We start from the raw sequence: 55,198 nt of genomic DNA, 5'->3' as shown, positions 1-55,198 counted from the left end.
ATATTTGGCTCCGGCGATCAGCGCGCCCATGTCGAGCGACAAGAGGCGGCGGTCCTTCAGGCTGTCGGGCACGTCGCCGTTGACGATGCGCAGCGCGAGGCCTTCGGCGATCGCGGTCTTGCCGACGCCGGCCTCGCCGATGAGGACGGGGTTGTTCTTGGTACGGCGCGCGAGGATCTGGATCGTGCGGCGGATTTCCTCGTCGCGGCCGATCACCGGATCGAGTTTGCCCTCGCGCGCGACTTCGGTGAGGTCGCGGGCGAATTTCTTCAGCGCTTCGTAGCGGTCCTCGGCCGAGGCCGTATCGGCGGTACGGCCGCCGCGCAGGTCGTTGATCGCCTTGTTCAGCGCGTCGGCGGTCACGCCGGCATCGGCGAAGGCCCTGGCGACGGGGGTGCCGGCTGCCAGCACCATCGCGAGCAGCAGCCGCTCGACGGTGACGAAGCCGTCGCCCGCCTTGGCGGCGACCTGCTCGGCCTGGTCGAGCAGGCGCACGGCGTCGTTGTCGAGCCCCGGCGTCGCTTGCGCGCCCGAACCCGACACCGCGGGCACCTTGGCGAGCAGCGCGTCCACGCCCTGCACCGCGCGCGCGGCATCGCCGCCGCATTTGGCGATCAGGCCCGCGGCCATGCCCTGATTATCTTCGAGCAGCGCTTTCGCGATATGCTCGGGCGAAATCCGCTGGTGGTTCATGCGGATCGCGATCGTCTGCGCCGCCTGCAAAAAGCCCTTGGCGCGGTCGGTGAATTTTTCGAGGTTCATTCAGAAAGCCCCTTTCTCGTCGCCAGAGATAGTGTTGCTATTTGGCAACACAAGGGGCGATCACCCGGTTCCCGCCGCCCTGAAAAGGGTTCACGCGAAGGCGCAGAGGCGCAGGGGACGCAGAGGAGAGAGAAATAAGGGCGCCGCCGCCGCCATTCTCATTTTCTCTACGCGTCTCCGCGTCTCCGCGTGAACCATATTCTCTGCGCTCTCTGCGGCTCTGCGCGAGTCCTTACTGCCCGCCGCGCGCCAGCTGGTCGAGCAGGCGCACGCCGAAGCCCGACATGCCCTTGGGCACCAAAGGCGAGGCGCTGTCGGCCTGGTTGACCCCCGCGATGTCGAGATGCGCCCAGGGCGTCGTCTCGGCGACGAAATAGCCGATGAAATGCGCGCCGATGCTCGCCCCCGGGCCCGCGCTGGGCGCGATGTTGCGCACGTCGGCGATGTCCGATTCGATCTTCTTGGCGTAATTTTTGTGGAGCGGCATGCGCCACAGTTCCTCGCCGCTCGCGCTGCCCGCCGCGAGCAGTTGCGCCGCCAGCGTCTCGTCGCGCGCGAAGAGCCCGGCATATTGGTCGTCGAGCGCGCCGACGATCGACCCGGTCAGCGTCGCGATGTTGACGATCGCGCGCGGCTTGTACTTGTCGGCGACATATTCATTGGCGTCGGCGAGCACGAGCCGGCCCTCGGCGTCGCTGTTGAGCATCTCGATCGTCTTGCCCGACATGGTGCGCACGACGTCGCCGGGGCGCTGGGCGTTGCCGTCGGGCATATTCTCGGCGAGCGCCGCGACCGCGACGACATGCACCGGCGCCCGTGACTTGGCGAGCGAGAGCACGGCCCCGACGGTCGAGGCGGCGCCCGACATGTCGCCCTTCATATCCCACATGCCCGCGCCGGGCTTGAGCGAAATGCCGCCCGAATCGAAGGTGATGCCCTTGCCGACGAAGGCGAGCGGGGCGGCGTCGCTACCGGCGCCGCGATAGCGCACCGCGAGCAGGCGCGAGCCGCGCGGGCTGCCCTGGCCGACCCCGACGAGCGTGCCCATGCCGAGCTTGCGCATCGCGGCCTCGTCGAGCACCTCGATCGTCACCCCGGGGACACCCGAGAAAGCCTGGCGCACTTCGGCGACGAAGCTTTCGGGATAGACGACGTTGGCGGGTTCGTTGGCGAGGTCGCGCGACAGGCGCACGCCGTCGGCAAGCGGGCGCCAGCGCGCGGCGAAGGCGGACTGCGCGGCCGCGCTGTCGCCGCCGACGATGGTCACCGCGTCGGCCGCCGGCGGCTTGCGGTCGACGGTCTTGTAGCGGTCGAAGCGGTACTGGCCGAGCGCGAAGCCATAACCCGCCTCGGCGCCCTCGGCGCCGGTGAAGGCGCCGGTCAGCGTCACCGGCGCCGCGTCGGACTTGACCTCCTGCGCCGCCTTGCCGGCCGCCTCGGCGCGCGCGAGCATCGTCGGCGCGCTGCCGGTGCCGACGAGCAGGATGCGGCTGCGCGCCCCGATCCCGCGCAGCGACAGCGTGGCGTTGGCCTTGCCCTCGAATTTCGCGCCCGCGATCGCCGCCTCGATCGCCGCGCGCTCGCCCGCGCCGACGCCCACGGCCGCGAGATCGGGCAGCGCCGCGTCGCTCATCAGCACGACCAGCACGCCCTGCGCCGGCGCGCTCGTCGCGAAGCCGATCGGGCGCTCGGCGCTGTTGATGACGGTACCGGGGACGACCCCCGACCCGGTCACGCTTTGGGCCATCGCGGCAGGCGCGGTCGACAGGGCGAACGAGAGGCAGGCGGCAAGCAGCAGGCTTTTGGTACGCATCGAAAATCAACTCCCTGTTATTCGGTCTCTCTTGGTCCGGTCATCGACCTAGCACGCACGCTCCGCCCTGCAATCGCCACTCGACGAACAACAGCCGCCGATCCCTGGCCGCAAAAGGAAAGGGCGGCGGATCGCCCGATCCGCCGCCCCTCGATCCGATGTCCGGGCGTTCAGCAGGCCGGGCCGGACCCCGGCGGGTTCGGATAGTGGCAGCGCTGATTATAGTTATAATCGCCGAGCACCGGGTCCTCGAGCACGATAGAGTTGAGGCTCGCCGGCCAGGTGGCGAAGATCGTCGCCTTCATATTGCTCATCCAGGCCGTGTCGACGACCTGCGGCGGCTCGACGAGGGCGATGCCATATTCGGCGACCTTGTCCATCAGCGACGACAGCGTCGAAGGCGCAACCCCCATGCCCGACGGCACCCCCGACGCGGGGGTGAAGTCGTGCGCGGCCGGATTGGTGAACACCGCCGACAGTTTGAGGAAGCTCGACGGCAACCCGCTATCGCCCGCAATGCCGGAAAGGGTGACGTTCGAATTGGCGCCGAAGCTGTTGCCGCTATTGTCGCGGAGCGTGGCGCGCGTCGCGCGCGGATGGAAGAGATTGCCGGTGGCGCTGGCGAGGACCGACTTGTTGAGGATCCATTCCGCGCCATCGACCACCCGGTCGTCGTAATAGGACGAATTGTTGGTGATCGTGACGGGCGAATAGGGCGAAGAAAAGGTCGGGTCCGCGACGGTGTTGAGGTTGATCCCAGCCTTTCCGTTGTAGAGCATCAGATTGTCGTCGATCAAAATGCCCTTCTTGAACAGATTGTCCTCATTCTGGATGTGGATCGCGCTGCCCTCGTCGATCTTCATGTCGACGAAGCCCTTGTTGAAGACGTGCGAGATGACGAGCGACTGGTTGCCGAAGGCCAGGTTGCCGGTGACCTTGATCGTATTGTTGGTGCCGTAGGAGGTCGTCTGCATCGACGAGACGGTGATCCCGTGCGTGCCGCCGGTCGACCACCAGGCATTGTTGTAGACGATGCTGTCCCTGAGGTCGAAAAACTGCGCGTCGTTGCTGACGATCCCGCCGGCGGGAAAGTCGTGGATGATGCAATCCTCGATGTTGATATGGTCGCCGCGGCTGGTGATCCCGCGGCCCGAGATCATGCCGTCGGTTTCGATCCACCAGTTGGCGAGCGCCGTGCCGATGTCGAGCGCCTGATTGGGTCCCTCGATCTCGAGACCCTCGACGTTGATGTACGACACGCCCGGGCCGATGTTGAGGCCGTTGCGGTCGCTGACGAGCTTGACATATTCATTGCCGAAATTGCGGATCGTGATCGGATTGCCCGAGGTGCCGCTGGTGGTGAATTTGGCGACATCCTTGTCCGAGGCGTTCTTTTTGCCATAGGTGCCGCCGCGGATGTAGATCGTCTGTCCCGCGGTCGCGGTCTTGACCGCCTTGTCGATCGTCTTGAACGGCGAGCCGGCCGAGCCGCTGTTGCCGTCGCTTCCGGTCGTCGACACATAGACGCCCGACGGATTGGCCGCGCCGCTGGTGGCGCTGAGTGCGAAGCTCTGCGAATCGGTGCCCCCGCCGGTTGCGGTGGCGGTGGCGGTGGCGTGGATCGTATAGCTCGCGACCTGTCCCGTCTGCGGCGTCCAATGCACCCAGCCGCTCTTCGGCTGGATGACCATGCCGTCGGGCGCGCCGGCGAGCGTCCAGGTGACCGGGCCCGACAGGCTGGTCGTGAGCTGGCACGAAAAGGGCGAATTGGCGGCAACGGTCGTCGCGCACGACGGGCTGAACAGCATCGTCATCGCCGCCGCCGTTGCGGAGGCGGCCCCGCCGCCGCCTTTGGCCGGCGTCGCGGCCGCCGTGGGCAGCATCACCAGCGGTCGCGCGCTTTCGGTGCCAGACTCGTGCGCATAGGCGGCCCCCAAGCCGAGCACGGTCGCCGCAGCGGCGGCGATCAGGGACAATCGTAATGACATAGGCCTCTCCCTCCTCTGACATATGGTTTTGTCGCCGCGGTTGGCGGCATCTTTGCCTATGCAATTCTGACAATATTGTCCAGAAAATTGAGACAATGTTGTCATCGAGGGCGAGTCGACTTTGCTGAAGCTGTGTTTCCATGCGTTTCGAAAGTGTGGTGCGACAGGCGCTTGCCATCGACCGGCGTAGCCGCCAGACAGGCGCCTTCGTGCGCCAAGGGACCGATATGATACGCAAGCTGGGAATCGGATTGCTGCTGTTGCTGCTCTTGGCCGGCGTGTCGCTCGCGGTCTGGGAGCCGCTGACCGCCGAACCGCCCGCTGCGCCGAGCTTCAAGCCGACCGATGTCAGGATCGCGCGCGACAAGTTCGGCGTGCCGCATATCTTCGGCAAGACCGACGCCGACGTCGCTTATGGCGTTGCCTACGCGCATGCCGAGGATGATTTTTCGACGCTGCAGGAGGTGCTCGCGATGACGCGCGGGCGCGCCGGGGCGATGCTCGGGCAGGATGGCGCGGCGATCGACTATGCCGCCGCGCTGCTCGACGTGCGAGCGACGACCGCGCGCGACTGGCCGAAGCTGCCCGCCGACGTGCGGGCGCTGTTCACCGCCTATGCCGCCGGGCTCAACCGCTACGCCGACAAGCATCCCGACGAAATCCGCCTGTCGGGGCTGTTCCCGGTGACCGGCGAGGATGTCGTCGCGGGCTTCGTGCTGCGCTCGCCCTTCTTTTTCGGGCTCGATTCGACCTTGGGGTCGCTGGTCGAGGACAAGGTGATGGGACGCGAGGGCGGCCCCGAACTCGACGCCACCGGCAAGCTCGTCCCGCGCAAGGACACGCCCTTCGGCAGCGATCCCGCCGATCGTTTGACGCCAGTCGGCCGCGACCCGGCCGACAATGGCTCGAACGCGATGGCGGTCGCGCCGTCGCGGTCGACCGACGGCGCGACGCGGCTGGTCTCCAACTCGCACCAGCCGTGGACCGGCGGGGTCGCCTGGTACGAGCTGGTCGTGCACAGCGAGGAAGGCTGGGATTTCGCGGGCGCGAACTTTCCCGGCTCGCCTTACCCCTTCCTCGGCCACAACAAATATCTCGGCTGGACCAACACGGTGAACCGGCCCGATCTGATCGACATCTATCAGCTCAAACTCGACGACAGCGGTGAGAAATATCGCTTCGACGGGCAGTGGCGCCCGCTCGAAAAGAAGCGCGTGTGGCTGAAGGTCAAGTTCGGGCCCTTCGTGCTCCCGATCCCGCGCGCCGTCTATCGCTCGGTGCACGGTCCGGTGATCGTGAACGACAAGGGCGCCTTCGCGATCCGCTATGCGGGCATCGACCAGGCGAATATGGTCACCCAATATTACCGGCTCAACAAGGCGAAGAATTTCGCCGAGTGGCGCGCCGCGATGGCGGGGCAGGGCGTTCCCGCGACCAACTTCATCTACGCCGACCGCGAAGGCAATATCGGCCTTTTCTACAACGCGATGTTCCCCGACCGGCCCGCGGGCTATAACTGGCGCGGCATCCTGCCCGGCGATACCTCGGCCGATCTCTGGACCAAGACCTTGCCTTTCGACCGCGTCCCCGCGCTGGTCAATCCGGGCTCGGGCTATGTGATGAACGCCAACAACACGCCGTGGGTCGCGGCGGGGCCGGGCGACGAGCTCGACGCCGCTGCCTTCTCGCCCCTGCTCGGGATCGAGGACGATATGAGCAACCGCGCGGCGCGGCTGATCGACCTGTTCGAGGCGTCGGGGCAGATCGACGAGGCGCGGCTGAAGGCGATCAAATATGACACCGCCTATGCGAAGACCGGTTACGCCAAGGCGTGGATCGACCGCATCCTCGCGCTCAAGCTTTCGGGCGATCCCGAGCTTGCCAAGGCGCAGGCGCTGATCCGCGCGTGGGACTGGAACCTCGACGGCAAGGGGCAGGGCGATGCGCTGGCGCTGATGGTGCTGCGCCCCGCGAACCGCGCCCATTACCAGCGGCTCGCCGAACAGCCCGACCCGCGCACGGTGCTCAAGGAAGCCGCCGACCATCTGCAAAAGCATTTCGGCGGGCTCGATCCGAAGCTCGGCACCGTGCTGCGGTTGCGTCACGGCGAGGGCGAACACCGCATCGACCTGCCGCTCGACGGCGGCAACGACACGATCCGCGCCTCGACTTTGTGGGATGCCGAGCCCGACGGGCGGCTGAAGGTGCGCCACGGCGACAGCTTCATCATGTTCGTGACCTGGGCGCGCGACGGCACGCTGACGTCCGAATCGATCCAGCCCTTCGGCTCGGCGACGACGCGGCCCGAGAGCCCGCATTACAACGACCAGGCGCCGCTGTTCGTGAAGCACCAGCTCAAGCCCGTGCTGTTCGATCCGGCGGCGCTCTGGGCGACGAAACCACGCGTCTATCGGCCTTGAACGCGGCGCCCCGCCGTCCTAAACCGCTGACACAGTGCCGTCCGGCACCCGGTCGCACGGGCCGGGGTTCGACCCCTCATGCCCGTTCCCGATAAAGAGGATATCCATGCCCCGTTTCCATCACTTTGCCGTCGCCCTTGCCCTGTCGACCTCGCTCGTTGCCGCGGGCCCCGCGCTCGCCAAGGCCAAGGCCGCCGACCCCGCGCCGATCGCCGACCTCGTGAAAGCGGTCGACATTCCGTACCAGAGCTTCACCCTCGACAATGGCCTGCGCGTCATCGTGCACGAGGATCGCAAGGCACCCGTCGTCGCGGTGTCGGTGTGGTACCGCGTCGGGTCGAAGCACGAGCCCAAGGGCAAGACGGGTTTCGCGCACCTTTTCGAGCATCTGATGTTCAACGGTTCGGAAAATGCGCCGGGCGATTTCTTCGAACCGCTGCAGCAGGTCGGCGCGACCGACGAGAATGGGACGACCAACGTCGATCGCACCAATTATTTCGAGACCGTGCCGACCGGCGCGCTCGACATGGCGCTGTTCCTCGAAAGCGACCGCATGGGGCATCTGCTCGGCGCGGTGACGCAGGAAAAGCTCGATAACCAGCGCGGCGTCGTCCAGAACGAAAAGCGCCAGGGCGACAACAACCCCTATGGCCTGCTGCGTTACGAGATTTTCGAAAATCTCTTTCCCAAGGGGCATCCCTATCACCACAGCACCATCGGTTCGATGGCCGACCTCAATTCGGCGAGCCTCGACGACGTGAAGAAGTGGTTCACCGACAATTACGGCCCGAACAATGCGGTGCTGGTGCTCGCGGGCGACGTCGACGTCGCGACCGCGAAAGCCAAGGTGCAGGAGTGGTTCGGCGACATCCCCAAGGGTCCCGCCGTGACGGCGCCCGCGACCAGCGTGCCGACGCTGCCCGCGCCGCTCGCGAAGGAGGTCAAGGACCTCGTGCCGACGACGCGCCTCTATCGCATGTGGGCGATCCCCGGCCTCAACGATGCCGAGGCGGTGCCGCTGCAGATGGCGATGGGCGTGCTCGGCGGGCTGTCCTCGTCGCGGCTCGACAATGCGCTGGTGCGCAAGGACCCCGTCGCGGTCAGCGTCTCGGCCTTTGCCCAGTCGTTCGAGGATGCCGGCATCCTGCTGATCCAGGCCGATGTGAAGCCCGGTGTCGATCCCGCACTCGTCGGCCAGCGGCTCGACGAGGAAGTCGCCAAGTTCGTCGCGAGCGGCCCGACCGCCGACGAGTTGCAGCGCGCGGCGGCGAGCTATCTCGGCGGCGCGATTTCGGGGCTCGAATCGGTCGGCGGCTTCGGCGGCAAGGCCGTCGCGCTCGCCGAGGGCGCGCTCTATTCGAACGATCCCGGCTATTACAAGGTCGAGCTCGACCGGCTGGCCAAGGCGACCCCCGAAGGGGTCAAGGCGGTGACCCAGAAATGGCTGTCGCGCCCGGCCTTCTCTTTGACCTACACCCCCGGCGAACGCACCGAGGGTGGCGAGAATCGCGGCGGCGCGGTGACCGAGGGCAAGGCCGTGGCAGCGGTCGAACCCGACCGCTACTGGAACCCCGCGCTCGGCGACATCGGCCCCGACACCGGCTTCGGCACCGCGATCGCCGACCGCTCGCAGCTGCCCGCGGTCAGCGGGCTCAAGGCGCTCGAATTCCCCGCGATCGAGCGCGCCAAGCTCAAGAACGGGATCGAGGTCGTCTTCGCGCGCCGCGCCACCGTGCCGACGATCAATGTCGCGGTCAGCTTCGACGCCGGCTATGCCGCCGACCCGCACAGCGCGCTCGGCACCCAGTCGCTGATGCTCAGCCTGATGGACGAGGGCACGACCAACCTCGATTCGATCGCCTTCGCCGAGGCGAAGGAGCGGCTCGGCGCGCAGATCGACGCGTCGGCCAACGCCGACGAGACGGTGTTCAGCCTGTTTGCGCTGAAGCCCAATCTGGCGCCGTCGCTGGCGCTGCTCGCCGACTATATCCGCAACCCCGCCTTCGACGCCAAGGAGCTCGACCGCGTGCGCGCGCAGCAGCTCAACCGCCTGAAGGCCGAGCTCAACAATCCCAATGCGATCGCGTCGCGCGTGCTGCTGCCCGTGCTCTATGGCGCCGACCATCCCTATGGCATTCCGCCCTCGGGGCTGGGCGATGCGAAGGCCGTGACCGCCGCGACCCGCGACCAGCTCGCGAACTTCCATTCGACCTGGATCCGCCCGGACATGGCGCGCATCTTCGTCGTCGGCGACACGACGCTGAAGGAAGTCACGAAGCAGCTCGACGCGACGCTCGGCAATTGGAAGGCGCCGGCGACGGCGAAGCCCGCCAAGCATTTCGAGGTCGCGATCCCCGCGCCGCAGCCGCGCATCCTGCTCTTCGACCGGCCGAAATCGCCGCAGTCGGTGATCCTCGCGGGTAAGGTGCTTGCGGCCAAGGGCACCGACAGCCTCGAGGTGCTGCGTTCGGCGAACGACATCTTCGGCGGCAATTTCCTGTCGCGCTTCAACACCAATCTGCGCGAGACCAAGGGCTGGTCCTATGGCGTGCGCAGCCGCATCTCGGGCGACAAGGACCGCATCGCGTGGATCGCCGCGGCCCCGGTGCAGGCCGACCGCACCGGCGATTCGATCAAGGAGCTGCAGAGCGACCTCAAGGCGTTCCTCGGCGACAAGGGCGTCACCGCGGAAGAATTGCAGCGCACGATCAACGGCAGCGTGCGCGAACTGCCGGGCAGCTTCGAAACCTCGGGCGACGTGCTCGGCGGGCTGCGGACGATCGTCAAGTTCGGCCGCCCCGACGATTATTACGAAAAACTGCCCGCGACCTATGAGGCGATGACTGCCGCCGAGGTCGATGGCGCTGCGCGCAAGGCGCTCAGCACCGACGGGCTCGTCTATGTCGTCGTCGGCGATGCGTCGGTGGTGAAACCGCAGCTTGACGGATTGGGTTTGCCGGTAGAAACGGTGACTCTCGATAACTAACATCAGTTTCAGTAAGGAGAGCCGCAATGTCTCAAGTCGATGGCAGCTATGATTGCGTCACCAAGTCGCCGATGGGCGACCAGAAGTCGGTTTTCACGGTCACCAGCGACGGCGCGACCTTCACCGGCCAGAATGCCGGTGCGATGGGGTCGCTCGACGTCGAGAACGGCAAGGTCGATGGCAACAAGCTGACGTGGACCATGAACATGAAGGTGCCGATGCCGATGACGCTCGAATGCGAAGCGACGATCGACGGCGACGCGCTGACCGGCACGATCAAGGCGGGCCCGTTCGGCTCGATGGCGATGACCGGCACGCGCCAGGGCTGATCGCCTGCGCTACGAATAAGGGGAGGGTCGTCCTGCGGGGCGGCCCTTTTCTTTTGCGCTGCATAGCTTTGCGGGGGTGGCCAAAGCGGGGCGAGGGGCGCATAGCGCCGCTGCAATGCACAATTTACCCGCCTCCCCACCACCTGCCGAAACGACGCGCCGCCTGCCCGGTCCGCGCGAGATGGTCGCGATGATGGCGATGCTGATGGCGCTCAACGCGCTCGCGATCGACGCGATGCTCCCGGCGCTGCCCGCGATCGGCAAGGGGCTGGGCGTCGCCGTCGCGAACGACCGGCAATATGTGATCTCGATCTACATCCTCGGCACCGCAATCGGTGCGCTGGTCTATGGCCCGCTGGCCGACCGCTTCGGGCGCAAGGGCGTGTTCGTGCCCGCGCTGCTCGCCTACACCATCTTCGCGATCGGCTGCGGGCTCGCGACCAGCTTCCCGATGCTGCTTGCGCTGCGTTTCGGCCATGGCCTCGTCAGCGCCGCGCTCGGTGTCGTCGTTGTCGCGGTAATCCGCGACCTGTTTTCGGGCGACGCGATGGCGAAACGGCTGTCGCTGATCTTCCTCGTCTTCATGATCGTCCCGATCATCGCGCCGTCGATCGGCGCCGGGGTCGCGGCGCTCGCAGGATGGCGCGCGATCTTCCTCGTGCTCGCCGCAATGGGCGTGGTGATGCTGATCTGGCTGCGCCGCCTGCCCGAAACGCTCGATCCCGCCGACGTTCGCGGGCTCGACCTCCGGACGATGGTCGCCGGGTGGAGCGCGGTGATGCGCCACCGCCGCGCTGCGGGTTACATGTTCGCCGCGGGGGTGATGCAGGCCGCGCTGTTCGGCTATCTCAACAGCAGCGAGCAGATCATCGCCGAGGTGTTCGGCGCGCAGGCCTTGTTCCCGCTCGTTTTCGCCTGCGTCGCGGTGGGGATCGCGATCGCCAATTTCTCCAACGCCGCGATCGTCGAGCGCTTCGGCGCGCGGCGCGTGTCGCAGACCGCGGTCTTCGCCTTCATGGCGACCTCGATCGCGCAGATCGTCGCGGCGCTGAGCGGCGCCGAGACGCTGGCGATGTTCACCGTGCTGATGATGATCAACGTCGGGCTGATCGGCTTCATCGGCAGCAATTTCGGGTCGATCGCGATGGAGGATTTCGGGCATATGGCGGGCATCGCCTCCTCCTATCAGAGCTTCGCCAAGACGCTGCTCGCGGCGTGCGTCGGCGCTTTCATCGGCCAGCAATATGACGGATCGACGCTGCCGCTCGCTTATGCCTTCCTCGGCTGCGCGACCATGGGGCTGGTGCTGGTGCTTTGGGCCGAGCGCGGCCGGCTCTTCACCCGTCCGGGCACCGCGCCGAAAAGCCCCTTCTGACGCGCAAAAAGAAAGGGGGCCGAAGCCCCCTTTCCCTTAGTCCTTGCCGAATGACGGCGCCGGCGGGACCGGCTGCGGCGGCGCGTCCGAATCCTCCTCGTGCACCTCGACATGGCCGAGCCCGACATGGCTGCGCGAGCGGCTGTAGACGAAATAGACGACCAGGCCGATCGCCGCCCAAATCAGGAAGAGATTGATGCTCTTCTGGTCGAGGTTGAGGAAGAGATAGAGACAGCCCGCGATCGCGATCGGCGCCGTGACATAGATCAGCGGCGTCTTGAACGGACGATGACGGCCGGGATCGGTGCGGCGGATCACCATCACCGCGATCGACACGGCGGCGAAGGCGAAGAGCGTGCCCGAGTTCGAGATGTTCGCCAGCTGCCCCACGGGGAAGAAGGCGGCGAACAGCGCGACCGCGATGCCCGTGATGATCGTGATCACGTGCGGCGTGTTGAACTTCGGGTGGATCTTCGAGAAAGCCTGCGGCAGCAGGCCGTCGCGGCTCATGACGAAGAAGATGCGGGTCTGGCCGAACATCATCATCAGGATGACCGAGGGCAGTGCGAGACCGGCGGCGAGGCCGATCAGATTGCCGATCTGCGGCCAGCCGATTTCGCGCATCGTCCAGGCCAGCGCTTCCTTCGAGCAGACCACCGCCTGGTCGCCGATCGCACCGCATGCGGCGGCGAGTTCGCGGCTGCCGGGCTCGAGCGCATGACCCGTGGCGGCGTCGATGCCGACCGGCTGCGCGCCGACCGAACCGATGACGCCTGCCGCGACGAGCAGGTAGAAGATGGTGCAGATCGCGAGGCTTCCGATCAGGCCGATCGGCATGTTGCGCTGTGGATTCTTGGTTTCCTCAGCCGCGGTGGATACGGCGTCGAAGCCCACATAGGCGAAAAAGATCGACGCCGCAGCCGCGCCCACGCCGCCGAAGCCGAGCGGGGTGAAGGGCTCGAAATTCTCCATGTTCATCACGGGGATCGCGAGGACGATGAACAGCGTCAGCGCGGCGACCTTGATCACCACCAGGAAGGCGTTGACGGTGGCGGATTCGCGGGTGCCGATGACGAGCAGCGCGGTGACGAGGCCGGCGATGAACATCGCGGGCAGGTTGATCATCCCGCCGTCGAACGGCCCGAGAACCAAGCTTGCCGGTATGTCGATGCCTAGTAGATTTTCGGCCAAGCCGACCACATAGCCCGACCAGCCGACCGAGACGGCGCCGGCCGCGACCGCATATTCGAGGATCAGCGCCCAGCCGACCATCCAGGCGATGAGCTCGCCCATGACCGCATAGCTGTAGGTATAGGCCGAGCCCGACACGGGAACCATCGACGCCATTTCGGCGTAGCAGAGCGCGGCGAAGGCGCAGACGAAGCCCGCGATGATGAAGCTGACCATCATGCCCGGGCCCGCCTTTTGCGCAGCCTCGGCGGTCAGCACGAAAATGCCGGTGCCGATGACGGCGCCGATGCCGAGCATGGTGAGCTGGAAAGCACCGAGCGTTCGGTGCAGCGACTTTTTCTCGGCGGTGGCCAAGATGGCGTCGAGCGGTTTGACGCGACCAAATATCATAGATGTCCCCTTTGGGGCCCGGTGCGGGCCTCTCCTGGCGGGGCAGACTAGCCGCTCCTCCCGTCAGCGCAACTTAATTTCAGGCGTGTGACAGGCAGTTTATCGCACGGTGAAGCGCGCGCGGTCGACCAGGCGCCCGCCGGGGTCGACGAGCGCGAGCATGTGGCTGCCGGGGCGCGGCAATATCTGCTGCCCCGCGTCGGCGTCGCCGAGCGGGCGCTTGTCGAGGATCAGGCGGTAGCCGGTGACCTCGCCGCTGACCGCGACCGCGAGGCGCTGGCGATCGAGCGGGATGTCGGGGTCGAGCGCATAGACGCTGCCGCTGACCGGGCTGGTGATGCGCGGGCGGCGCGACGCGGCGGGGGCGGCGGCCATTTCGGCCTGGCCCGTGCCGCGGATGAAATATTCGCGGCGCGGCGGCTCGCGCGTGCCGGGGAGCGCGATCTGGCGCGCCTCGACATCGGCGGGCATCGCCGGCGCCTTGCCGGGGCTGCCCGCATGGAGCGCGAGCATCACGTCGCGCCAGACGGGCGCCGCGCCCGAAGTGCCGGATACGGCGCGCATCGAATCGCCCTCGAGATTGCCGACCCAGACCGCGACGGTGAAGCGGTCGGACCAGCCGATGCACCAATTGTCGCGCATGCCCTTCGACGTGCCGGTCTTGGCGGCGGCCCAGAAGGGGAGGCGGAGCGCGCTGTCGGCGCCGAAGGCGTCGGTGCGCGCGGCGGCGTCGGCGAGGATGTCGCCAACGATGAAGGCCGCGGCGGGGGCGACGATCGGCCGCGCCGCTTCACCCTTGTCTGACGGGCTGAAGCGCACCGGCGTCCAGCGCCCGGCGTTGGCGAAGGTGCGAAAGGCATTGGCTTGTTCGACCAGCGAAACCTCGGCCGAACCGAGGGCGAGGCTGAAGCCATAATATTCGCCGTCCTCGACGAGGCCGTGATAGCCCAAGGCCCACAGACGGTCGCGGAACTGCTGGACGTCGTCGATGACGAGCGCGCGCACTGCGGGGACGTTGAGCGAGCTGGCGAGCGCATGGCGGACGCTGACGGGACCCTTGAAGCTGTGGTCGTAATTCTTGGGCACATAGAGCCCCGAGGCGGTGTCGAGCTGGACCGGGCTGTCGTCGAGGATCGAGGCGGCGGTGAGCCAGCGATGCTCGATCACCTGCGCATAGAGATGCGGCTTGAGGGTCGAGCCCGCCTGGCGCCGCGCATTGGCGCCGTCGACCTGCGCCGCGGTCGATTTCAAGCCGACGCCGCCGACATAAGCGAGGACGTCGCCGGTTTCATTGTCGAGCACGACGACCGCGCCGTCGCGCACGCGGTCGGCGCCGAGCCCTGAAAGCTGGCGCCGGAGCGCTACGATCGCGGCCTCCTGGATGCGGCGGTCGATCGTGGTGGTGACGCGCTTGCCGGGCTTGTCGAGCAGGCGCACCGCGAGGTGCGGCGCGAGCGCGGGGTCGAGCGCGGCGATGCGCTCGCCCGAGACGAGCGTCGCGGCGGCGGCGCGGAGCGGGCCGCAATCCTTCGCTTGCGCGGCGCGGCAGGCGCGGGTGCCGAGCGTTTCGGCGCCCGCGGCGGGGTTGGGGAGCAGCCCGGCGAAGAGCGCGGCGTCGGTGCGGTCCATGTCGGCGGGCTTCTTGCCGAACAGCGCGCGCGCGCCGGCGCCGATGCCCTGCGTCTCGCCGCGCAAGGGCACGAGGTTGAAATAGGCCTCGAGCATCTGCTCGCGGCTCCAGTTCGAGGCGAGCGCCTGAGCGGCGCGCATCTGGCGGATCTTGGCGAGCCAGCCGCGCTGGCCGGGAAGCGCGAGCTCGGGCGACAGGAAAGCCGCGAGCTGCATCGGGAGCGTCGAGGCGCCGCGCGAGCGGCCGCCGGTCCAGCGGGTCTTTGCCGCGCTGGCGATCGCGAGCCAGTCGACCCCGCCGTGCGACCAATAGCGTTTGTCCTCGCTGGCGACGACGGTGTCGCGCACCGGCTTGGCGATGTCGGCGAGCGGGACCCACGCCATGCGGCGGCGCGCGAAGTCGACGCGCTCGCTGTCGAGCAGGCGGCCGTCGCGGTCGTAGAGCCAGGCCTCGCTGGGCTGCCAGGCTTTGCGGACCTCGTCGTAGCTGGGCATCGCGGGGGGCCTGGTGAGCAGGTGCGCGATGGTGGTGAGGACGAGGAGGGCGAGCGCAAGCCAGGCGAGGGCGTCGAACAAGCGACGGCGTTTGGCGGGGATGTGAGTCCGTCGGTCGGCGGGCATAAGCCCCTCCCCTTCAGGGGAGGGGTTGGGGGTGGGGGCCAGCGGCCTTGCGCAAGGCTCCGGGCCCCCACCCGCTGCGACTAGGCAGCAAGCTGCCAAGTCTCGCTGCCCTCCCCTGAGGGGGAGGGTGTTGAAAGGGTAGGTCCGCCACCATCACTTCGCGTTGCTCGCCACCGTCAGCGCCCCATTGGGCCACTGGCCGCGGATCGCGGGCGAGTACATCGCCTCGACGCGCGTCGGGGGCAGGGTGAATTTGCCCGAGCCGTTCAAGCGCACGACATATTCGACTGCGTGGGTGCCCGCGGGCATCCAGCCGAAATAGCCGCGCCAGCTGTCGCGGCCGCGCTCGATATAGCTGGGCCACGCGCCCTCGCCGCCCGCCTGGTCGCCGAGCATCTGCGACTGGCCGCCGAGGTTGCCGACGATCGTCGCGCCGGGCGGTACGGGGTCGTTGACGACGACCCAGGTGCGGCCCGCCGCGGCGATCACCTCGATCCGCACCTTGATCACGTCGCCGCGCGTCAGCGTGCCCGGCGTCGCCGCCTTGATCACGCTGACCGAGCGCTTGATCCGGTAGCCGGCGTTGAGCGGCTCCTTGAGCGGCACCGGCGCCTTGACGCTGACCACCGCCCAAGGCGAGCCCGTGCCCTCGTGGCGGAGGCTCATCTTGCCCGCCATCAGCGGCACGCGGAGCGGCGTCACCGGTTCGGCGAGCGGCCAGCTCTGGCTCGCAGTCGCGCCCATCAGCTCGATGCGGCTGATCCCGGTGATCGCGGCGGCGGGGTAGAGGGTGGCGAAGCGGCGCACGGTCACCGCGCCCCACGCGTTGGCCGGGGTGGTGTCCCAATGGCCCTTGCGCTGGCGCTGCGCGACGCCGACCATCAGCTTGCCCGCGTCATTCTCCCAGCCCTTGCGGCCGAGCACGGCTTCCAGCGTCTTGATCGCCATCTCGTCGCCGCTGACCATCATCCACCACGGCGCCTTCGCATCGTCGACGAGATCGACGCGCGTGCCTTCGTAGACGAGGCGTTTGCGCAGTTCTGCCTCGGCGGCGGTGCGCAGCGCCGGGGCGTTGCGGACATTCGGGGTGCGCTCGATCGCGACGAGCCAGTCGGCGAGCGTGCCCGTCGCCATGTCGGCGGGGACCATGTCGATCGCCGCCACCAGTTTCGCACTCGACGCATTGTTCCGCGCGAGCGCCGCAAGCGCGGCGACGCGCACCGGACGGATGTCATAGGGGCCGTAGCCGCGGCGGGTCAGCCGCCCCTCGACCACGGCCTGCAGCGCCTTGACCATCTTCGCTTTCGAATCGTCGGGGATGGCGAAGCCGTTTGCCGCGGTGATCGCGAGGACATAGGCGGTGAGCTCGGCCGAGCCCTCGAGCCGTTCGTTCGGCCAGTAGCGGAGCAGTCCGTCCTTATCGAGATAGGTCGGCATCGCCCCCGCCAGCGCCTGCCAGCGGCCGACGTCGTTCAGCGCCACCGCGCGCGAGGTCGACTGTTCGAAGCAGTTGTACGGGTAAACGCCCATATAGTCGCGGACGCCCGACAGCGGCGGCGCGAGCGTGCCCGCGAGCGCGATGTCGACATAGCCGCCGCCCAGCGCACCCTCGGGCACGCCGATCGGCAGGCTGGTGTCGGGGCCGACGCGGAACAAGGATGCCGCCCAGGTCTCGATCGGCACCGCGGGTTCGACGACTTGCTGGAAGACCAGCCGGTCGCGCGCCTTGCCGTCCTTCGACGCGGCGTCGACGGTCCATTCGATCGGCCCGGCATTGTCGGGGGCGACGACCGACCAGCTGACCGGCACTGCGCCGCCCGCGGGGATGGTGACGGTGAGCGGCGGCGCGGTCGCGACCGCGGGCGACAAGGTCGCGTTCGCGGTGACCGTCATCGGCCTGTCGGTGCCGTTGCGCAAAGTGAAGCGCGCGTCGAAGGTGTCGCCGGTGCGCACCAGGTCGGGCAGCCCGGCGAAGACGCCGAGGTCCTGCACGGTGCGGACGCTCGTCTCGCCGGTGCCGAAATATTGCGAGCCGTCGGTGGCGATCGCGACGAGGCGGAAGGCCGAGAGATTGTCGCTGAGCGGCACGTCGACCGTGGCGCGACCCTTGGCGTCGAGCGGCACGCGGCCCTTCCACAGCAGCACGGGGCGGAAATCCTCCCGAGTAAGCCCCGACAGGTCGCCGCCGCCACCGCCGCCGGGTTCGAGCGCCTTGCGGCCATAATGTCTTTTACCGACCACCTGCATTTGCGCGGTCGAGGTGAGCACATCGAGCGTGCGTTCGCCCATCATCGCGTCGATCAGCTTCCAGCTTTCGTTGGGCGCGAGCTGGAGCAAAGCCTCGTCGACCGCGACGAAGGCGACGTCGGCATTGGCCGGCGGCTTCCCGTTCGGTCCCTTGACCTCGATGCTCGCCTTGGCGGTTTCGCGGACGGCATATTTGGCCTTGTCGGAGGTCACTTTCACCCCGAGCTGATGGCCTTCCCAGCCGACCTTGATGCGCGCGATGCCCATGCGATAGCTCGGCTTGGCGAGGTCGACGAGCGCGGTCGCGGGGGCGCCCTCGCTATTCTCGATCTTGAAGCCCGCGGCGCGCTTCAGCTTGCGGAACCAGCTCTCGTTGCCGGTGACGCGCCCGCGCACCGCCATCACCGAGACATAGACGTCGGGCGCATAGGTCGCGGGCAGCTTGACCTTGACCACCGGGTTGGTGCCCTTGAGCGGGACGACGAAGCTCGACAGCACGCCCTCGCGCTCGACGGTGACGAGCGCAGTGGCTTCGCGGAAGGGCATGCGGACCTGGAAATTCGCGGTGTCGCCCGCGGCGTAGCGCGGCTTTTCGGCGATCACGTCCATGCGGTCGCCATTGTCGCCGCCGAACCACCAGTCGTCGTCGCCCGCGAGCCAGACCGAGCGGACCGCGCGCGCCTCGTTGCCGTCGGCGTCGACCGTGGTCGCGACGACGGTGACTTCGCCCGAGACGCCCGGCGCCATCGCGCAGCGCGCGCGGCCGAGCTTGTCGGTCGCGGCGCTGCACGTCGCGGCGAGGCGCGTGGTGCGCATCTGGTTGTCATAAGCGTAGAAGCCGCCGATCAGGCGCCGCCGCGCGGTGATGATCTCGCGGCTGTAGAGCGCGACCTGGACGCGCTGCCCCGCGATCGGGCGCCCGTCGAGATCGAGCGCGACGAAATTGAGGCGCAGATCGTTGTCGCGCATCAGCCAGCCGTCGGTCTTGAGTCCCAAACGCACGGCCGAGGGGAAGAGGGTGATGCGGCGGCTCGACGTCAGCGTCTCGCCATTGGCGTCCTCATAATCCATCTCGACCGCCATCTGGGTCGGCTCGGTGATCGGCTGGTCGACGCTGACGGTCGTCGTCGCGCTGCCATTGGCGTCGAGGCGAAGCGGCACCGAGCGTGCGAGCGGCAGTTCGGCGGCGGGCTCCTCGCCGCTGTCGTCGAGCTGGACGACGCCTTCCTTGACCGCAGCGCCGTCGAAATCCCAGTCGCGATAATCCTCGGGGGGCGACCAGCTCGGCGAGAAGCTGGTGCGCATCTCGACCGGGATATTGGGCGCGGGGCCGCCCGACAGGTAACCGACGAAGAGCGACAGCGGCACCTGCGTCGGGCGCACCGGCGGCGTCTTGGGCCCGGTGACGGTCGCTTTCATCGTCGGCAGGCGATATTCGTCGACCTTGACCGACTGCGACGACCAGATCGTCTTGTCCTCGCCGTCCTTGTCTTTCGTCACGAAGACGAGGTCGTAGTCGCCCATCGGCGCCGACGCCGGGACGTTCCACACGCTTTCGCCGCTGCCCGAGACCTCGATACTGAAGGGCATCGAGAATTCGGTGTCCGAGCCGCGATGGACGAGGCGGAGCTTGCCCGCCATCGGTTTGGGCGTCGCAAAGCCCGTGCCGACGGGGCGGCGCAGGATATGCTTCATGTTGACCGTCTCGCCGGCCTTCACCAGCGCGCGGTCGAAGACGGTGTGGAGGATGTCCTCGCGTTCGGACCAGCCGTAAGGCAGGTCGAAGTCATAGGGGCGGATGCCATTGCCCCAGTCGGTGAGGGTGAAGCTGAAATCGTCGCCGCTGCGCGCGCTGACCATCAGCGCATGGCCCTCGCTGACCGCGGGGTTGGGTTCTTCCTCGCAGCTGGCATAGGTTTCGGGCGACGGCAGGCCCGACGGGAAGGCGAGGCGGCCCTGCTTGTCGGCGGTGCCGCGCGCGAGCTGGCGCCCGGTGCAGGCGTCGGTGACGCGGATCTCGGCGCCGGGGACGGGCAGGCCGGTGTCGAGCGACGTCACCCAGGCGAGCGAGCTCTCGCGGCCCCATTTGAAATGCACCGCCATATTGGTGACGAGCGCGGCGGTGGTGACGTAGCGCGTCGCCTTGCGGCCGAGCAGGGCGGCGCCCAGCTCGGGGCTCGCGATCTCGACGACGTGGAAGCCCTTTTCGGCCAAGGGGATGCCGACGACCTCGAACTCCTTGCCGCCCGCGGCGGGGCTGAGCTGCATCTCGCGGCGCTCGCCGCCCGACGGCGCGCCGTCGAATACCGACTTGGTGCCGGTGTAGTTGACCGTGACTTCCTTGCCGGTGGCGTCGCGTTCCTCACGATAATCGGTGTCGTCGGCGTCGTCGACGCGCTTCAGCCAGCGCGCGATCGCGGCATCGTCGTCGCCGACGCGCAGCGCCGTCGCGGGCATCTTGAGGTTCGACTGCGCGAGCGAGGCTTCGACCCCGCGCACGGTGACGGGCAAGATGCCGCCCTCGCTCGCCTCGAGGATGCCGAAGCTCGCGGCGAATTTGACCAGCGGCGGGGCGCGGTCGATGTGGAATTTGAGCGGGAAGTTCGACTGGTTCTGCAGCTTGCGGCCGCTCTGGTCGGCGACGTCGGCGGGCAGCACGAGCGTCGCGTCGACATTTTGCGGCAGCGGGCCGGTGAAGCGGACGTAAGTGACATGCGCGTCGTTCCTGTCGTCCTCGTCGATCTTCGCGGCGATCTTCCTGCCGTCGGCGGTGTTCAGCGTCGCGGCGAGCGCGACGTCGCGCGCGACGGGCGAGGCGAAGCCCAAGGTGATGTCCTTCAGCGGGTTGCAGCCCGCTTGCGGATTGACCCGGCTGCACGACATTTTCGCGGTGAAGGCGGGGCGCACGTCATAATCGAAGCGCTGGTCGCGGCCCGCGGTGCGCGTCGGCGCGCCCGCCTGCTGGATACGCGCGTCCCAGACGAGCGCCATCTCGCGCCCGGGGGGCAGCGGGCGGCGGCATTTGACCGGGACGATTCGCTCAAGCACTTGATTGCGGTCGGCGCCCGCGGCGGGGAGGCGCAGCGGAAGGTTGCCGTTATAGGCGAATTCCTGGCGGTCCCAATTGCCCTGGCCGAGGCCATCGAGGATCTCGCTCGCGGTATCGGGCTTGAGCACGTCGACGGGGATTTTCTCGCCGATGCCGTCGACCGCGCAATAGGCGTAGCGGCCGACCGAGGCGCGGTCGGCGGCGACGTTGGTCGCGACGAGGAAGATCTGGTCCTCCTCGATCCCATCATAAGTGCCGCCGACGAGCACCGCGCGCGCCGAGGGGCCGCCCGAATCGATCTCGAAGCGGCTGTTGCCGCCGACCCAGGTCCCCGCGGCGGTGCGCAGGTTCGGGACCAGCTCGACGTTGCAGGTCACCCCGCCGGGCAGCGCCTTGTCGAATTCGAGCACCCAGGTGCGCGTATCGACCCAGCGGCCGGTGCCGGGAACGGGGCAGTCGTGCTTGGCGGGCGCCTTGGCGCGCGGATCGCCCAAGGGCACGATGTCGTCGGAGAAGCGCAGCGTGAAGCGCGCGATCGTGCCGTCGCCATTGCCGGCGCTGCCCGGGGTGGCGAGGATGACCTGCGGGATGGTGTCGGCGCTGGTGGCGGCGAGAAGTCCGGCGAGCGGGATGATCAGCGCCAGCCTTGCCCTGGCGGCGAATCGCTGTCCGAGCCTTTGCCAAAAACGCGCCATCGCTGCCTCCCAAAGACCCACCGCCTTATGTGCCGAATCGGGCGCGATGTGTCAACGGTTCGTCGATGGAATGGAACGGTTCGTCGCAGATATTTTTGCGGTGAGTTGTGGCAGCGAATCAGCGCGCGAGCATCGGCCCCAATTTTTGTCCTGCGAAAAGATGGACATGGAGGTGCGGAATCTCCTGGTGGCTGTCGAGGCCGACGTTGGCGAGCAGGCGGTAGCCCGGCGCGACGAGGCCGAGGTCGCGCGCGACCTGCCCGACCGCGCGGACGAAGCCCGCGATCTCGGCGTCGCTGCCGCGCTCGGAAAAATCGTCCCAGCTGACATAGGGGCCCTTGGGGATCACCAATATGTGCAGCGGCGCCTGCGGATTGATGTCGTGGAAGGCGAGGCTGAACGCGTCTTCGTGGACCTTCTTGCACGGCAGTTCGCCGCGCAGGATGCGCGCGAAGATGTTGCTGTCATCATAGGGGAGGGTGGCGTCGATCGGCATCATTCGCTTCCTTTGGCAAGATCCTGCGCCAGCGCGCGGACGCGCGGGCGGAAGACGTTCACGAAATCGTTGGTCCGCCGCCGGAGCCAGGCGAAAGCGGCCTCGCGATTGTCGGGCCGGTCGAGCGGCCCGGTGCGCAGGCTGTCGATGATCCGCGGCCGGCCCTTGTTGTCGACGATGCGTGCGGTCGGCCCAAGCTCGGCGAGGATCGCATCGCTATCTTCCATCAGCGCCTGTGCCACCTCGAGCCCGGTACCCGTGGAGTGGTGCGATAGAAAGAGCCCGACCTCCTGCAGCGTCATGTCGCGGAAGATGGTCAGCCACACCGCGCCACCCGGCGCCGGCATCATCAGCGTCGTATAGCCCATTTTGGGCGGCCTGCCGACGATCTGGTCGGGATCGTCGAGTTGTAGGCCGGCTTGGAAGTCGGCCCAGAATTGCCGGCGCTCCTCCGACCATGCCGCGATTTCGGGGTCGACCTGTTCCTCGCCGGCCGTGCCGTCGGCGGCGCTTTCCTCGACCGCCATGCCCTCGGGTACGGCGACCACATGGCGTATGATGGTCTCGGTCCGGGCGACGACGCGCGGCACGACCAGCCGGTCGCCGTTCGTTGCCGCGAAGATCGGCATCTCGACGAGCCCCAGCGTGAAATGCAGCCCTGCGTGGCGCTGGAGATGCTCGGTGATCGCCTCGACGCCCTCGCGAATGCCGTCCCCGACAATCAGCAACAGAAAACGGCCGCGGCGCAGATTGTGCGTCAGCGCGTCGTTGAAGGCGATCTCGTCCACGGCATAGCCCGCGGCGCGCACCAGGTCGATCAATGGGTTGCCGTCAAGCTTCAGCCGGCGGCTGACCTCGCGCTGGAGGTCTGAGCAGCTCCAGCGGCCTAGTTCCTTGGCATAGTCGAGAATCTGGCCGACGACCTCGCGCCGGCCCTGCGGATTTCGCCACAATTTGCATTCGACCAGTACTGGCAGGCCGGTCGCGGTGACCATGAAATTGTCGATCGCGCCGGCGGGTGTGTTCAATTCCGTGCAGATCGGAACGGGATCGACGAACAACGAATCGATTTCGGCAATGGGCAGACAGCCGGGATAGGCCTGAACCAGCTCCTGAATGGCCGCTTCGCTGAACCCGTGGCCATCGACGCCGAGCGGCATTGCCGTGAGCTGTTCTGACGCCCCGCCACCGGCCGCGATCAGGACGGGGGTCGCGTGCTGACGCTTCACGATGGGCGCGCCGCCTTTTCGGCGTGGCCCGAGGTGCCGTGGCGGCGGGTCAGTTCGGCAGCGATGTCGGTCCATGCAAGGCCACGTTCGGCGAGCAGGATCGACAGGTGGAAGATCAGGTCGCTCGCCTCGCCGACCAGCGCCTTGTCGTCTTCGGTCAGCGCGGCGATGACGGTTTCGACCGCTTCCTCACCGAGCTTCTGCGCGATCTTGCCGCGGCCTTTCGCGGCGAGGCTTGCGACATAGCTGGCTTCGGCGTCGCCCGCGGCGAGGCGCGCCTTCACCACCGCTTCGAGCTGGTCCAGTGCTTCGCCGATTGTCCCGCTCATTGCGCTGTCCTTTTGAGACCGTTCGCCCTGAGCTTGTCGAAGGGCCGTTCTTTACTTTCGAGCGTCGAAGAAAGGACGGTGCTTCGACAAGCTCAGCACGAACGGAAAGAGGAATCCGCCTAGCCTTCCACAAGGCGCTGGACAAGGCAGGATGGCTCCGGTCAAAGGCTCGGCATGGCCGAGGTCAAGCTTCATCCCGACTGGCTCGCGTGCATCGGCGGCGAGTTCGAAAAGCCCTATATGGCCGAGCTGAAGGCCTTCCTCGCCGGTGAGCGCGCGAAGGGGAAGACCATCTATCCCAAACCGCGCGACTGGTTCGCGGCGCTCGATGCGACGCCGCCGCAGGATGTCCGTGTGGTGATCCTGGGGCAGGACCCCTATCATGGGCCTGATCAGGCGCATGGGCTGTGCTTCTCGGTCCAGCCCGGGGTGCGCACGCCGCCGAGCCTGGTCAATATCTACAAGGAAATGCGCGACGATCTGGGCATCCCGCCGGCGCGGCACGGCTATCTCAAAAGCTGGGCCGAGCAGGGCGTGCTGCTGCTCAACAATGTGCTGACGGTCGAGGCGGGCATGGCCGCGTCGCACCAGAAGCGCGGGTGGGAGCGCTTCACCGATGCCGCGGTCGCGGCGGTCGCGGCCGATCCGGCGCCCAAGGTGTTCATCCTGTGGGGCAGTCATGCGCAGCGCAAGGCGGCCGATGTGCCGGGGCTCGGGCAGGGGAGCCCGCACCTGATCCTGCGCGCGCCGCACCCCTCGCCCTTGTCGGCGCACAACGGCTTTTTCGGGTCGAAGCCGTTCAGCCAGGCCAATGCCTTCCTGTCGGCGAACGGGCGCGGGACGATCGACTGGCAATTGCCCGAAAACTCCGAGGCCGCTCAAGCATGAGCATATTGGCCGATCCGGCGACGCTGGCGATATTGATCGTGGCGGTGGTGCTGCTCGGCATGGCGAAGGGCGGGCTCGCGGGGGTCGGCGCGCTCGCGACGCCGCTCGCCGCCCTCGTGCTGCCGCCCGCGACCGCGGCGGCGCTGCTGCTGCCGATCCTGATCGTGCAGGACGTCGTCAGCGTCTGGTCGTTCCGCCAGACTTGGGACGGGTGGATCATCGGCTGGATGCTGCCCGGCGCCGCGGTCGGCATCTTCGGCGGCTATTATTTCGCCGAACAAGTGAATGAGGCGCAGCTGATGGCGGCCTTGGGCGGGATCACGATGCTCTTCGGCCTCTATCGCCTCTGGGTCGAGCGCGGCGGGCGCGTCGTCGCGGCGTCGACCTCGCCGGGCTGGGTCGGCAGCCTGTTCGGGGTCGCGACCGGCCTCACCAGCCAGATCGCGCACGCCGGCGGGCCGCCCTTCCAGATGTGGGTGACCCCGCGCCGCCTGCCGCACCTCGTCTTCATCGGGACGAGCTCGATCCTCTTTGCGCTGATCAACTGGATGAAGGTGCCCGCCTATCTCGCGCTCGGCGCCTTTCCGCACGAGGTCGTCGTCGCGGCGCTGCTGCTGATGCCGCTCGCGATCGTCAGCACGCTGGTGACGGTGCGCTGGCTGAAACGCATGGACCCCGCGCGCTTCTATGTGATCATCTATGTGCTGATGGTGCTGCTCGGCGCGAAGCTCTTGTGGGACGGGGTGTCGGCATGAGCGCGATCACGATCCTCGTCGATGCCGACGCCTGCCCGGTGAAGGACGAAATCTACAAGGTCGCCTGGCGGCACGAAGTCGCGGTCAAGGTGGTGAGCAACAGCCGGCTGCGCGTGCCCGAACACCCGCTGATCGAGCGCGTCGTGGTGTCGGACGGCTTCGACGCCGCCGACGACTGGATCGCCGAGGCGGCGCATGCGCGCAGCATCGTTGTGACCGCCGACATATTGCTCGCTGACCGCGCGCTCAAGGCGGGGGCGACGGTGCTCGCGCCGACGGGCAAGCCCTTCACCGCGGCGTCGATCGGCCCCGCGATCGCGACGCGTGCGATCATGGCCGACCTGCGCGCAGGCATGGGCGACGGCATGGGCGGTCCGCCGCCCTTCTCGAAAGCCGACCGCTCGGCCTTCCTGCAGGCGCTCGATACGGCGCTGGTGCGTTTGAAGCGCGGCTGATTCGCGGCACGCGATTCGGCGCGGCTCGCCAAAGCAAATTTTCTTTCCTTTTGTTTTCATGAGTTTGTGAACATTTTTCGGCGCCAGTGATTTGGCTCACGGCCGACCGGCGCGCGCGCCGCCATAAGCAGGTCATCGGGAACGCCCCGAACCAGTTTCGAACCGAACACAGACTTTGAACCGAACAGAAGGAAAACCCAAGATGACCAAGAAGATGATCCTCGCTCCCGTCCTCGCGCTCACCGTGGCGCTCTCGGCGACCCCCGCGATGGCGCAGTCGGCGCAGCCCGCCGCGGGCGGCATGACGATCTCGAGCGGCCCGACGCAGATCCTGATCGGCCTGCTGCTCCCGGCGGTCCAGAAGGTCCGCGAAGCCGCCGCCCGGATGAAGTGACACCCGAATACCCCAGGCCGCGGGCCGGCAATAGGGCCGGCCCGCCGCTCGACAGGAAGATGACGACGATGACCAAGAAGATGATTCTCGCGCCCGTGCTCGCGCTCACCGTGGCGCTCTCGGCCACCCCCGCCATGGCGCAGTCGGCGCAGCCCTCGAGCGGCATGACGATCAGCGCCGGGCCGGTACAGGTCCTGATCGGCCTGCTGCTACCCGCGGTGCAGAAGGTGCGCGAGGCGGCGAGCCGCTGCCGCTGCTGAGCCCGATTTTCGTCCCCGCTCCGGTCCCTCCGACCGGTCCGGGTCCAAGGAAGCCCTTCCGCCGATGCGACCCCGGCGGAAGGGCTTTTTCGTGGGTTGGAAGGCGATTGGCGAAAAGCCGCCCTTATGAATCCCGTTCGACACAAACGGAAATAGAGGAAGGTCTTAGCCCCCCGGCGGACGCCCGCTCAATTCGCGGGCTTGGTCTCGTCGATCTTTTCGACCCATTCGGGATAGAAGCTCGGCTCGCGCGCCGACCAGCCGGGGGCGGTCGCGGCGGCTTCGCTGATCGACTGGAGCAGCAGTTTGCGCTTGTCGGGATGGAGGTGCGGCAGCGACGCCGCCGCGCAGAAGGCGCCGGGCAGCCACGGCCGCGCGTGCGCGCCGAGTAGCCGCTCATAGAGGAAGCGGTAGGAGGCGAAGCCCGGCAGGCGGTCCTGCCCGAGGTCGAAGGCCGACACCGCGACGAGCGGCGCCATGAAATGTTCGAGTGCGTCGAGCCCGCTGTCGTCGGGGATATGCGCGCGGATCTCGTTGATCCGCTGATAGACGCGCGCCTGGACGCGGATCGCGGTCTCCTCGACCATGTCGCGCGACCAGCGTGCGATCGCATCGTCGCGCTCGAGCCCGATGTCGAGCGAGCGGCGGATGTAGCGCTGCGTCGCCGCAGGAAAGCCCGCGAATTCCTTGATTTCCGATATCGACAGATCGCCCGCTGCCGGTCCCGAACGCGTCGCCATGGTCATGCTCCCGCACGGCGCCCGGGGAGCCATCCCCCCGGAGGCCTGCATCTGACAGTCTGCCACCAAAATGGTTAGTGGCGGGTTAACCATGGCGCCGGAGAATGTTCAGCAATCGCTGGGGCGTTGCACCGCGCCGCGCGGGGGCCTAATCTACGTGCATCAGAACAAAACACGCAGGGACACCCATGTCGCACGCACCGCAGCCGGTCATCTCGTCCACCGGCCTTTTCACCCCCGCCGAAGCCATCTCCAACGAAGAACTTGTCGCCAGTTTTAACGCTTATGTTGCACTGCACAATAGGGAAAATGCAGCGGCCATCGCACAGGGCGACGTGGCCGAACTGACCGAGTCGAGCGTCGAATTCATCGAGAAGGCGAGCGGCATCGGCTCGCGCTTCGTCGTCGACAAGGCGGGCATCCTCGACCCCGAACATATGGCGCCGCGGATCGCGGCGCGGCCCAATGAGGAGATTTCGCTACTCGCCGAGATCGGCGTCGCGGCGGCGAACATGCAGCGGCCTTACCCGGCGATGGCGGTCGAAATCCAGGATGCGCTCGGCATCGACGGTTTCGGGTTCGATATGAACGTCGCCTGCTCGTCGGCGACCTTCGGCATCCAGACCGCCGCCGACTATATCCGCGCGGGGCATGCGAAGAGCGTGCTCGTGGTGAACCCCGAAATCTGTTCGGGGCATTTGAACTGGCGCGACCGCGACAGCCATTTCATCTTCGGCGACGTCGCGACCGCGATCCTGGTCGAGGAGAAAAGCATCGCGCCTGCGGGGCATTGGGACATTCTTGGGACCAAGCTCAAGACCGTCTTCTCGAACAACATCCGCAACAATTTCGGCTTCCTCAACCGCGGCCATGGCGGGATCGACCAGTCGGGGCCGAAGAGCGACAAATTGTTCGTCCAGGAAGGCCGCAAGGTGTTCAAGGAAGTCGTGCCGATGGTCGCGAACATGATCGTCGAGCAGATGGAAGTGCTGGGGCTCGAGGGCGCCGACATGCGGCGGCTGTGGCTGCACCAGGCGAACACCAATATGAACCGGCTGATCGCGCAGCGCGTGCTCGGCCACGAGGCGAGCGAGGACGAGAGCCCGACGGTGCTCGACACCTATGGCAATACGTCGAGCGCGGGGTCGATCATCGCCTTCCACCTCAATCATGAGGATATGGCGGCGGGCGACACCGGGCTGATCTGTTCGTTCGGGGCGGGCTATAGCGCGGGGACGGTGTTCGTTCGGAAGACCTGAGCGTCATAAGGGCGTCGTGTTATGAGGCGAGGGCGCGCTATTTTGTTTCACGCAAAGGCGCAAAGGCACAAAGAAGGTTGAAAGGATGAAGTTGATTGGCGCGAAGCGCCCTTCATCCTTGGATTTCTCTGATTGCGCCTCCGGCGCGAGATCGCGCGGCGGGCGCTATCGACACCCTTCTTCTTTGTGCCTTTGCGTCTTTGCGTGAAATATTTCCGGCACAGCTTGGGATCCTCAACCACCGCTCACGGCACGAAGGTCGTGAAAAGGTAGATGGCGAAGAGCATCAGGTGGATCACGCCCTGGAGCACCGTGGTGCGGCCGTTCGCCAGCGTCTGCACCGACACGATCAGCGACAGGAAAAGCAGCACGGTCGACTTGGCGTCGAGGCCGAGGCTGATCGGCAGGTCGGTGACGATCGACAGGATCGCGACCGCCGGAATCGTGAGGCCGATGGTGGCGAGCGCCGAGCCCAGGGCGAGGTTGAGGCTGGTCTGGAGGCGGTCGGCCTTGGCCGCGCGCACCGCCGCGAGCCCCTCCGGGGCGAGGATCAGCGCCGCGATCAGCACGCCGAGCACCGCGGGCGGCGCGCCCCAGTCGGCGAGCAACGCGCCCATGACGGGCGACAAATTCTTGGCGAGCAGCACGACCGCGAACAGGCTGGCGAGCAGGAGCGCGCCCGAGATCGCGGTGCGCTGCATGGTCGGCGGCGCGGCGTGGGTGTCGGGCTCGCCGTCACCATCGACGTCGGCGTCGGCTTCGGGCAGGAAATAATCGCGGTGACGGACGGTCTGCACCAGCGTGAAGGTGCCGTAGAGGATCAGCGATACCGCTGCGACGAAACCGAGCTGGGTTTCGGAATAGAAGGGCCCAGGCACGCTCGATGTGAAATTGGGGAGCACCAAAGTGACGACGGTGAGCACCGTCAGCGTTGCGAGCGCAGCGCCGATGCCGGTACGCTGGAAACGCTGCTCGTGATGGCGGATCGCGCCGCTCAGCAGGCAAAGGCCCATCAGCAGGTTGAGGATCACCATCACCGCGGCGAACACCGTGTCGCGCGCCAATGTCTGCGCCTTTTCGGGCTCGGCCTGCATCAGCGTCAGGATCAGCCCGACCTCGATCACCGTCACCGCGAGCGCGAGGATCAGCGTCCCGAAGGGCTCGCCGACGCGGTGCGCGATGACCTCGGCATGGTGCACCGCCGCGACGACGGCGCCCATCAGGATGACCGCGACCATCCACGAATTGAGCGGCATCGCGAAGCTCGCCAGCGCGGCGACGAAGCCGAGGATCGGGAAGATGTCGTTGGTGCGGTCGGCGAGGCGGAGTTTTGCGGTCATCGGCCTTCTATTGCAGGGCGATTCCCGCCGCGCCACCCCCCGCGGGTCGATTAATGCGCGCGCACCGGCAATCCGGCGGCGGCGAGGCGCGCATGGGCGTCGGCGATCGTCGCTTCGCCGAAGTGGAAGATGCTCGCCGCGAGCACCGCGCTCGCGCCGCCTTCGACCACGCCGGCGACGAGATGGTCGAGATTGCCGACGCCGCCCGAGGCGATGACGGGGACGGCGACCGCATCGGCGATCGCGCGGGTGAGGGCGAGGTCGTAGCCGTCCTTGGTGCCGTCGCGGTCCATCGAGGTGACGAGCAATTCGCCCGCGCCGAGGTCGGCGAGGCGGACGGCGTGCTCGAGCGCGTCGATGCCGGTCGGCTTGCGCCCGCCGTGGGTGAAGATTTCCCAGCGGCCTTCCGCAACCCGCCGGGCATCGATGCTGCCCACCGCGCACTGGCTGCCGAAGCGGTCGGCGATGTCGGCCACGAGTTCGGGGCGCGCAACCGCGGCGCTGTTCACCGCGACCTTGTCGGCACCCGCGAGCAGCAGCGCGCGCGCATCCTCGGCGCTGCGCACCCCGCCGCCGACGGTGAGCGGCATGAAGCAGACTTCAGCGGTGCGCCCGACCATGTCGAGCAAAGTGCCGCGGTCCTGGTGCGTCGCGCTGATGTCGAGGAAGCAGAGCTCGTCGGCGCCCGCGGCATCATAGGCGCGCGCGGCCTCGACCGGGTCGCCCGCATCGCGCAGGTCGACGAAATTGACGCCCTTGACGACGCGCCCGTCGGCGACGTCGAGGCAGGGGATGACGCGAACGCGGACGGTCATCCGCGCCCCACAGCGATCGCTTGCGCCAGGTCGAGGCGGCCGTCGTAGAGCGCGCGGCCGGTGATCACGCCCTCGATGCCGTCGGCGACATGCGGGCGCAGCGCGTGGATGTCGCCGATGTCGGCGACCCCGCCGCTCGCGATCACGGGGATGTTCACGGCCTTGGCCAGCGCCACCGTCGCCTCGACATTGCAGCCCTTAAGCAGCCCGTCGCGGCCGACGTCGGTGAAGAGCAGGGCGGCGACGCCGGCATCCTCGAAACGGCGCGCGAGATCTTCGACGCGCACGTCGGAGACGTCGGCCCAGCCCTCGGTCGCGACCATGCCGTCGCGGGCGTCGACCCCCACGACGATGCGGCCGGGCAGGTCGCGCGCCGCCGATTTGACGAATTCGGGGTCCTTGAGCGCCGCGGTGCCGATGATCACGCGCTCGACGCCGAGCGACAGCCAGCGATCGATGCCCGCGCGGTCGCGGATGCCGCCGCCGACCTGCACCTTGCCGGGGAAGGCGGCGACGATGCTCTCGACCGCCGCGCCGTTGACGCTCTCGCCCGCGAAGGCGCCGTCGAGGTCGACGACATGCAGATGGCTTGCGCCCGCATCAGCGAAGAGCCGCGCCTGCGCCGCGGGGTCGTCGCCATAGACGGTCGCGCGCGCCATATCGCCCTCGGCGAGCCGCACCACCTGCCCGCCCTTGAGGTCGATCGCGGGGAAGATGGTCAGGGCCGCCAATTGAGGAACCTTTCAAGCGTCGCGAGGCCATAGGCCTGGCTCTTTTCGGGATGATATTGCACGCCGACGATATTGTCCCTTGCGACCGCCGCCACGAAGGGACCGCCATGGTCGCTCGTCGCCGCGACGTCGGCCGTTTCGGCGAAATGATAGCCGTGCAGGAAATAGGCCTCGCCCGAAGCGATCACCGCATGGTCGCCTGTGGGGGTCACGTCGTTCCAGCCCATGTGCGGGATGCGGAGGCCGGGCGCCGGGTCGAAGGCGCGCACCGTGCCGCCGATCCAGCCGAGCCCTTGGTGCGTGCCATGCTCCTCGCCCGCATCGGCGAGCAATTGCATGCCGACGCAGATGCCGAGGAAGGGCGCGCCCTCGCCGCGCACGCGCCGTTCCATGGCGTCCACCAGCCCGTCGATCGCCGACAGCCCGTTCATGCACGCGGCAAAGGCGCCGACGCCGGGCAGTACGATGCGGTCGGCTTTTGCGACGACGTCGGGATCGGCAGTGACGGCGACGTCCTGCGCGCCCGCCGCGACGAGCGCATTGTGCACCGAGCGAAGATTGCCCGCGCCATAGTCGATCAGGGCAATGACGCTCATGGTCGGCTCCTAGAGCACACCCTTGGTGCTGGGGATCGTGTCGCCCTTGCGCGGGTCGATCGCGACCGCCTGGCGCAGCGCCCTTGCCAATGCCTTATACATGCTCTCGGCGATGTGATGGTTGTTCTCGCCGTAGAGCATCTCAATGTGCAGCGTGATGCCCGCGGTCTGCGCAAAGCTGTGGAACCAGTGCGGGAACATCTCGGTGTCCATCTCGCCAAGCCGCGGCTGCGAGAAGCTGGATCTATAGACGCAGTGCGGGCGCCCCGAAATGTCGAGCACGCAGCGCGTCAGCGTCTCGTCCATCGGCGCATGCGCCTCGCCGTAGCGCGCGATGCCGCGCTTGTCGCCGAGCGCCTTCAGCACCGCTTCGCCGAGCGCGAGCGCCGAATCCTCGACCGTGTGATGTTGGTCGATGTGGAGGTCGCCCTTCACCTGCATCGAGATGTCGATCAGCGAGTGGCGCGACAATTGCTCGACCATATGGTCGAGGAAACCGATGCCGGTGGACACCGAATAATCGCCGGTCCCGTCGAGATTGACGGCAATCGCGATATCCGTTTCCTTGGTCGTGCGCTGGACGGTGGCGGTTCGCATGGCGCACGCCATAGAGGCTATTTTTCGCGTTGCAAGGCGACTCTCCCCCCTTGACCGGTGCGCGCCGTCCGTTCATCCCCCTCGCCCATGAGTGACGATGTCCGCGACAGCCTGATTCCCTATGACGAAATCGTGCAGGACGCGCTGCGCGCCGTGGTCGGCCGCGTGCTGCGCCAGGTCGAGGGGTCGGACAGCCTGCCCGGCGAGCATCATTTCTACATCACCTTCAAGACGCAGGCCGCGGGGGTCGATATCCCCGCGCATCTGATCGCCAAATTCCCCGACGAAATGACGATCGTGCTCCAGAACCGCTTCTGGGACCTGACGGTCGAAAAGGATCATTTTTCGGTCGGCCTGTCGTTCAACCAGACGCCGTCGGTGCTGGTGATCCCCTATGCGGCGATCACCGCCTTCGTCGATCCTTCGGTCGATTTCGGGCTGCAGTTCCAGGTCAGCGACGACGGCGCCGATCCCGAGCCGCACGACGAGGCCGACAACGACCGCCCCGCGGTCGGCAGCGACGACGGCTCGAACGTCGTGACCGTGGATTTCGGCAAGAAGAGATAGCGCCGTGGCTCCGCCATGGCCCCCTTCGCGTTTCTGGCAATATTGGGCGCTCGCCGGGATGGTGGTGCTGACCGCCGCCTTCTGGTGGGGGGTCGAGGGCTATGCCTTGTTCGAGAGCGGCGGCGTGCGCAACCAGATCGCCGACGGGCTGCTGCGCTTCTCGCTGCTGGTGCTGACCCCGGCGCTGCTGCTCGTCTGGCTCGCCGCGGGCTGGGCGCGGAAGCGCATTGGCGACACCGGCTATTGGCAGATGCTCGCGCTGGTATCGATGACCTGGGCGAGCGCGGTGCTCGCGACGAGGATGATGATCGGATGACCGCAACCCGGATCGAGAGCGACAGCATCGGCGAAATCGACGTGCCGGCCGACGCCTATTGGGGCGCGCAGACCGAGCGCAGCCGGCATAATTTCGCTTTCCCGGCGCACGAAAAGATGCCGCTGCCGATCGTCCATGCGCTGGCGCGGATCAAGCGCGCGGGGGCCGAGGTCAACCGCGGCCACGGCCTCGACGGCGCGCTCGCCGATGCGATCGTCGCCGCGGCCGATGCCGTGATCGCGGGCGACCATGACGATCAATTCCCGCTCGCCATCTGGCAGACGGGGAGCGGCACCCAGTCGAACATGAACGCCAATGAGGTGATCGCGGGGATCGCCAATGACGCGTTGACCGGAAAACGCGGCGGCAAGTCCCCCGTGCACCCCAACGACCATGTCAACATGGGCCAATCGTCGAACGACAGCTTCCCGACCGCGCTCCATGTCGCGGTGGCGGTCGAGACGAATGCGCGGCTGCTGCCCGCGCTGGCGGTGCTCACCGACGCTTTGATCGCCAAGGCCGAGGCATGGGGCGATATCGTCAAGATCGGCCGCACCCATTTGCAGGACGCGACCCCGCTGACCCTCGGGCAGGAATTTTCGGGCTATGTCGCGCAATTGATCGCGTGCCGCGCGCGCATCGAGGGCACGCTCGCGCACAATATCGCCAAGCTCGCGCAGGGCGGCACCGCGGTCGGCACCGGGCTCAATGCCCCCACGGGCTTCGACGCCGCGATGGCCGCCGAGCTGTCGCGCGGCACCGGCATCGCCTTCGAGCCGGCGCGCAACAAGTTCGAGGCACTGGCGTCGAACGACGGGCTCGTCTTCTTCTCGGGCGCGCTGAACACCCTCGCCGTCGCGCTGACCAAGATTGCCAACGACATCCGCCTCTTGGGCTCGGGCCCGCGCGCGGGGCTGGGCGAGCTCGACCTGCCCGCGAACGAGCCGGGCAGCTCGATCATGCCGGGCAAGGTCAACCCGACCCAGTGCGAGATGCTGACGATGGTCGCGGCGCAGGTGATCGGCAATCACCAGGCGGTGACCGTCGGGGGCTTGCAGGGGCATCTCGAGCTCAACGTCTTCAAGCCGCTGATCGGCAGCAATGTGCTGCGCTCGATCGAATTGCTCGCCATCGGCATGGCGGGGTTTACCGAACATTGCGTGCGCGGGCTCGAACCCAATCGCGCGCGGATCGACGAGTTGATGCAGCGTTCGCTGATGCTCGTCACCGCGCTCGCGCCCGAGATCGGTTACGACAAGGCCGCGAAGATCGCGAAGCACGCGCATGAGACGGGGTCGACCCTGCGCGAGGCGGCGCTGGAACTCGGTTATGTCGACGCGGCGACCTTCGACCGCGTCGTCGATCCGCGCGCGATGCTGGGGCCGGAACCGACCGCCTCCTCTGGGAATTGATGGGAGGAAGGAGAGATGGGCATGATCGGCAGGATCGTTGGCGGCGTTCTCGGCAGCGCCATCGGTAAGGAAAAGGGCGGCCACCCCGTCGCAGGCGCGGTGATCGGCGCGGCGACGCTTTTTGCCGCGCGGCGCCTGTTCCCGCAGCGCTATGCCGCGATCGCGGCGTGGGGCGCGGCGGGTTATCTCACCAAGAAGTGGGCCGAACGCGCCGCCGCGCGCAAGGCGGCCGAGGATGCGCATAAGGCCGATGCGGAGCTCGCCAATGCCGGCGTGGTCGATCCCTATGCGGGTGTGTCGGACACCCCGCCGACCGACGGCGAAACCATCGGCGACGCCTTGCCGCCGGCGATTCCGCTGGGCGCCGACGGCAAGCGGCCGGCGATCCACTGAGTTTCGCGCCGGGATGACGAAGGCGGCTGGCCACGACGCCTATATCGCCGCGGCGCCCGAGCCGTTTCGTGCGGTACTGGCGAATTTGCGCAAGCAATTGGCGGGGGCGCTGCCCGATGCCGAAGAGGTCATGAAATATGAAATGCCCGGGTTCGAGATCGCGGGGAAGACGATTGCGGGCTATGCCGCTTTCGCCAGGCAATGCGGCCTATACCTCGATCCGGGCGCCATTGCCGCGCATGCCGACGAGATTGCCGCGCTGAAACTCAAGGCCACCAAGACCGGTGTCACATTTGCGGCGAACCGGCCGATCCCGGGCGACCTGGTCGCGAAACTGGCGCTGGCTTCGCGCCGCGAACTGGGGCTCTAGCCGCCCGCCTGCCACTCCTTTACCGCCTCGATCGGCGACACGAGCATCAGGACGTTGAGCGTCAGATTGTCGCGGATCGTCCACAGCGTGAACAATTCGAAGGCGATCGCGAGCGCCACGGTGATCCACCAGCGCATCCGGCTCGCCGTGAGGAAGCCGCCGATCATGAACAGGGTGTCGCTCACCGAATTGAGGATCGAATCGCCCGAATAGCCGAAGGCCATGGTGACCTCGCGGTAGCGGTCGATGATCACCGGCGAATTTTCGAGGATTTCCCAAGCGCCCTCGATCCCGATCGCGATGGCAAGCGGCACCCAGAGCGGCCGTTCGGGCATGATCCAGCGCAGCAGGCCATAGAAGATGAAGCCGTGGATGACGTGGCTGAAACTGTACCAGTCCGAAATCTGCTGGCTGTTCTGGTTCGACTGCACCGTCCCGTGCCACAGGCTGACCGTGCCGCACGGGCAGATCGGCGGGCGCTCCATCGCGAAGAGGATCGCGGCGAGCAGCGCGACCAGCGTTGCCACCACCAGCCAGCCCGTCCGCGATATTCCCGCCATATGCCTCCCCCTTGACCGCCGCGTGTCTCCGCGCAATTAGCGCCCATGGCTGAAAGCGTCCACCTCAACCGCCGCGGCGTGTTGTTCGTTCTCTCCTCGCCCTCGGGCGCGGGCAAGACCACCATCTCGCGCATGATGCTCGAGGCCGACAAGGATATCGCGCTGTCGATCTCGGCCACCACGCGCCCGCCGCGTCCCGGCGAGGAGGACGGCGTCCACTATCATTTCGTCGATACCGAGACCTTCAAGAAGATGGCCGCCGACGGCGCGTTCCTCGAATGGGCGCATGTCTTCGGCCACCGCTACGGCACCCCGCGCGCGCCGGTCGAGGCGCTGCTCGCCGCGGGCAAGGACGTGCTGTTCGACATCGATTGGCAGGGCGCGCAGCAGCTCTACCAGGAGGCGGGTCCCGACGTGGTGCGCGTCTTCGTGCTGCCGCCGACGATGGAGGAACTCGAACGGCGGCTGCGCGCGCGCAAGACCGACAGCGACGAGGTGATCGCCGCACGCATGGAGCGCGCCGCGAACGAGATCAGCCACTGGGACGGCTACGACTATGTGCTGATCAACGACCATGTCGAAGGCTGTTTCGACGAGGTCCGCGCGATCCTGCGCGCCGAGCGGCTGAAACGCCGCCGCCAGATCGGCCTGATCGGCTTCGCGCGCGACCTGATCCGCTCGGTGCCCGATGCGGAAAGGAAGCTGTAGCGCCGGCTTCCCGCGTCAGCTGGCGCGCGGCCGCCGGCTCGCCGCCATTTTTTCTGCCTGGGCGCGGATATTGTCCATATCCTCGACTATCGACCGATAGCGATCGTCGAGCAGGCCCCGACGCTCCATCTCGGCGCCGACGGTCGCCGCTTCGTCGAGCAGATGGGGCTCGCCCAGGTCGACCGCGCGCCGGACCAGCGAAATCAGCAGGCTGCCTTGCGCAGGTCGCGAGTCGGGCTGGCGCGCGGCGAGCTTGCGAAACAGCCCCAGGGCTTCGAGACCCAATTCGTTCGACCTGTCGATCTGCCCCAGCCGCGCTTCGATCCGCGCCAGATTGTCGAGGTCGATCGCCAGCGACCTTATGGTGAAATCGTCGCCATTCCCTGCGGCGACGATCGCGCGCATGCGGTCGACGCCTTCGCGGGCGAGGCCGGCCGCCAGGCCGAACTGTTCGTCGCGCAGCGCAACGCCGGTCTGAAAGCGCAGGATCTGTGACAGGGCGCCCGACAATTGGACACTGTCCGGAAACTCGCTTTGCGCGGCGCGCAGCTCGGGAAGCAGCGCATCGAGTTCGGCGCGTCCCTCGACCGGGGCGGCATAGGTCCGGTGCATGGCGATGGACGTCCGATAGAAAAGACGATCGATCCGGAATTGCCGGCCGAGCAAAAGGTCGGCCGGCGCGGTATCCAGAATGGCGAGCGCACGCTCATAGTGCCGCAAACGCCCCGCCGCGTCGTTGACCAGTTTCGGGTCGCCGCCCATGTCGTAAACGCGGCGTGCCTCCGCCAGCGTATCGACCGCTGGGGAAATCGACGCGACCGGGGGCGGCGCCGGCACAGCCGGGGCCGCGGCGAGAACGGCGGCCGCCCAACATATGATCAGCGATGCCATCGCATTTCTCCCCATGCATCCGCGCGATGCCGCCGGATATTTCCGCGGGAGTTTCGTTCATTGCAAGCCCCATCGGGGCCGTGGCCGTTCAGGCCGGCTTCGCCAGCTTCGCTTCGAGCTCCGTCACCATCGCCGCGCGCAGCGGTTTGGCTTCGCCGTCGGTGCGGCACACCACCACCGTGTCGCAGGTCGCGATGCAGCGGCCGTTCTGGAACATCGCCTGGACGATCGTCCAGCTCGACGTGCCGAGGCGGCCGATGCCCGTCGCGATCAGCACCGGGTCGGGGAAATTGCCCTCGGCGAGGTAATTGATCTCGACCGCGGCGACCATCGTGCGCTCGTTCTCGGGCCGCTCGGCCCAGGGACGGATTTCGCGGTTGAGCAGCACGCGGCCGCTTTCGAACAGCGCCGCAAAGGCCACATTGTTGAGATGGCCGTTGATGTCCATGTCCTGGAACCGCGTCTGCAGATCGAGGTGGACGGGGTAGCTGACGGCGTTCAGCCGCCAGCTCTCCGGTTTCGGCATATCAGCGCGGACCCATGCGGATGCCACCGTCGAGGCGCACGTCCTCGCCGTTGAAATAGCCGTTCTCGATCATGCAGAGCGCGAGATTGGCATATTCGGCGGGGTTGCCGAGGCGCTTCGGGTTGAGCACCGAGGCACCGAGCGCGTCGCGGACATTCTGCGGCGCACCGGCGAGCAGCGGGGTGTCGAAGATGCCGGGCAGGATGGTGTTGACGCGGATATTCTCCGACGCGAGGTCGCGCGCGACGGGGAGGGTCATGCCGACGACGCCGCCCTTCGACGCCGAATAAGCCGCCTGGCCGATCTGGCCGTCTTCGGCCGCGACCGATGCCGTGTTGACGATCGCGCCGCGGTCGCCGTCTTCGGTCGGGTCGAGCGTCATCATGCCCGCGGCCGACTTGGCGATGCAGCGGAAGGTGCCGACGAGGTTGATCTGGATGATCCAGTTGAAGGCATCGAGCGGGAAATGCTTGATGCTGCCGTCTTCCTTCGAGCGGCTGGCGGTCTTGATCGCGTTGCCGGTGCCGGCGCAGTTCACGAGGATACGCTCCTGCCCGATCGCTTCGCGCGACTTGGCGAAGGCAGCGTCGACCGACGCGTCGTCGGTGACGTTGCATTCGCAGAAGACGCCGCCGAGTTCTTCGGCCAGCGCCTTGCCCTTTTCTTCCTGCAGGTCGAAGATCGCGACCTTGACGCCCTTCGACGCGAGCAGGCGCGCGGTCGCGGCGCCGAGGCCCGAGGCGCCGCCGGTGACGACGGCGGATACGGTGGAATCGAGTTTCATTTTTCTCTCCGATTAAGCCCTCCCCTTTAGGGGAGGGGGTGATGGGTCGGTCATCCCCCCGGGATGACCTGGATCAGCCGGGGGCTGATCCACCCAACACCGGTGGGACATGTTGGGGACCGCGAGCCAACAGGCCCTCCCCCAACCCCTCCCGCAAGCGGGAGGGAGATTTCATCAAAGCCGTTCGATGATCGTGACGTTGGCCTGGCCGCCGCCTTCGCACATCGTCTGGAGGCCGTATTTGCCGCCCGTCGCGTCGAGCACGCCGAGCAGGGTCGCCATCAGCTTGGTGCCGCTGGCGCCGAGCGGGTGGCCGAGCGCGATCGCGCCGCCATGCTGGTTGATCCGGGCCGGGTCGGCGCCGAGATATTTGAGCCAGGCGAGCGGCACCGGCGCGAAAGCCTCGTTGACCTCATAAGCGTCGATATCCTCGATCTTCATGCCCGCACGCTTCAGCGCCTTTTCGGTCGCGAACAGCGGCTCCTCGAGCATGATCACCGGGTCGCCCGCGGTCACCGAGATATGGTGGATACGCGCGCGCGGGGTCAGGCCGTGATCCTTGAGCGCCTGCTCCGACACCACGAGCGCGGCCGACGCGCCGTCGCAGATCTGGCTGGCCGAAGCCGCGGTGATCGCACCGCCTTCCTGAAGCAGCTTCACGCCCGCAATGCCCTCGAGCGTCGCGTCGAAACGGATGCCCTCGTCGACCAGATGGACTTGGCGGCCTTCCGGCGTGTCGATCTCGACCCCGACGATCTCGCGCTTGAAGTGGCCGGCCTCGGTCGCGGCCTTGCCGCGGCGATGGCTTTCGAGCGCATAGGCGTCGAGGTCGTCCTTGGTCAGGCCGTGCTTCTTGACGATCATTTCGGCGCCGGCGAACTGGCTGAACATGATGCCGGGGAATTTTTCCTCGAGCCGCTCGGACTTATAATGGCCGAGCCCTTCCTTCATGAACAGGGTCGCGACGCTGCCCATCGGCACGCGCGTCATGCTTTCGATGCCGCTGGCGAGGACGATGTCCTGCGTGCCCGACATCACCGCCTGCGCGGCGAACTGGATCGCCTGCTGCGAAGAACCGCACTGGCGGTCGATGGTGACTGCGGGGATCGAGTCGGGCAGCTTCGAGGCGAGCACCGCGTTGCGGCCGACGTCCATCGTCTGCTGTCCGCCCTGGCTGACGCAGCCGGTGATGACGTCGTCGATCGCCTTGGTGTCGAAGTCGTTGCGGTCGGCGATCGCGTCGAACACCGCGGCGCCAAGGTCGACGGGGTGGACGCCGGCGAGGCGGCCGCCGCGCTTGCCGCCGGCGGTGCGGACGGCGTCTACGATATAGGCTGTGGCCATTGGGGAGTTCCTTTCTGCGTTACCGGGTCAGAGCTTACGCCCGATCAGTTCCTTCATGATTTCGTTCGTGCCGCCGAAGATGCGCGTCACGCGCGCGGCGCGCCACGCGCGGGCGATCGGATATTCGTTCATATAGCCCGAACCGCCGAACAGCTGGAGGCACTTGTCCATCACTTCCCACTGCAGGTCGGTGTGCCACAGCTTCGCCGCGGCGCCTTCCTCGGGGGTGAGTTCCTTCTTCATGTGGCGCGCGAGCGCCCAGTCGAGATGCGCCCAGCCGACCTGCAGCTTGGCCTTGAGGTCCGCGAGCACGAAGCGGCTGTTCTGGAAGTCGAGGATCGGCTTGCCGAACGCCTTGCGCTCGCGCGTATATTCGACCGTATCGTCGAACGCGCGCTGCGCCGAGGCCTGCGCGCTCACCGCGATCGACAGGCGTTCCTGCGGCAGTTCGCTCATCAGGTAGATGAAGCCCTGGCCCTCTTCGCCGAGGCAGTTGGTGATCGGCACGCGGACGTCGTTGAAGAACAGCTCCGACGTATCGGCCTCATCCTGCCCGATCTTGTCGAGGTTGCGGCCGCGCTCGAAGCCCTCGCGGTCGGCCTCGACGAGGACGATCGACACGCCCTTCCATGCCGGCCGCACCTCGGTGTCGGTCTTGACGCAGACGAGGATCAGGTCGGCATTCTGGCCGTTGGTAATGAAGGTCTTCGACCCGTTGATGACATAATGATTGCCATCCTTCTTCGCGGTCGTGCGCATGCCCTGAAGGTCGCTGCCGGTGCCCGGTTCGGTCATCGCGATCGCGGTGATCGTCTCGCCCGACACCATCCGCGGCAGCCAGTGCTTCTTCTGCTCTTCGCTGCCATATTTGACGATATAGCTGGTGACGATGTCCGACTGGAGCGAGAAGCCCGTCGTCGCGCGACCGTAATAGGCGCTCTCTTCGTCGACGATCGCATTATAGCCGAAGTCTAGGCCGAGCCCGCCATATTCCTCGGGAACCGTCGGGCACAGCATGCCGAGCTCGCCCGCCTTCGGCCAGATCGACTTGGGGACGATCTTGTCCTCGGCCCATTGCGCGGCGTTCGGCGCGACTTCCTTTTCGAGGAACTGGCGGACCGTGGCACGGAATGCCTCATGATCCTCGCCATAGGCCGAGCGCGACAGATTATCGAGCGACATGATCTTCCTTTCCCTTGGCGCAGCCGAACGCGAGCGGGGAGTCGGCCGCAATTTTCGACCGCCAACAGACCTTACGTTTACGTGCACGTCAAGTGGAAAGACGCTACGGCGGGAAACTCTTTGACATGTGCTCTTTCCTTCCCCGTCACCCCGGGCTCGACCCGGGGTCCCGCTATTCACCGCCGCTAAGCGGGACCCCGGGTCGAGCCCGGGGTGACGACGGGGTGTGGCGCGAGCAACGAATAGCTTTGCAGACGCTGGGCAGCCGCCGCAGCGCGCGCTAGGCTCGCCCCATGGCCCAACTCCTCCTCGACGCCGGCGCCTTGCTCGGCGAATCGCCGCGCTGGCATGCGCGCGAAGCCCGCCTCTATTGGGTCGATATCGACGCGCAGCAGATCCACCGGCTCGATCCCGCGGACGGCCGCCACGAATGGATGCAGCTCGAGGAACCCGTCGGTTGCGTCGCGCCGCGTGCGGGCGGCGGGCTCGTCGCGGCGCTCGGCGACGGCTGCGCGCTGATCGATGAATGGGGCGCGGTGCCGCGGCCCTTCGGTCCGGCGGCGCTCGCTGCCCTGCCGCACCAGCGCTTCAACGACGGCTGCGTCGACGCCGCCGGGCGGCTGTGGGTCGGCAGCCTGACGAGCGACAAGCCGAAGCGCGACGCCACGCTCTATCGCCTCGATCCCGACGGGGCGCTGACCGAAGTATTCGGCGGGCTGATGACGAGCAACGGCGCGGCGTTCAGCCCCGACGGGCGCATCTTCTATCACGCCGACACCCCGACGCACCGCATCCACGCCTATGACGTCGACCCCGCGACCGGCGACTTGAGCGGCCAGCGGCTGTTCCACGAATTTCCCGAGGGGCATGGCCGCCCCGACGGCGCGGCGGTGGACGCCGAAGGCTGTTACTGGTCGGCGCTGTGGGACGGGTGGCGCGTCGTTCGCCTGTCGCCGACAGGCGAGTTGCTCCAGACGGTCGAGCTGCCGGTGCAGCGCCCGACGATGCTCGCCTTCGGCGGCGCCGACATGCGCACCGCCTTCGTCACCAGCGCGGGCAAGAATTTGAGCGACGAAGAGCGCGGCGCGCAGCCGCACGCGGGGGGCGTCTTCACCTTCCGCGTCGACGTGCCTGGCCTGATCCAGCCGGATTTTGGCGCCTAGGCAGCTTGCACCCCCCTGTCATATCTGGTTAAGACGGCCCCGACATGGTTTCGCCCGAAACCTTTTCCACCGGGAGATCCGAAATATGCCGCGCAGCGCGCCTCATTTTGCCCGTCGCCTGTCGACTCTGCTTGCATCGACTGCGATGCTCATGGGTATGAGCCAGATGACGAGTCTTGCCGCCGAAAATGCCAAGCCCGCCGCCGCGACCGCGCCCGCGGGCGACAATCCGATGCTCGCGCCCTGGACCGGGCCGTTCGAGGGGGTGCCGCCGTGGGACAAGATGGATCCCGAACTGTTCCCCGACGCCTTCCAGAAGGGCATGGCCGAGACCAAGGCGCAGGTGCAGGCGGTGATCGACGATCCCGCGGTGCCGACCTTCGAAAACACCCACGTCCCGATGATGCTCGCGGGCGACACGATGGAGCGGCTCTTCGCGCTGTGGGGCGTCCAGACTTCGAACAAGTCGAACGACCGCGTCGAAGATATCGACGCCGAATGGAGCCCCAAGCTCACCACCTTCTACACCGAGCTGTTCCTCGAGCCCAAGCTCTTCGCGCGCTACAAGGCGGTCTATGACAAGCGCCACGAGAGCGGGCTCAACGCGCAGCAGATCCGCATCGTCGAGCGCAGTTATGAAGAGATGGTGCGCGACGGCGCGAATCTCTCGCCCGCCGACAAGACCAAGCTGGTCGAACTCAACTCGAAGCTCGAGGGGCTGTTCTCGACCTTCTCGTCGAAGCTGCTCGGCGACGAGAAGCTCTACACCTTCGTCACCGACAAGGCCGAGCTCGCGGGGCTCGAACCGGGCTTCGTCGCCTCGCTCGCGTCGGCCGCCGAGGCCAATGGCAAACCCGGCCAGTGGGCGATCAAGAACACCCGCTCGTCGGCGCAGCCGGTGCTGCAGGGCGCGACCAACCGCAAGCTGCGCGAACGCGTCTATAACGCCTTCGTCAATCGCGGCGACAATGGCGACGCCAACGACACCAATGCGACGATCGCCGAAATCCTGAAGCTGCGCCAGCAGCGCGCCGAGCTGCTCGGTTTCCCGACGCACGCGCATTACCGCATGGCCGACACGATGGCGAAGACCCCGGAGGCGGCGATGGGGCTGATGATGAAGGTCTGGCCCGCCGCGGTCGCGCGGGTGAAGGAAGAGGTCGCCGACATGCAGGCGATCGCCGATGCCGACGCCAAGGCGGGCAACGGACCCAAGATCACGATCGAACCCTGGGACTATCGCTTCTATGCCGAGAAGGTCCGCAAGGCCAAATACGACCTCGACGAGAGCGAGGTGAAGCCGTATCTCCAGCTCGACAAGCTCGTCGACGGCATGTTCTGGTCGGCGGGGCAGCTCTACGATTTGGGCTTCCGCGAAAATACCGGGACGATCCCGGTGTTCGATCCGAAGGTGCGCACCTTCGAGGTCTACAACCTCAAGACCAACGAGAATGTCGGGGTCTTCTACCTCGATAATTTCGCGCGCGACGGCAAGCGTTCGGGCGCGTGGATGACGACCTATCGCAGCCAGCAGACGCTGGGCGGCGAGCGCAACGTCCTCGCGTCGAACAACAATAATTTCACCGAAGCCGCGAAGGGCGAGGCGACGCTGATCAGCCTCGACGATGCGCAGACGCTGTTCCACGAGTTCGGCCACGGCATCCACTATCTGCTGCAACATGTTTACTATCCCGCGCTCGCCGGGGTGCCGCGCGACTTCGTCGAATATCCGAGCCAGGTGAACGAGAATTGGCTGATGACCCCCGAGGTGCTGTCGAAATATGCGACGCACTACAAGACGGGCGAGCCGATGCCGCAGGCGCTGGTCGACAAGATCCTGGCGTCGGACAAGTTCAACCAAGGTTTCTCGACGGTCGAATATCTCTCGAGCGCGATCGTCGACATGAAGCTGCACGACCGTGGGGACCCGCCCGCCGACGCCGACAAGTTCGAGCGCGAGACGCTCGCCGAGATCGGCATGCCCAGGGAGATCGTGATGCGGCACCGCTTGCCGCAGTTCGGGCATCTGTTCTCGAGCGACGCCTATTCGGCGGGCTATTACTCCTATCTCTGGTCGGAGACGATGGACGCCGACACCTGGGCGGCCTTCACCGAAGCCGGCGGGCCGTGGGACCGCAGCGTCGCCGACAAGTTCCGCACCATATTGCTGATGACGGGCAACGAGACCGACCGCGCCGAGGCCTATCGCGCTTTCCGCGGCCGCGATCCCGATGTGAAGGCGCTGCTGCGCAAGCGCGGCTTTCCGACCGAATAAGGTCCAACCGGACCGGGGAGGCAAAGGGGGTCGTTTCGGCCCCCTTTGTTTTGGGGCGGCTGGTATCGGTCGGAAGTTGACTAAGTTGACGCCCCATCGCGCGCGGGAACAAGGGGTTAGCGGTGATCGCGGTCGGCGCGCGGCGCCGCGGATGGGCATGGGCGTCATCCCGCAGGGTAGATCATGGCGCGATTTATTAGGAAAGCGATTTTTGCAGCGGCGGGGGCGACGGTTTGGGCAATGCCCGCTTCGCCCTCCAATGCCGCCGTCATTCGGGGTTCCCGCAGGCGGCCGTCTTGACCCGCGCCGCGAAGCGCCGCATCTTCGCGCCATGGCCCGGCTCTACACCAGCTTCGCCGCCTTCTGGCCCTTTTACCTGCGCGAGCATAGCAAGGCCTCGACGCGCGCGCTCCACTATGTCGGGACCAGCCTGGTCGTCGCGATCGCGATCGCCGCGTTCCTGACGGGGCGCTGGGCGTGGCTGATCGCGCTGCCGCTCGCGGGTTATTTCTTCGCCTGGGTCGCGCATTTCGGGGTCGAGAAGAACCGGCCCGCGACCTTCACCTACCCGCTGTGGAGCCTCGCCGCCGATTTCAGGATGTGGGCGCTGTGGCTGACCGGCCGGCTGGGTCCCGAGCTCGACAAGGCAGGCGTCCTGCGGAAAAATCGATCAGACTGACGCAAAGCTCCGCCTGGCGCTTGTTGCGAGTGATTCTTAAATTGGCGCTCTTCCGTTCTTCCGGAGACGCGCCATGCCGACCGACCTCGCCAAGACCTTCACCTATCTCGCGCTGCACCTGACGATCGGGTTCAGCGTCGCTTATGTCATGACCGGATCGGTCGTGCTGGCGGGCGGGATCGCGATCGTCGAGCCGTGCATCAACGCGGTCGCCTTTTTCTTCCACGAAAAGGCGTGGAAGCGCGCGGGCGCGCGGCCTAGGCTGGCCGCGGCCTGACCAATGGCCCCCCGAGTCCCGACCCATCCCCAAGGAGATATGGCATGACCGTCAATCGCGCTTCCGCTCGCTACGAAGGCTTCGGCAAGGAGGGCAAAGGGGCAATCACCACCAAGTCGGGGGTGCTCGACAAGCAGCCCTATGGGTTCGGCACGCGCTTCGAGGGCCAGCCGGGGACCAACCCCGAGGAACTGATCGCTGCGGCGCACGCCGCCTGCTTCACCATGGCGCTTTCCTTCGGGCTCGCGCGTGCGGGATATAGCGGCGACACGCTCGAAACCACCGCCGCGGTGACGCTCGACCAGGTCGAGGGCGGGTTCGAGATTTCGAGCTCGGCGCTGACCCTGATCGCCAAGGTGCCCGGGATCGGCGCCGAGGAATTTGCGGCGATCGCCAAGGAGGCCGAGATGAACTGCCCGGTGTCGAAGCTGCTCGATTGCGAGATCACGCTCGAGCACAGCCTGGAGAATTAGGACCCTCAGGCCGCGCGCCGGATCGGGGGCAGTTCGTCGGCCATGAAGTCGAACAGCCCCTGCGCCGGCGGCGGCAGCATCCAGCTTTGCAGCACGCGGTGGCGGCGGTGGCCGATATGGCTTTCGACGAGCACCAGATTATGCGGGGTCCAGCTCCACGCGAGCAGCACCGGATCGAAGTCGCATTCGCCATAGCCGAGCGTGATGTGGGGGCGCAGGCCCGACTTGCGGTGCAGCGGCTCGATGCCCTGCGCCGCGAGGCGCGCGACAACGCTCTCGTAGAGCGTATGGATCGCGCCCACGCCGCCGACGGTGATCAGCGCGGCGCCCCTATCGCGCGCGACGATGCGGCCGAAGGGGATCGCGGCGGCGGCGGGCGGGTCGTCGCCCAGCGCCGCGGCGACGCGCTGGCGCAGGAAGGGATGCGGCAGCATCGTCTCGGCGATGGTGCAGAGCGTCAGATGATAGAGATGCGGCTTCATCTGCGCGAACATGTCGCCCGTCGGCGGCAGGCGGCGCGCGAGCCAGCCGGCGCGGTCGGCGGCGACCTGGAAGCCCAGGAAATAGCGGAAGATCGGCTCCATCATATTTCTCCGAATCGGACGATGTTCCTATTATGTTCTACATCGGGGCGAGAGTCGAATCGCGATGACCCGAGCAACGGCGCATCGACTTGCGTTCCGAGCGGCGTTAAGATGACAACGGTTACCTTCGGTAGGAGACGGACGATGCGGTCAGCGATCTGGATGGCGGCGGGGCTGTTGCTCGCGGGATGCGGCGGGGGCGGCGCCGACAAGGTTGCGCGTGACGGCACGGCCGAAAAGGCGGTGCTCGCCGAGGGCCCCGAGGCGAAGATCGACGCAATCGCCGCGGCCGACCTGCCCGCCGGGGTGCGCGCGGCGGTGCTCGCGCGTGTGCCCGACATGAACATCGCCGAGGCCGAGCGCAAGGCGCGGGACGGCATGGTCTTCTATGACGTCGAGGGCACGCGCGGCGACGGCAGCGCGGTCGAGCTCGACCTGATCGAGGAAAAGGGCGCGTACCGCGTCGTCGAGATGCAGCGCGACATCGCCTGGGCCGATGCGCCCGCGCCGGTGCGGACGGCGGCCAAGGCGGCGCCCGACGCCTTCGAGCCCGTGCGGGTGATCGAGAGCCTGCAGGAGGACGGCACGACCATCTATGAGCTGTTCGCGCCGGGGCGGCCCGCCGAGCCCGCCGGGGAGGTCGACTGGAAGGACGGCAAGGCCGCGCTCCGCCAGACGCGCAACGCTTATTGAGTGCGCGGCCCGCACGGCGATTTGGCGCAACCATCCTATACAGGCGGCAGCATGACGCCAGACTTCCGCGGTCCTTCGGTGGTGGGAGACGGCGGATGTTCGAGACGACACTGGAAGTGCCGATGGCCGGCGACGGCGCGGCGGATGCGGAGGCGGCGCCGCTGAAGGCGCCCGAACGCGCGGGCAACTCGGTGTGCCCGCACTGCACCTATGTCAATTATTGCGACTGGGATTCGGGGCACAGCGGATCGTGCCATTGCAGCAACGGCCATTATTGGGGCTATGGCTGCTGACGACGGGGCATAAGGGGGACCGGCTCCGGCGGCGGCGTGGATGGCGCTGCCGGGGCCGGGCTATTCCGCGCCCGTAATCCTTTCTTCCCCTGGGCGCAGGGCGGCACGCGGAAACGCCTCGCCGGATCGCCGTCCTCGGTCGCGAGCTGAGGCTTCTGCGCTGCCGTCTGCCAGGCGACGCCCGGCCACCAGCGCCTTGCGGGCGGCGGCGCGGCGGGGGCGAAGGATTCGCCCGGCCGCGGGATCGTGACGGCGACCCCGGCGCAATGGGCGGCCGCGAGGACACGTTCGCCGGGCTCGGTCCAGCCGTGCGGGGCGAGGGTGAACAGCGCCCAGTGGATCGGCACCAGCGTCTTTCCGCGGACGAGCCGGTGCGCCTCGACCGCGAGTTCGGGACCGAGGTGATTGTCGGGCCAGGCGGGGTCATATTGGCCGGCGTCGAGCAGGGTGGCGTCGAAGGGCCCGAGCCGCTGCCCGATCTCGGCGAATTCCGGCATGAAGCCGGTGTCGCCCGAATACCAGACCCGGTGCGCGGGGCCGGCGAGGGCAAAGCCCGCCCATAGGGTGCGGTTGCTCTGGGTGCCGAGCCGGCCCGAGGCGTGGCGCGCCGGGGTCGCGGTGATCGTCAGCGGCCCGATGCGATGGCTGTCCCACCAGTCGAGCTCGACGATGCGGCCGGCGTCGACGCCCCAATAGGCGAGGTGCGATCCGATGCCGAGCGGGACGACGAAGGTCGTGCCGCGCTTGTCGAGGGCGCGCACCGTGGCTTCGTCGAGATGGTCATAATGGTCGTGCGAGATCACCACCGCGTCGATCGGCGGCAGGTCGGCGATGGCGATCAGCGGCGCGTACCAGCGGCCCGGCCCGGCCCAGCCCACCGGCCCCGCGGTCCGGCTCCACATCGGGTCGGTCAGCACGCGCGCGCCGTCGATTTCGACGAGCGTCGAGGAATGGCCGAACCAGGTGATGCGCAGCCCGCCGGGCGGCGGATCGGCGAAGGCCGTCGCGGCGGGGCGGACCGCGGGCACCGGCGCATCGGGCTCGGGTACGGTGACCGCCGAACCGGTCAGCAGGTTGCGATAGGCGGCGGCGCGGTCGATCCAGCCGCCGCGGCGATTGGCGAAGGCGCCATCCCGCCATTGCGGCGAGCGCTCGAGCTTGGCGAGGCGTGTGCCCGAAGGGGTCTCGCCGAAAGCCGTCCATCCGGCGATCGCGAGCCACAGCGCCGTCGCGGCGAAGAGCAGCAGCAACAGTGCGATGGCCCGCCACAGCAGGCGGCCGAGGCGGAGCGCCCTCACTCGCTCGCCGTGCGTGGCGGCAGGCGCGTCACCTGGATGTGCACCGCCTGCCAGCTATCGCCTTTGCGCCGGAAGATGTCGGTGAAGCGGATGCGCACCGCGAAAGGCTTGCCCGCCGAGCGGCCCGACAGCGTGGTCTCGGCGCTCGCGAGCCCGGCGTCGGGGCCCAGCACGGTGATGACGCGGTCGGTGAGCGTGACGGGGTCGTAATCATCACCGACGCCGGTCCAGCCGGCGATGAAATCGCCTTTGCCGAGCCGCCGCCCGTCGCCGTCGATGAAGACGAGGTCGTCGGCGACCATCGCCTCGAGCGCGGCCCGGTCCTGCGCGATCTGCGCCGCATCGAAGGCGTCGGCGAAGGCGGTGATCGCCGCGACCTCGTCGGCGCGGGCGGGTACAGCGAGGATCGCGAGGACGGCGCCGAGCGACAAGGCTGTTGCGCGGAAGCGGTGCATGCGGATCGGTTCCTCCCTTACCCTTGTCCGATGGTCATAGCATGGCGCCGCGGCGCGGCAATCGCTCCACCGGGCGGTTGTCAGCGCGGAGCTTTTGCGACACGGTGGCGGCGACGGACGGGGCCAAGGGACGGGCGATGAGCGATTCCAAATATCGGATACGTTATGATCTGGGCGGGCAGGGCGCGCCCGCTCCCGCGCGCCCGACCGAGGCGCCGCTGATCGAATTCCTCTGCGATCCCGAACTCGCGGGCAAGATTCCGCCGCCCGAGCGCGCGATCCGTTTCGCCCCCGACTGGTTCAAACGGCTGAACCGCGAGATGGGCATGACCTACGAGAACGGCCTGCCCGCGATGACCGCCAAGGCCTGCCTGCCGATGACCGACGCCTTTTCGCTGGGCTTCGTCATCCCCTTGCCCTTCGACGTGCTGATCGACGTGCCCGAGGACCGGGTGTCGATCCGCATGGGCTGGGCCGAGGGTGTCGCCTTCCAGCCGGTCGAACAGCACCACCCGGGGCAGATCGGCGCGCCCGAGCCGCCGTTCGAGCGCGTGATGCCGCTGAAATTCATCAACCCGTGGCGGGTCAAGGTCCCCGATGGCTATTCGGTGCTGTTCGTCCAGCCGCTGAGCCGCCCCGACCTGCCCTTCACCTGCTTTTCGGGCTTCGTCGATTGCGACCGCTTCGACACGACGGTCAACTTCCCCTTCGCCTGGACCGGGCCGGTCGGCGAGCATGTGCTGCCCGCGGGGACGCCGATCGCGCAGCTGATCCCGATCCGCCGCGACACGCTGATCAAGCAGGACCGCGCGCGCGGCTCGACCGCAGCCGAGTTGGCCGAGCAAGCGGCGGCGCGCGACAAGAAATATGGCGAGGAATCGGCCTATATGCGCGAGTGGCGGGTCAAGAAATGACCGAAGACGGGAGCGGCCAAGACGATGATCTGTCGCTCGTCGACCCCGTCAACGCCCGGTTGCGCCGCCTGCCCGATTGGAACGCGGTGCGCGCCGCGCATGTCGCACGCGCGGCCGACATCGCGCCCGATGCGACGCTCGCCAGCCTGACGCGTGAAAAGGCGTCCTATCGCGGCATCGGGGCGCAGCGCCAGCTGACCACGCTGTTCGCCGCGGCGGTCGACCAAGCCTATCTCGACGAGATTTGCGAGCTCGAGGCGCTCGACTATCTGTGGCTCGGCTGGCCGGTGACCGCGCGCGACCTCTCGGGGCTGGCGAAACTCGAGCGGCTCAGCTTCCTCAAGCTCGACAGCCCGCGCAACGTCACCGACTTCGCGCCGCTGACCAGGCTTCCCGCGCTCACCCATTTGTTCGTCGAAAATGCCAAGCATATGGACGGGCTCGAATGGCTTGCGCCGCTGCGCGACCAGCTGGCGGTGCTGGGGATCGAGGGCAGCCTGTGGACGATGCAAAAGCTGGCGTCGCTCGCGCCGCTCGCGGGTTTTGGCTTCGAGGCGCTGTGCCTGACGTCGGTGCGCCTGGTCGACAAGGAGCTGACCCCGCTCGCATCCTGCCCCGAGCTCCGCCACCTGATCTGTGCGCGCTTCGCGCCCAAGGCGCGCTTCGAGGAATTGAAGGCGCTGCGCCCCGACATCGCCTGCCTGTGGTTCGACAATTACGATCTCGCGATCGGCGCTTGATCTCAACCGGGGTTGAGCTTTCATAAGGCGGGCCGATGATTCGCCGACCGGAGATTTGCCCCATGAGTCAAGCCGCCAACGCCGCCCCGCCCCTCGTCGACCTTCCCGCCTATCTGGCGCGGATCGGTTATGACGGGCCGCTTGCCCCGACGCTCGAGGTGCTCACCGCCTTGCAGGCGGCGCATGTCGCGGCGATTCCGTTCGAGGCGATCGACGTGCTCGTCGGCGAGGGGGTCGACCTCGACCCCGTAGCGATCGACGCCAAGCTGATCGGCGCGCGGCGCGGCGGCTATTGCTTCGAGCAGAACGGGCTGTTCCTGCGCGTGCTGGGCGCGCTCGGTTTCGAGGTCGCGGGGTTGATCGCGCGGGTGCGCTGGATGCTGCCCGACGATGCGCCGCCGACCCCGCGCACGCACCAGCTGACGCGCGTGACGATCGGCGGCGCGGCGTGGCTGGTCGACGTCGGTTTCGGATCGGCGGTGCCGGCGGCGCCGCTCCGCCTCGGCGCCCTGGGCGCGCAACCGACCGCGCACGAGCCGTGCCGCGTCGTCGATACGGGCGGCGGCTGGCGGGTCGAGGCCGATATCGAGGGCAGCTGGATGACGCTCTATGACGTCGATCGCGTGCCCGCGGCGCCGATGGATTACGAGGTCGGCAACTGGTACACGTCGCAGCACCCCGCCTCGCATTTCCGCCACCAGCTGATCGCCGCGCGCACCACCGCCGACGCGCGCCTAGCGCTGCGCGACAACCGGCTGACGATCCGCCGGCGCGGCGCGGCCGCCGAGCAGCGCTATCTGGGCGCCGACGAGATCGAGGCGGTGCTGGCATCGACCTTCGGCCTGGCGGTGCGGCCGCACTGGCGTCGCGCGATCGAGCGCGCGGCGGTGATCGAAGTCGCCGCCTAGGCCGCTTCGCAGCATCGGGATTCCGCCAGCGGCCAGCGACCGTGCACGATATGGCGCCCCTCGCCGGTGACGCTTTCGACGAGCAATATCTCGGTGACGGTCCATTCGACCGGCGCGATCGCCTCGGCGCCGAGGCCGTCGCCGCGATAGTCGATCGTGACGTGCGTCTCGGTCGGCAGGTTGAAGGCGGTGAAGCCGTGCCGCTGGAAATATTCGGCAAGCTGCCGCTGGAAATCCCACGCCGCGACCAGCGGCAGCGAACTGCGCAGCGTCGTCGCGTCGCGGCATTCGATCCGGTCGAACTGCACCGCGAAGGCGCCGGCTTCGAACCCGTCGATCCCGCGCATCAGCATTTCGAGGAAACCCACGGGCGCCGCGGCAAGGTCGACGAAGGCGGCGAGGGTGACGTGCAGCAGGTCCGCGCCGCGGCCCCGGTCGCAGCGCGGCAATGCCTGGATGCGCGCCGCGACATCGGCGGGCGGTTTGGCCATCAGGTAGAGCGGGCGTCTGGCGAAGCTTCTGCGGGGCATGATCGGCTCCTCGTCGCGACGAATCGCGGTTGAACGATGGCCTCTGCATTTAGAACAAATAGGGAACAAATTCAACCCGCCGCTGCGGCCTAGTCGCAGCCCTTGCCCTCCTTCCGCGCCGCCCAGCCGATCGCGCCGTCGAGCAATTCGAGGTGCGCGGCATCGCTCCACGCCTCGGCCTTGTGGCCGAGCGCCGAATAGAAGATGCGCGCGCGGCCCTCGCAGCGCCACCAGATCAGCGCATGCTCGCCCATCCGCAATTCGGGTTCGAGGCGCATCTTCGCCTCGTCGAGGCGGACGAGGACATGCGCGTCGGGGGCGGGCGGGGCGTCCCAGCTGTAATATTCGTCGGTCCAGCGCCACATAGCCGGAAGATGCGCGGTCGCGGGGTGGCCGCGGTCGGCGACAATCAGGTCGCTGGTCTGGAACTGGTCGGCGCCACCCGGATGGCCGGTGAATTGGCCGTTGCCGCGCAAGTGCACGAACCAGCCGGGATGGCTGCCGTCGCCCGCGCTGTGGAGGCCGACGAAGCCGCCGCCGCGCGCAATGAAGGCCTGGAAGGCGGCGCGCTGGTCGGGGGTATAGATGTCGCCGCTGGCGTTGGCGAAGACGATGACGTCGAATTTCGCGAGCGCGTCGGGGTTGAACACCGCGGCATTTTCGGTCGCGAAGCTGCTCCAGCCGCGCGCCTTCACGAGGCGCTCGATCGCCGGCACCGCCTCGGCGATGCTGTCGTGGCGATAGCCGTTGGTCTTGCTGACGATCAGCACCGCGGGGCGCGCGAGGTCGGGGACGGTGGGCGCGATCTGGTCGAGCGTCGGCGTCGGGCGCCGCGGGTCGGGCGCGGCGGGCGTGGCCTGCAGGGCGAGCAGCAACGCGGCGGCGAGGTTGGCGATCATGTCACTCTCCCTTTTTTCTCCTGCCTATAACGTCGGGTCTCGCCGGCGAAGCGGTATCGCTGCGCTGCATTGCTATTCAAACAGGGCCGAAGGGCCGCGCCGCGTGCGCCTCTGCGCATCGGCACGGCCCTTCCTGGCGGCGTCAGCGGCAGCGCACGTTGTCGCGGTCGATCGCCGCGCCCGCCGCGCCGCCGGCGACCGCACCGATCACCGTGCCGAGCGTTTCCGAGCGGCCTTCGGCGATGACGTTGCCGAGCACGCCGCCGGCGATCGCGCCGACGATCAACCCGGTCGAGCCATCGTTGCGGCGGCAATAATATCGGCCGTTGCGGCCGCGATAGACGCGGTCGCTGTTCGACAGCCGGCGTTCGCGATAACGGCGGTCGCCGCGATAATAATCGTCGGCATAATAGCCGTTGCGCCGCGGATCGGGGCGGTCCCAGTCGTAGCGGCCATATTGGTCGGAATAGGCGCGGTCGTAATAGCCATAGCCGCCGTCGTCGTAGCCGGCATAGCCGCCGGTCGAGGCGCAGCCCGCGAGTGCCGTCGCGGCAGCAAGCGGAAGGATCATGAGTCTGTTCATCGGCATCACTCCAAAGGTCGCGTGCCGGGCGAAAGGCGCGGGGCAAGCGGATGGCCCCTCTGCCCTTCTAGACCCTTGAAAGCATGCATCGTTCCGCGCCTATCGCGGAGGCCTGCCAGGCAGCACCGCGGGATTGACCATCGGCGGCGCGTAGCGGCGGACAGTGCCGGTGAAGATGCCCGCGGCGATCGCGGGGTCGGCGGCGAGCATGGCATCGGCGGCCGCCTGGTCGGCGGCGCGCAGCAGGACGAGCCCGCTATCGCTGCCGACGGGCCCCGCACTGGCGATGCGGCCCTCGCGAAACAGCGCCATCCAATAGTCGAAATGCGGCCGCAGCCCCTGTTCGGCGAAAGGCTTGCCGGGTTTCCAGGCGGGCCCCGGCGCGAGGATCAGCGCGAAGAGCGGTTCGGCAGGCGCCTCCGCCGCAGGCGCGGCCGCAGGTTCGGCGGCGACCGGGGCGAGGGGCAGGAGGAGCGCGGCGAGCGCGGCAGCGGCAAGAAGTCGGATCGTCATCGGCGGTTCTCCCTGATCATTGTCCCTCTGCCGGCGCGGCGCTCAATCGATGATCTCCGCCCCCTCGGCCTTCAGCCGTTCGAGGTTGGCCTTCATCGCGGCGAGCACCTCGGGCGGGTGCGGGGTCCAGCTTTCGACCTCGCCAATAATGCGCAGCGGTGCGCGGCTGCGATAGCTGCGCGTCGGGTTGCCGGGGAATTTCTTGTCGGTGAGATTGGGGTCGTCGAACCAGTCGCCGGTCGGCTCGACGATGTAGATGCGCTCGCGGGCGTTTTCATTTCCTTCCGGGCCGGCGGCGAGCTCGCAGCCCCAGATCGCCGACTCCAGCGCCGCGGAGAAATAGATCCACGAGAGCGGGGTGCGGTCGGCGTAATTGCTCGCCCAGCCCGCGGCGAGCAGGTCGCCGACGGCGAGGTCGGCGCGCGTGCCGTGGTAGAAGGTGGCGCCCCGGTCGGGGCCATTTGGGGCGTCGGGGCCGGTGGGGGCGGG

The 55,198-nt window shown here is 67.6% G+C and carries 55 protein-coding genes (1 of these 55 cut by a window edge); 26 read left to right on the top strand and 29 right to left on the bottom strand.

Features of this window, described 5'->3' with window-relative positions:
* The 3 genes from clpB to ATE62_RS14205 all read right to left on the bottom strand — a co-directional run.
* Nucleotides 1-762: the 5' end (the start) of an ATP-dependent chaperone ClpB gene (gene clpB, locus ATE62_RS14215; protein ID WP_058807967.1), read on the bottom strand. 1,818 nt of this gene lie to the left of the window's left edge; only the first 762 of its 2,580 coding nucleotides appear in the window; its start codon is at nt 760-762; the stop codon falls past the left edge of the window.
* A gap of 232 nt (nt 763-994) precedes the next feature.
* Nucleotides 995-2,575 (bottom strand): leucyl aminopeptidase, encoded by a 1,581-nt coding sequence (locus ATE62_RS14210; RefSeq protein WP_058807968.1) that lies wholly within the window; start codon nt 2,573-2,575, stop codon nt 995-997.
* A gap of 170 nt (nt 2,576-2,745) precedes the next feature.
* The gene (locus ATE62_RS14205) at nt 2,746-4,563 is read right to left on the bottom strand and encodes a putative Ig domain-containing protein (protein ID WP_156420528.1); all 1,818 of its coding nucleotides are present in this window, start codon (nt 4,561-4,563) and stop codon (nt 2,746-2,748) included.
* Between the two features lie 227 nt (nt 4,564-4,790).
* Here ATE62_RS14205 and ATE62_RS14200 point away from each other — a divergent pair, with 227 nt between their 5' ends.
* From ATE62_RS14200 to ATE62_RS14185, 4 genes are all read left to right on the top strand, one after another.
* Nucleotides 4,791-6,983, top strand: a complete 2,193-nt coding sequence (locus ATE62_RS14200) for a penicillin acylase family protein (RefSeq protein WP_197411666.1) — start codon at nt 4,791-4,793, stop codon at nt 6,981-6,983.
* A gap of 106 nt (nt 6,984-7,089) precedes the next feature.
* A complete protein-coding gene (locus ATE62_RS14195; protein WP_058807970.1) occupies nt 7,090-9,969 on the top strand; it encodes a M16 family metallopeptidase in 2,880 nt (959 codons plus the stop codon).
* A gap of 26 nt (nt 9,970-9,995) precedes the next feature.
* Nucleotides 9,996-10,298, top strand: a complete 303-nt coding sequence (locus ATE62_RS14190; RefSeq protein ID WP_058807971.1) for a hypothetical protein — start codon at nt 9,996-9,998, stop codon at nt 10,296-10,298.
* 115 nt (nt 10,299-10,413) lie between these two features.
* Complete coding sequence (locus ATE62_RS14185) at nt 10,414-11,673, top strand: multidrug effflux MFS transporter (protein ID WP_058807972.1); 1,260 nt, start codon at nt 10,414-10,416, stop codon at nt 11,671-11,673.
* Nucleotides 11,674-11,709: 36 nt separating this feature from the next.
* Here the strand turns inward: ATE62_RS14185 and ATE62_RS14180 are convergent, their stop codons facing one another.
* The 6 genes from ATE62_RS14180 to ATE62_RS14155 form a co-directional block, all read right to left on the bottom strand.
* Entirely contained in the window at nt 11,710-13,254 is a 1,545-nt protein-coding gene (locus ATE62_RS14180) for an amino acid permease (RefSeq protein WP_058807973.1), read from the bottom strand.
* 99 nt (nt 13,255-13,353) lie between these two features.
* Nucleotides 13,354-15,504, bottom strand: a complete 2,151-nt coding sequence (gene pbpC / locus ATE62_RS14175) for a penicillin-binding protein 1C (RefSeq protein ID WP_058807974.1) — start codon at nt 15,502-15,504, stop codon at nt 13,354-13,356.
* A gap of 153 nt (nt 15,505-15,657) precedes the next feature.
* Nucleotides 15,658-21,495, bottom strand: a complete 5,838-nt coding sequence (locus ATE62_RS14170; RefSeq protein WP_082662817.1) for an alpha-2-macroglobulin family protein — start codon at nt 21,493-21,495, stop codon at nt 15,658-15,660.
* 118 nt (nt 21,496-21,613) lie between these two features.
* Nucleotides 21,614-21,991: a histidine triad nucleotide-binding protein gene (locus ATE62_RS14165; RefSeq protein WP_058808019.1), complete on the bottom strand. Its 378-nt coding sequence runs from the start codon at nt 21,989-21,991 to the stop codon at nt 21,614-21,616.
* Complete coding sequence (locus ATE62_RS14160; protein WP_058807975.1) at nt 21,991-23,220, bottom strand: hypothetical protein; 1,230 nt, start codon at nt 23,218-23,220, stop codon at nt 21,991-21,993. Before ATE62_RS14160 ends, ATE62_RS14165 begins: the two co-directional genes overlap by 1 nt.
* Nucleotides 23,217-23,549 carry a phosphoribosyl-ATP diphosphatase gene (locus ATE62_RS14155; protein ID WP_058807976.1) on the bottom strand — a complete coding sequence of 111 codons (333 nt, stop codon included), beginning with the start codon at nt 23,547-23,549 and terminating at the stop codon, nt 23,217-23,219. Before ATE62_RS14155 ends, ATE62_RS14160 begins: the two co-directional genes overlap by 4 nt.
* Nucleotides 23,550-23,723: 174 nt before the next feature.
* Here ATE62_RS14155 and ung point away from each other — a divergent pair, with 174 nt between their 5' ends.
* The 5 genes from ung to ATE62_RS14130 all read left to right on the top strand — a co-directional run bounded on the left by ung (nt 23,724) and on the right by ATE62_RS14130 (nt 26,301).
* On the top strand, nt 23,724-24,437 hold the full coding sequence (ung, locus tag ATE62_RS14150; protein WP_058807977.1) for a uracil-DNA glycosylase: 714 nt from the start codon (nt 23,724-23,726) through the stop codon (nt 24,435-24,437).
* Entirely contained in the window at nt 24,434-25,192 is a 759-nt protein-coding gene (locus ATE62_RS14145) for a sulfite exporter TauE/SafE family protein (RefSeq protein ID WP_058807978.1), read from the top strand. The genes ung and ATE62_RS14145 overlap by 4 nt, the downstream gene beginning before the upstream one ends.
* Nucleotides 25,189-25,647 (top strand): YaiI/YqxD family protein, encoded by a 459-nt coding sequence (locus ATE62_RS14140; RefSeq protein WP_082662816.1) that lies wholly within the window; start codon nt 25,189-25,191, stop codon nt 25,645-25,647. The genes ATE62_RS14145 and ATE62_RS14140 overlap by 4 nt, the downstream gene beginning before the upstream one ends.
* 202 nt (nt 25,648-25,849) lie before the next feature.
* Nucleotides 25,850-26,041, top strand: coding sequence for a hypothetical protein (locus tag ATE62_RS14135; protein ID WP_058807979.1), 192 nt, complete (start codon nt 25,850-25,852; stop codon nt 26,039-26,041).
* Nucleotides 26,042-26,100: 59 nt separating this feature from the next.
* Nucleotides 26,101-26,301: a hypothetical protein gene (locus tag ATE62_RS14130; protein ID WP_058807980.1), complete on the top strand. Its 201-nt coding sequence runs from the start codon at nt 26,101-26,103 to the stop codon at nt 26,299-26,301.
* 188 nt (nt 26,302-26,489) lie between these two features.
* Here the strand turns inward: ATE62_RS14130 and ATE62_RS14125 are convergent, their stop codons facing one another.
* The gene (locus tag ATE62_RS14125) at nt 26,490-27,041 is read right to left on the bottom strand and encodes a hypothetical protein (protein WP_058807981.1); all 552 of its coding nucleotides are present in this window, start codon (nt 27,039-27,041) and stop codon (nt 26,490-26,492) included.
* A gap of 188 nt (nt 27,042-27,229) precedes the next feature.
* Between ATE62_RS14125 and ATE62_RS14120 the strand changes: the two genes are divergently transcribed.
* Entirely contained in the window at nt 27,230-28,300 is a 1,071-nt protein-coding gene (locus tag ATE62_RS14120; protein ID WP_058807982.1) for a beta-ketoacyl-ACP synthase III, read from the top strand.
* A 245-nt stretch (nt 28,301-28,545) separates the two neighbouring features.
* Here the strand turns inward: ATE62_RS14120 and ATE62_RS14115 are convergent, their stop codons facing one another.
* From ATE62_RS14115 to hisB, 5 genes are read right to left on the bottom strand one after another with little or no spacing between them, the layout of a single operon-like run.
* Entirely contained in the window at nt 28,546-29,640 is a 1,095-nt protein-coding gene (locus ATE62_RS14115; protein ID WP_058807983.1) for a calcium:proton antiporter, read from the bottom strand.
* A gap of 50 nt (nt 29,641-29,690) precedes the next feature.
* On the bottom strand, nt 29,691-30,455 hold the full coding sequence (hisF, locus tag ATE62_RS14110; RefSeq protein ID WP_058807984.1) for an imidazole glycerol phosphate synthase subunit HisF: 765 nt from the start codon (nt 30,453-30,455) through the stop codon (nt 29,691-29,693).
* Nucleotides 30,452-31,186, bottom strand: coding sequence for a 1-(5-phosphoribosyl)-5-[(5-phosphoribosylamino)methylideneamino]imidazole-4-carboxamide isomerase (hisA, locus tag ATE62_RS14105; RefSeq protein ID WP_058807985.1), 735 nt, complete (start codon nt 31,184-31,186; stop codon nt 30,452-30,454). Before hisA ends, hisF begins: the two co-directional genes overlap by 4 nt.
* A complete protein-coding gene (gene hisH / locus ATE62_RS14100) occupies nt 31,174-31,782 on the bottom strand; it encodes an imidazole glycerol phosphate synthase subunit HisH (RefSeq protein WP_058807986.1) in 609 nt (202 codons plus the stop codon). Before hisH ends, hisA begins: the two co-directional genes overlap by 13 nt.
* A 9-nt stretch (nt 31,783-31,791) precedes the next feature.
* Complete coding sequence (gene hisB / locus ATE62_RS14095; protein ID WP_058807987.1) at nt 31,792-32,379, bottom strand: imidazoleglycerol-phosphate dehydratase HisB; 588 nt, start codon at nt 32,377-32,379, stop codon at nt 31,792-31,794.
* Nucleotides 32,380-32,466: 87 nt separating this feature from the next.
* On the opposite strand from hisB, the gene ATE62_RS14090 reads away from it, so the two are divergent.
* The 5 genes from ATE62_RS14090 to ATE62_RS14070 are packed head-to-tail and all read left to right on the top strand — an operon-like array spanning nt 32,467 to nt 35,437.
* Complete coding sequence (locus tag ATE62_RS14090; protein WP_058807988.1) at nt 32,467-32,946, top strand: SspB family protein; 480 nt, start codon at nt 32,467-32,469, stop codon at nt 32,944-32,946.
* A gap of 4 nt (nt 32,947-32,950) precedes the next feature.
* A complete protein-coding gene (locus ATE62_RS14085) occupies nt 32,951-33,262 on the top strand; it encodes a hypothetical protein (RefSeq protein WP_058807989.1) in 312 nt (103 codons plus the stop codon).
* A complete protein-coding gene (gene fumC / locus ATE62_RS14080; RefSeq protein ID WP_058807990.1) occupies nt 33,259-34,674 on the top strand; it encodes a class II fumarate hydratase in 1,416 nt (471 codons plus the stop codon). The genes ATE62_RS14085 and fumC overlap by 4 nt, the downstream gene beginning before the upstream one ends.
* 21 nt (nt 34,675-34,695) lie before the next feature.
* Nucleotides 34,696-35,067, top strand: a complete 372-nt coding sequence (locus ATE62_RS14075) for a hypothetical protein (RefSeq protein WP_082662821.1) — start codon at nt 34,696-34,698, stop codon at nt 35,065-35,067.
* A gap of 13 nt (nt 35,068-35,080) precedes the next feature.
* A complete protein-coding gene (locus tag ATE62_RS14070) occupies nt 35,081-35,437 on the top strand; it encodes an iron chaperone (protein ID WP_058807992.1) in 357 nt (118 codons plus the stop codon).
* Here ATE62_RS14070 and ATE62_RS14065 read toward each other — a convergent pair.
* The gene (locus ATE62_RS14065) at nt 35,434-35,997 is read right to left on the bottom strand and encodes a DUF2585 domain-containing protein (RefSeq protein WP_058807993.1); all 564 of its coding nucleotides are present in this window, start codon (nt 35,995-35,997) and stop codon (nt 35,434-35,436) included. The genes ATE62_RS14070 and ATE62_RS14065 overlap by 4 nt on opposite strands.
* Before the next feature lie 45 nt (nt 35,998-36,042).
* Between ATE62_RS14065 and gmk the strand changes: the two genes are divergently transcribed.
* Entirely contained in the window at nt 36,043-36,705 is a 663-nt protein-coding gene (gmk, locus tag ATE62_RS14060; protein WP_058807994.1) for a guanylate kinase, read from the top strand.
* 15 nt (nt 36,706-36,720) lie between these two features.
* Here gmk and ATE62_RS14055 read toward each other — a convergent pair whose 3' ends face one another.
* From ATE62_RS14055 to ATE62_RS14035, 5 genes are all read right to left on the bottom strand, one after another.
* A complete protein-coding gene (locus tag ATE62_RS14055) occupies nt 36,721-37,596 on the bottom strand; it encodes a hypothetical protein (protein WP_058807995.1) in 876 nt (291 codons plus the stop codon).
* 88 nt (nt 37,597-37,684) lie between these two features.
* Nucleotides 37,685-38,122, bottom strand: a complete 438-nt coding sequence (locus tag ATE62_RS14050) for an acyl-CoA thioesterase (protein ID WP_058807996.1) — start codon at nt 38,120-38,122, stop codon at nt 37,685-37,687.
* Nucleotide 38,123: 1 nt separating this feature from the next.
* Complete coding sequence (locus ATE62_RS14045) at nt 38,124-38,906, bottom strand: SDR family NAD(P)-dependent oxidoreductase (RefSeq protein ID WP_058807997.1); 783 nt, start codon at nt 38,904-38,906, stop codon at nt 38,124-38,126.
* Nucleotides 38,907-39,080: 174 nt separating this feature from the next.
* A complete protein-coding gene (locus ATE62_RS14040) occupies nt 39,081-40,250 on the bottom strand; it encodes an acetyl-CoA C-acetyltransferase (protein WP_058807998.1) in 1,170 nt (389 codons plus the stop codon).
* 27 nt (nt 40,251-40,277) lie between these two features.
* The gene (locus ATE62_RS14035; protein WP_058807999.1) at nt 40,278-41,432 is read right to left on the bottom strand and encodes an acyl-CoA dehydrogenase family protein; all 1,155 of its coding nucleotides are present in this window, start codon (nt 41,430-41,432) and stop codon (nt 40,278-40,280) included.
* 293 nt (nt 41,433-41,725) lie between these two features.
* Between ATE62_RS14035 and ATE62_RS14030 the strand changes: the two genes are divergently transcribed.
* From ATE62_RS14030 to ATE62_RS14010, 5 genes are all read left to right on the top strand, one after another.
* Nucleotides 41,726-42,595, top strand: a complete 870-nt coding sequence (locus ATE62_RS14030) for an SMP-30/gluconolactonase/LRE family protein (RefSeq protein WP_058808000.1) — start codon at nt 41,726-41,728, stop codon at nt 42,593-42,595.
* A gap of 166 nt (nt 42,596-42,761) precedes the next feature.
* Entirely contained in the window at nt 42,762-44,870 is a 2,109-nt protein-coding gene (locus ATE62_RS14025; protein WP_231736272.1) for a M3 family metallopeptidase, read from the top strand.
* A gap of 331 nt (nt 44,871-45,201) precedes the next feature.
* Nucleotides 45,202-45,549, top strand: coding sequence for a DUF962 domain-containing protein (locus ATE62_RS14020; RefSeq protein WP_058808002.1), 348 nt, complete (start codon nt 45,202-45,204; stop codon nt 45,547-45,549).
* 73 nt (nt 45,550-45,622) lie between these two features.
* A complete protein-coding gene (locus ATE62_RS14015) occupies nt 45,623-45,826 on the top strand; it encodes a DUF2061 domain-containing protein (protein WP_058808003.1) in 204 nt (67 codons plus the stop codon).
* Nucleotides 45,827-45,870: 44 nt separating this feature from the next.
* Nucleotides 45,871-46,299: an OsmC family protein gene (locus ATE62_RS14010; RefSeq protein ID WP_058808004.1), complete on the top strand. Its 429-nt coding sequence runs from the start codon at nt 45,871-45,873 to the stop codon at nt 46,297-46,299.
* Between the two features lie 5 nt (nt 46,300-46,304).
* On the opposite strand, the gene ATE62_RS14005 is transcribed toward ATE62_RS14010, so the two are convergent.
* Nucleotides 46,305-46,886, bottom strand: a complete 582-nt coding sequence (locus ATE62_RS14005) for a 2'-5' RNA ligase family protein (protein WP_156422284.1) — start codon at nt 46,884-46,886, stop codon at nt 46,305-46,307.
* A gap of 141 nt (nt 46,887-47,027) precedes the next feature.
* On the opposite strand from ATE62_RS14005, the gene ATE62_RS14000 reads away from it, so the two are divergent.
* Nucleotides 47,028-47,576, top strand: coding sequence for a hypothetical protein (locus tag ATE62_RS14000; RefSeq protein ID WP_197411665.1), 549 nt, complete (start codon nt 47,028-47,030; stop codon nt 47,574-47,576).
* Nucleotides 47,577-47,671: 95 nt separating this feature from the next.
* Nucleotides 47,672-47,869, top strand: coding sequence for a hypothetical protein (locus tag ATE62_RS13995; RefSeq protein ID WP_058808006.1), 198 nt, complete (start codon nt 47,672-47,674; stop codon nt 47,867-47,869).
* Here ATE62_RS13995 and ATE62_RS13990 read toward each other — a convergent pair.
* Together ATE62_RS13990 and ATE62_RS13985 are read right to left on the bottom strand one after the other, a co-directional pair.
* Nucleotides 47,857-49,167: an MBL fold metallo-hydrolase gene (locus ATE62_RS13990; protein WP_082662815.1), complete on the bottom strand. Its 1,311-nt coding sequence runs from the start codon at nt 49,165-49,167 to the stop codon at nt 47,857-47,859. The genes ATE62_RS13995 and ATE62_RS13990 overlap by 13 nt on opposite strands.
* Nucleotides 49,164-49,622: a nuclear transport factor 2 family protein gene (locus ATE62_RS13985; protein WP_058808007.1), complete on the bottom strand. Its 459-nt coding sequence runs from the start codon at nt 49,620-49,622 to the stop codon at nt 49,164-49,166. Before ATE62_RS13985 ends, ATE62_RS13990 begins: the two co-directional genes overlap by 4 nt.
* 137 nt (nt 49,623-49,759) lie before the next feature.
* On the opposite strand from ATE62_RS13985, the gene ATE62_RS13980 reads away from it, so the two are divergent.
* From ATE62_RS13980 to ATE62_RS13970, 3 genes are all read left to right on the top strand, one after another.
* Nucleotides 49,760-50,536: a hypothetical protein gene (locus tag ATE62_RS13980; protein ID WP_058818539.1), complete on the top strand. Its 777-nt coding sequence runs from the start codon at nt 49,760-49,762 to the stop codon at nt 50,534-50,536.
* The gene (locus tag ATE62_RS13975) at nt 50,533-51,276 is read left to right on the top strand and encodes a hypothetical protein (protein WP_058808009.1); all 744 of its coding nucleotides are present in this window, start codon (nt 50,533-50,535) and stop codon (nt 51,274-51,276) included. Before ATE62_RS13980 ends, ATE62_RS13975 begins: the two co-directional genes overlap by 4 nt.
* 62 nt (nt 51,277-51,338) lie before the next feature.
* Entirely contained in the window at nt 51,339-52,184 is an 846-nt protein-coding gene (locus ATE62_RS13970; protein WP_058808010.1) for an arylamine N-acetyltransferase family protein, read from the top strand.
* On the opposite strand, the gene ATE62_RS13965 is transcribed toward ATE62_RS13970, so the two are convergent.
* The 5 genes from ATE62_RS13965 to arr all read right to left on the bottom strand — a co-directional run.
* The gene (locus ATE62_RS13965; RefSeq protein ID WP_156420529.1) at nt 52,181-52,714 is read right to left on the bottom strand and encodes a 2'-5' RNA ligase family protein; all 534 of its coding nucleotides are present in this window, start codon (nt 52,712-52,714) and stop codon (nt 52,181-52,183) included. The genes ATE62_RS13970 and ATE62_RS13965 overlap by 4 nt on opposite strands.
* Before the next feature lie 89 nt (nt 52,715-52,803).
* Nucleotides 52,804-53,613, bottom strand: coding sequence for a ThuA domain-containing protein (locus tag ATE62_RS13960; protein WP_058808012.1), 810 nt, complete (start codon nt 53,611-53,613; stop codon nt 52,804-52,806).
* Between the two features lie 142 nt (nt 53,614-53,755).
* On the bottom strand, nt 53,756-54,196 hold the full coding sequence (locus ATE62_RS13955; RefSeq protein WP_058808026.1) for a glycine zipper 2TM domain-containing protein: 441 nt from the start codon (nt 54,194-54,196) through the stop codon (nt 53,756-53,758).
* 99 nt (nt 54,197-54,295) lie between these two features.
* Nucleotides 54,296-54,709, bottom strand: coding sequence for a hypothetical protein (locus ATE62_RS13950; RefSeq protein WP_058808013.1), 414 nt, complete (start codon nt 54,707-54,709; stop codon nt 54,296-54,298).
* Between the two features lie 42 nt (nt 54,710-54,751).
* Nucleotides 54,752-55,198 (bottom strand): NAD(+)--rifampin ADP-ribosyltransferase (gene arr, locus ATE62_RS13945; RefSeq protein ID WP_058818538.1); only part of this gene is annotated, 447 nt, incomplete at its 5' end.

This window comes from Sphingopyxis sp. HIX (genome assembly GCF_001468285.1).
In the GTDB taxonomy this organism is placed as follows: Bacteria; Pseudomonadota; Alphaproteobacteria; order Sphingomonadales; family Sphingomonadaceae; genus Sphingopyxis.
Note: the sequence above shows the minus strand (reverse complement) of the source record. Positions and strands in the feature narration are given on the sequence as shown.

Excerpts from the sequence above, each read along its gene's own strand:
- ATE62_RS13955 (WP_058808026.1), bottom strand. The coding sequence starts at position 54,196 with ATGAACAGACTCATGATCCTTCCGCTTGCTGCCGCGACGGCACTCGCG.
- ATE62_RS14035 (WP_058807999.1), bottom strand. The coding sequence starts at position 41,432 with ATGTCGCTCGATAATCTGTCGCGCTCGGCCTATGGCGAGGATCATGAG.
- ATE62_RS13975 (WP_058808009.1), top strand. The coding sequence starts at position 50,533 with ATGACCGAAGACGGGAGCGGCCAAGACGATGATCTGTCGCTCGTCGAC.
- ATE62_RS14135 (WP_058807979.1), top strand. The coding sequence starts at position 25,850 with ATGACCAAGAAGATGATCCTCGCTCCCGTCCTCGCGCTCACCGTGGCG.
- ung (WP_058807977.1), top strand. The coding sequence starts at position 23,724 with ATGGCCGAGGTCAAGCTTCATCCCGACTGGCTCGCGTGCATCGGCGGC.
- pbpC (WP_058807974.1), bottom strand. The coding sequence starts at position 15,504 with ATGCCCGCCGACCGACGGACTCACATCCCCGCCAAACGCCGTCGCTTG.
- ATE62_RS14190 (WP_058807971.1), top strand. The coding sequence starts at position 9,996 with ATGTCTCAAGTCGATGGCAGCTATGATTGCGTCACCAAGTCGCCGATG.
- ATE62_RS13960 (WP_058808012.1), bottom strand. The coding sequence starts at position 53,613 with ATGATCGCCAACCTCGCCGCCGCGTTGCTGCTCGCCCTGCAGGCCACG.
- ATE62_RS14030 (WP_058808000.1), top strand. The coding sequence starts at position 41,726 with ATGGCCCAACTCCTCCTCGACGCCGGCGCCTTGCTCGGCGAATCGCCG.
- ATE62_RS14130 (WP_058807980.1), top strand. The coding sequence starts at position 26,101 with ATGACGACGATGACCAAGAAGATGATTCTCGCGCCCGTGCTCGCGCTC.
- ATE62_RS14005 (WP_156422284.1), bottom strand. The coding sequence starts at position 46,886 with ATGATGGAGCCGATCTTCCGCTATTTCCTGGGCTTCCAGGTCGCCGCC.
- ATE62_RS14185 (WP_058807972.1), top strand. The coding sequence starts at position 10,414 with ATGCACAATTTACCCGCCTCCCCACCACCTGCCGAAACGACGCGCCGC.
- ATE62_RS13985 (WP_058808007.1), bottom strand. The coding sequence starts at position 49,622 with ATGCACCGCTTCCGCGCAACAGCCTTGTCGCTCGGCGCCGTCCTCGCG.
- ATE62_RS14205 (WP_156420528.1), bottom strand. The coding sequence starts at position 4,563 with ATGTCATTACGATTGTCCCTGATCGCCGCCGCTGCGGCGACCGTGCTC.
- ATE62_RS14025 (WP_231736272.1), top strand. The coding sequence starts at position 42,762 with ATGACGAGTCTTGCCGCCGAAAATGCCAAGCCCGCCGCCGCGACCGCG.
- ATE62_RS13995 (WP_058808006.1), top strand. The coding sequence starts at position 47,672 with ATGTTCGAGACGACACTGGAAGTGCCGATGGCCGGCGACGGCGCGGCG.
- ATE62_RS14200 (WP_197411666.1), top strand. The coding sequence starts at position 4,791 with ATGATACGCAAGCTGGGAATCGGATTGCTGCTGTTGCTGCTCTTGGCC.
- ATE62_RS14055 (WP_058807995.1), bottom strand. The coding sequence starts at position 37,596 with ATGGCATCGCTGATCATATGTTGGGCGGCCGCCGTTCTCGCCGCGGCC.
- ATE62_RS14050 (WP_058807996.1), bottom strand. The coding sequence starts at position 38,122 with ATGCCGAAACCGGAGAGCTGGCGGCTGAACGCCGTCAGCTACCCCGTC.
- ATE62_RS14040 (WP_058807998.1), bottom strand. The coding sequence starts at position 40,250 with ATGGCCACAGCCTATATCGTAGACGCCGTCCGCACCGCCGGCGGCAAG.
- ATE62_RS14170 (WP_082662817.1), bottom strand. The coding sequence starts at position 21,495 with ATGGCGCGTTTTTGGCAAAGGCTCGGACAGCGATTCGCCGCCAGGGCA.
- hisB (WP_058807987.1), bottom strand. The coding sequence starts at position 32,379 with ATGCGAACCGCCACCGTCCAGCGCACGACCAAGGAAACGGATATCGCG.
- ATE62_RS13970 (WP_058808010.1), top strand. The coding sequence starts at position 51,339 with ATGAGTCAAGCCGCCAACGCCGCCCCGCCCCTCGTCGACCTTCCCGCC.
- ATE62_RS14210 (WP_058807968.1), bottom strand. The coding sequence starts at position 2,575 with ATGCGTACCAAAAGCCTGCTGCTTGCCGCCTGCCTCTCGTTCGCCCTG.
- ATE62_RS14010 (WP_058808004.1), top strand. The coding sequence starts at position 45,871 with ATGACCGTCAATCGCGCTTCCGCTCGCTACGAAGGCTTCGGCAAGGAG.
- ATE62_RS14120 (WP_058807982.1), top strand. The coding sequence starts at position 27,230 with ATGTCGCACGCACCGCAGCCGGTCATCTCGTCCACCGGCCTTTTCACC.
- ATE62_RS14155 (WP_058807976.1), bottom strand. The coding sequence starts at position 23,549 with ATGAGCGGGACAATCGGCGAAGCACTGGACCAGCTCGAAGCGGTGGTG.
- ATE62_RS13950 (WP_058808013.1), bottom strand. The coding sequence starts at position 54,709 with ATGACGATCCGACTTCTTGCCGCTGCCGCGCTCGCCGCGCTCCTCCTG.
- hisH (WP_058807986.1), bottom strand. The coding sequence starts at position 31,782 with ATGAGCGTCATTGCCCTGATCGACTATGGCGCGGGCAATCTTCGCTCG.
- ATE62_RS13965 (WP_156420529.1), bottom strand. The coding sequence starts at position 52,714 with ATGCCCCGCAGAAGCTTCGCCAGACGCCCGCTCTACCTGATGGCCAAA.
- ATE62_RS14145 (WP_058807978.1), top strand. The coding sequence starts at position 24,434 with ATGAGCATATTGGCCGATCCGGCGACGCTGGCGATATTGATCGTGGCG.
- gmk (WP_058807994.1), top strand. The coding sequence starts at position 36,043 with ATGGCTGAAAGCGTCCACCTCAACCGCCGCGGCGTGTTGTTCGTTCTC.
- ATE62_RS14140 (WP_082662816.1), top strand. The coding sequence starts at position 25,189 with ATGAGCGCGATCACGATCCTCGTCGATGCCGACGCCTGCCCGGTGAAG.
- ATE62_RS14165 (WP_058808019.1), bottom strand. The coding sequence starts at position 21,991 with ATGCCGATCGACGCCACCCTCCCCTATGATGACAGCAACATCTTCGCG.
- ATE62_RS14070 (WP_058807992.1), top strand. The coding sequence starts at position 35,081 with ATGACGAAGGCGGCTGGCCACGACGCCTATATCGCCGCGGCGCCCGAG.
- ATE62_RS14115 (WP_058807983.1), bottom strand. The coding sequence starts at position 29,640 with ATGACCGCAAAACTCCGCCTCGCCGACCGCACCAACGACATCTTCCCG.
- ATE62_RS14015 (WP_058808003.1), top strand. The coding sequence starts at position 45,623 with ATGCCGACCGACCTCGCCAAGACCTTCACCTATCTCGCGCTGCACCTG.
- ATE62_RS14020 (WP_058808002.1), top strand. The coding sequence starts at position 45,202 with ATGGCCCGGCTCTACACCAGCTTCGCCGCCTTCTGGCCCTTTTACCTG.
- ATE62_RS14000 (WP_197411665.1), top strand. The coding sequence starts at position 47,028 with ATGCGGTCAGCGATCTGGATGGCGGCGGGGCTGTTGCTCGCGGGATGC.
- ATE62_RS14075 (WP_082662821.1), top strand. The coding sequence starts at position 34,696 with ATGATCGGCAGGATCGTTGGCGGCGTTCTCGGCAGCGCCATCGGTAAG.
- ATE62_RS14195 (WP_058807970.1), top strand. The coding sequence starts at position 7,090 with ATGCCCCGTTTCCATCACTTTGCCGTCGCCCTTGCCCTGTCGACCTCG.
- ATE62_RS13980 (WP_058818539.1), top strand. The coding sequence starts at position 49,760 with ATGAGCGATTCCAAATATCGGATACGTTATGATCTGGGCGGGCAGGGC.
- fumC (WP_058807990.1), top strand. The coding sequence starts at position 33,259 with ATGACCGCAACCCGGATCGAGAGCGACAGCATCGGCGAAATCGACGTG.
- ATE62_RS14180 (WP_058807973.1), bottom strand. The coding sequence starts at position 13,254 with ATGATATTTGGTCGCGTCAAACCGCTCGACGCCATCTTGGCCACCGCC.
- ATE62_RS14045 (WP_058807997.1), bottom strand. The coding sequence starts at position 38,906 with ATGAAACTCGATTCCACCGTATCCGCCGTCGTCACCGGCGGCGCCTCG.
- ATE62_RS14065 (WP_058807993.1), bottom strand. The coding sequence starts at position 35,997 with ATGGCGGGAATATCGCGGACGGGCTGGCTGGTGGTGGCAACGCTGGTC.
- hisF (WP_058807984.1), bottom strand. The coding sequence starts at position 30,455 with ATGACCGTCCGCGTTCGCGTCATCCCCTGCCTCGACGTCGCCGACGGG.
- ATE62_RS14090 (WP_058807988.1), top strand. The coding sequence starts at position 32,467 with ATGAGTGACGATGTCCGCGACAGCCTGATTCCCTATGACGAAATCGTG.
- ATE62_RS14125 (WP_058807981.1), bottom strand. The coding sequence starts at position 27,041 with ATGGCGACGCGTTCGGGACCGGCAGCGGGCGATCTGTCGATATCGGAA.